At 51.7% G+C, this 57,671-nt stretch carries 47 protein-coding genes (2 of these 47 only partly in view); 24 read left to right on the forward strand and 23 right to left on the reverse strand.

What is annotated here, in order from left to right; genetic code table 11:
- From ACYVK4_RS00920 to ACYVK4_RS00970, 11 genes are all read left to right on the forward strand, one after another.
- Positions 1 to 429 carry the 3' portion of a universal stress protein gene (locus ACYVK4_RS00920; RefSeq protein ID WP_461125605.1) on the forward strand. 405 nt of this gene lie to the left of the window's left edge, so the window shows 429 of its 834 coding nt (coding positions 406-834); the start codon falls outside the window, past its left edge; it ends in the stop codon at positions 427 to 429.
- A 624-nt stretch (positions 430 to 1,053) separates the two neighbouring features.
- Positions 1,054 to 3,426: a PAS domain-containing sensor histidine kinase gene (locus tag ACYVK4_RS00925; RefSeq protein WP_461125606.1), complete on the forward strand. Its 2,373-nt coding sequence runs from the start codon at positions 1,054 to 1,056 to the stop codon at positions 3,424 to 3,426.
- A 37-nt stretch (positions 3,427 to 3,463) separates the two neighbouring features.
- Entirely contained in the window at positions 3,464 to 3,841 is a 378-nt protein-coding gene (locus ACYVK4_RS00930; protein ID WP_461125607.1) for a photoactive yellow protein, read from the forward strand.
- Complete coding sequence (locus ACYVK4_RS00935; RefSeq protein ID WP_461125608.1) at positions 3,841 to 4,251, forward strand: PAS domain-containing protein; 411 nt, start codon at positions 3,841 to 3,843, stop codon at positions 4,249 to 4,251. The genes ACYVK4_RS00930 and ACYVK4_RS00935 overlap by 1 nt, the downstream gene beginning before the upstream one ends.
- Positions 4,248 to 5,486: an AMP-binding protein gene (locus ACYVK4_RS00940; RefSeq protein ID WP_461125609.1), complete on the forward strand. Its 1,239-nt coding sequence runs from the start codon at positions 4,248 to 4,250 to the stop codon at positions 5,484 to 5,486. Before ACYVK4_RS00935 ends, ACYVK4_RS00940 begins: the two co-directional genes overlap by 4 nt.
- A 1,366-nt stretch (positions 5,487 to 6,852) precedes the next feature.
- The gene (locus tag ACYVK4_RS00945; RefSeq protein WP_461125610.1) at positions 6,853 to 7,194 is read left to right on the forward strand and encodes a hypothetical protein; all 342 of its coding nucleotides are present in this window, start codon (positions 6,853 to 6,855) and stop codon (positions 7,192 to 7,194) included.
- Between the two features lie 309 nt (positions 7,195 to 7,503).
- Complete coding sequence (locus tag ACYVK4_RS00950) at positions 7,504 to 8,322, forward strand: SDR family NAD(P)-dependent oxidoreductase (protein WP_461125611.1); 819 nt, start codon at positions 7,504 to 7,506, stop codon at positions 8,320 to 8,322.
- A gap of 20 nt (positions 8,323 to 8,342) precedes the next feature.
- The gene (locus ACYVK4_RS00955; RefSeq protein WP_461125612.1) at positions 8,343 to 9,356 is read left to right on the forward strand and encodes a zinc-binding alcohol dehydrogenase family protein; all 1,014 of its coding nucleotides are present in this window, start codon (positions 8,343 to 8,345) and stop codon (positions 9,354 to 9,356) included.
- 2 nt (positions 9,357 to 9,358) lie between these two features.
- Positions 9,359 to 10,267 (forward strand): helix-turn-helix domain-containing protein, encoded by a 909-nt coding sequence (locus tag ACYVK4_RS00960; protein ID WP_461125613.1) that lies wholly within the window; start codon positions 9,359 to 9,361, stop codon positions 10,265 to 10,267.
- 112 nt (positions 10,268 to 10,379) lie between these two features.
- Positions 10,380 to 10,682: a DUF1330 domain-containing protein gene (locus tag ACYVK4_RS00965; RefSeq protein ID WP_461125614.1), complete on the forward strand. Its 303-nt coding sequence runs from the start codon at positions 10,380 to 10,382 to the stop codon at positions 10,680 to 10,682.
- A 96-nt stretch (positions 10,683 to 10,778) separates the two neighbouring features.
- Positions 10,779 to 11,201, forward strand: a complete 423-nt coding sequence (locus ACYVK4_RS00970) for a PH domain-containing protein (RefSeq protein WP_461125615.1) — start codon at positions 10,779 to 10,781, stop codon at positions 11,199 to 11,201.
- Positions 11,202 to 11,269: 68 nt separating this feature from the next.
- On the opposite strand, the gene ACYVK4_RS00975 is transcribed toward ACYVK4_RS00970, so the two are convergent.
- The 3 genes from ACYVK4_RS00975 to ACYVK4_RS00985 form a co-directional block, all read right to left on the reverse strand.
- Positions 11,270 to 11,692, reverse strand: coding sequence for a hypothetical protein (locus ACYVK4_RS00975; protein ID WP_461125616.1), 423 nt, complete (start codon positions 11,690 to 11,692; stop codon positions 11,270 to 11,272).
- 104 nt (positions 11,693 to 11,796) lie between these two features.
- The gene (locus tag ACYVK4_RS00980; RefSeq protein ID WP_461125617.1) at positions 11,797 to 12,855 is read right to left on the reverse strand and encodes a response regulator; all 1,059 of its coding nucleotides are present in this window, start codon (positions 12,853 to 12,855) and stop codon (positions 11,797 to 11,799) included.
- On the reverse strand, positions 12,833 to 14,461 hold the full coding sequence (locus ACYVK4_RS00985; protein ID WP_461125618.1) for a sensor histidine kinase: 1,629 nt from the start codon (positions 14,459 to 14,461) through the stop codon (positions 12,833 to 12,835). The genes ACYVK4_RS00980 and ACYVK4_RS00985 overlap by 23 nt, the downstream gene beginning before the upstream one ends.
- A gap of 383 nt (positions 14,462 to 14,844) precedes the next feature.
- Here ACYVK4_RS00985 and ACYVK4_RS00990 point away from each other — a divergent pair, with 383 nt between their 5' ends.
- Positions 14,845 to 15,129, forward strand: a complete 285-nt coding sequence (locus tag ACYVK4_RS00990) for a thioredoxin domain-containing protein (RefSeq protein ID WP_461125619.1) — start codon at positions 14,845 to 14,847, stop codon at positions 15,127 to 15,129.
- Between the two features lie 306 nt (positions 15,130 to 15,435).
- Here the strand turns inward: ACYVK4_RS00990 and ACYVK4_RS00995 are convergent, their stop codons facing one another.
- The 8 genes from ACYVK4_RS00995 to ccoS form a co-directional block, all read right to left on the reverse strand.
- Complete coding sequence (locus ACYVK4_RS00995) at positions 15,436 to 17,943, reverse strand: cation-translocating P-type ATPase (RefSeq protein WP_461125620.1); 2,508 nt, start codon at positions 17,941 to 17,943, stop codon at positions 15,436 to 15,438.
- A 128-nt stretch (positions 17,944 to 18,071) separates the two neighbouring features.
- Positions 18,072 to 18,794 (reverse strand): sulfite exporter TauE/SafE family protein, encoded by a 723-nt coding sequence (locus ACYVK4_RS01000; RefSeq protein ID WP_461125621.1) that lies wholly within the window; start codon positions 18,792 to 18,794, stop codon positions 18,072 to 18,074.
- A 12-nt stretch (positions 18,795 to 18,806) separates the two neighbouring features.
- Entirely contained in the window at positions 18,807 to 19,232 is a 426-nt protein-coding gene (locus ACYVK4_RS01005) for a FixH family protein (protein WP_461125622.1), read from the reverse strand.
- 133 nt (positions 19,233 to 19,365) lie between these two features.
- A complete protein-coding gene (gene ccoG / locus ACYVK4_RS01010; RefSeq protein ID WP_461125776.1) occupies positions 19,366 to 20,808 on the reverse strand; it encodes a cytochrome c oxidase accessory protein CcoG in 1,443 nt (480 codons plus the stop codon).
- Between the two features lie 69 nt (positions 20,809 to 20,877).
- Entirely contained in the window at positions 20,878 to 21,711 is an 834-nt protein-coding gene (locus ACYVK4_RS01015; RefSeq protein WP_461125623.1) for a cbb3-type cytochrome c oxidase N-terminal domain-containing protein, read from the reverse strand.
- A 14-nt stretch (positions 21,712 to 21,725) separates the two neighbouring features.
- On the reverse strand, positions 21,726 to 21,896 hold the full coding sequence (locus ACYVK4_RS01020; RefSeq protein WP_461125624.1) for a hypothetical protein: 171 nt from the start codon (positions 21,894 to 21,896) through the stop codon (positions 21,726 to 21,728).
- A gap of 120 nt (positions 21,897 to 22,016) precedes the next feature.
- Entirely contained in the window at positions 22,017 to 24,206 is a 2,190-nt protein-coding gene (gene ccoN / locus ACYVK4_RS01025; RefSeq protein WP_461125625.1) for a cytochrome-c oxidase, cbb3-type subunit I, read from the reverse strand.
- A gap of 15 nt (positions 24,207 to 24,221) precedes the next feature.
- A complete protein-coding gene (gene ccoS, locus ACYVK4_RS01030) occupies positions 24,222 to 24,395 on the reverse strand; it encodes a cbb3-type cytochrome oxidase assembly protein CcoS (protein WP_461125626.1) in 174 nt (57 codons plus the stop codon).
- Positions 24,396 to 24,726: 331 nt separating this feature from the next.
- Here ccoS and ACYVK4_RS01035 point away from each other — a divergent pair, with 331 nt between their 5' ends.
- Positions 24,727 to 25,476, forward strand: a complete 750-nt coding sequence (locus ACYVK4_RS01035; RefSeq protein WP_461125627.1) for an acyl-CoA desaturase — start codon at positions 24,727 to 24,729, stop codon at positions 25,474 to 25,476.
- Between the two features lie 64 nt (positions 25,477 to 25,540).
- On the opposite strand, the gene ACYVK4_RS01040 is transcribed toward ACYVK4_RS01035, so the two are convergent.
- The 8 genes from ACYVK4_RS01040 to ACYVK4_RS01075 form a co-directional block, all read right to left on the reverse strand.
- Positions 25,541 to 26,950 (reverse strand): DUF418 domain-containing protein, encoded by a 1,410-nt coding sequence (locus ACYVK4_RS01040; RefSeq protein ID WP_461125628.1) that lies wholly within the window; start codon positions 26,948 to 26,950, stop codon positions 25,541 to 25,543.
- 23 nt (positions 26,951 to 26,973) lie between these two features.
- Positions 26,974 to 28,353 (reverse strand): DUF418 domain-containing protein, encoded by a 1,380-nt coding sequence (locus ACYVK4_RS01045; protein WP_461125629.1) that lies wholly within the window; start codon positions 28,351 to 28,353, stop codon positions 26,974 to 26,976.
- A 237-nt stretch (positions 28,354 to 28,590) separates the two neighbouring features.
- Positions 28,591 to 29,169 (reverse strand): DUF4082 domain-containing protein, encoded by a 579-nt coding sequence (locus ACYVK4_RS01050; protein ID WP_461125630.1) that lies wholly within the window; start codon positions 29,167 to 29,169, stop codon positions 28,591 to 28,593.
- Positions 29,170 to 29,289: 120 nt separating this feature from the next.
- Positions 29,290 to 31,485: a sensor histidine kinase gene (locus tag ACYVK4_RS01055; protein ID WP_461125631.1), complete on the reverse strand. Its 2,196-nt coding sequence runs from the start codon at positions 31,483 to 31,485 to the stop codon at positions 29,290 to 29,292.
- Positions 31,486 to 31,588: 103 nt separating this feature from the next.
- A complete protein-coding gene (locus ACYVK4_RS01060) occupies positions 31,589 to 32,029 on the reverse strand; it encodes a response regulator (RefSeq protein ID WP_461125632.1) in 441 nt (146 codons plus the stop codon).
- Between the two features lie 509 nt (positions 32,030 to 32,538).
- Positions 32,539 to 34,692: a catalase HPII gene (gene katE / locus ACYVK4_RS01065; protein ID WP_461125633.1), complete on the reverse strand. Its 2,154-nt coding sequence runs from the start codon at positions 34,690 to 34,692 to the stop codon at positions 32,539 to 32,541.
- Positions 34,693 to 34,815: 123 nt separating this feature from the next.
- Positions 34,816 to 36,003 carry an MFS transporter gene (locus tag ACYVK4_RS01070; protein ID WP_461125634.1) on the reverse strand — a complete coding sequence of 396 codons (1,188 nt, stop codon included), beginning with the start codon at positions 36,001 to 36,003 and terminating at the stop codon, positions 34,816 to 34,818.
- Positions 36,004 to 36,187: 184 nt separating this feature from the next.
- The gene (locus ACYVK4_RS01075; protein WP_461125635.1) at positions 36,188 to 38,713 is read right to left on the reverse strand and encodes a heavy metal translocating P-type ATPase; all 2,526 of its coding nucleotides are present in this window, start codon (positions 38,711 to 38,713) and stop codon (positions 36,188 to 36,190) included.
- A 115-nt stretch (positions 38,714 to 38,828) separates the two neighbouring features.
- Between ACYVK4_RS01075 and hemN the strand changes: the two genes are divergently transcribed.
- A complete protein-coding gene (hemN, locus tag ACYVK4_RS01080) occupies positions 38,829 to 40,190 on the forward strand; it encodes an oxygen-independent coproporphyrinogen III oxidase (RefSeq protein WP_461125636.1) in 1,362 nt (453 codons plus the stop codon).
- Between the two features lie 139 nt (positions 40,191 to 40,329).
- On the opposite strand, the gene ACYVK4_RS01085 is transcribed toward hemN, so the two are convergent.
- The 4 genes from ACYVK4_RS01085 to ACYVK4_RS01100 form a co-directional block, all read right to left on the reverse strand.
- On the reverse strand, positions 40,330 to 41,502 hold the full coding sequence (locus tag ACYVK4_RS01085) for an AAA family ATPase (protein WP_461125637.1): 1,173 nt from the start codon (positions 41,500 to 41,502) through the stop codon (positions 40,330 to 40,332).
- Complete coding sequence (locus ACYVK4_RS01090; RefSeq protein ID WP_461125638.1) at positions 41,417 to 42,139, reverse strand: RNA ligase family protein; 723 nt, start codon at positions 42,137 to 42,139, stop codon at positions 41,417 to 41,419. The genes ACYVK4_RS01085 and ACYVK4_RS01090 overlap by 86 nt, the downstream gene beginning before the upstream one ends.
- A 322-nt stretch (positions 42,140 to 42,461) precedes the next feature.
- Complete coding sequence (locus ACYVK4_RS01095; RefSeq protein ID WP_461125639.1) at positions 42,462 to 42,749, reverse strand: hypothetical protein; 288 nt, start codon at positions 42,747 to 42,749, stop codon at positions 42,462 to 42,464.
- Positions 42,750 to 42,913: 164 nt separating this feature from the next.
- Positions 42,914 to 43,189 (reverse strand): hypothetical protein, encoded by a 276-nt coding sequence (locus tag ACYVK4_RS01100; RefSeq protein WP_461125640.1) that lies wholly within the window; start codon positions 43,187 to 43,189, stop codon positions 42,914 to 42,916.
- 321 nt (positions 43,190 to 43,510) lie between these two features.
- Between ACYVK4_RS01100 and ACYVK4_RS01105 the strand changes: the two genes are divergently transcribed.
- The 10 genes from ACYVK4_RS01105 to ACYVK4_RS01150 all read left to right on the forward strand — a co-directional run.
- Positions 43,511 to 44,374: a glycerophosphodiester phosphodiesterase gene (locus ACYVK4_RS01105; RefSeq protein WP_461125641.1), complete on the forward strand. Its 864-nt coding sequence runs from the start codon at positions 43,511 to 43,513 to the stop codon at positions 44,372 to 44,374.
- A 485-nt stretch (positions 44,375 to 44,859) separates the two neighbouring features.
- The gene (locus tag ACYVK4_RS01110; protein ID WP_461125642.1) at positions 44,860 to 45,816 is read left to right on the forward strand and encodes a UTP--glucose-1-phosphate uridylyltransferase; all 957 of its coding nucleotides are present in this window, start codon (positions 44,860 to 44,862) and stop codon (positions 45,814 to 45,816) included.
- 54 nt (positions 45,817 to 45,870) lie between these two features.
- The gene (locus tag ACYVK4_RS01115) at positions 45,871 to 49,224 is read left to right on the forward strand and encodes a UTP--glucose-1-phosphate uridylyltransferase (RefSeq protein ID WP_461125643.1); all 3,354 of its coding nucleotides are present in this window, start codon (positions 45,871 to 45,873) and stop codon (positions 49,222 to 49,224) included.
- Between the two features lie 522 nt (positions 49,225 to 49,746).
- Entirely contained in the window at positions 49,747 to 50,865 is a 1,119-nt protein-coding gene (locus ACYVK4_RS01120) for a hypothetical protein (protein ID WP_461125644.1), read from the forward strand.
- 337 nt (positions 50,866 to 51,202) lie between these two features.
- Positions 51,203 to 51,430: a hypothetical protein gene (locus ACYVK4_RS01125; protein WP_461125645.1), complete on the forward strand. Its 228-nt coding sequence runs from the start codon at positions 51,203 to 51,205 to the stop codon at positions 51,428 to 51,430.
- An 86-nt stretch (positions 51,431 to 51,516) separates the two neighbouring features.
- Positions 51,517 to 51,669, forward strand: coding sequence for a hypothetical protein (locus ACYVK4_RS01130; RefSeq protein WP_461125646.1), 153 nt, complete (start codon positions 51,517 to 51,519; stop codon positions 51,667 to 51,669).
- A 285-nt stretch (positions 51,670 to 51,954) separates the two neighbouring features.
- Positions 51,955 to 52,896, forward strand: coding sequence for a DUF2268 domain-containing putative Zn-dependent protease (locus ACYVK4_RS01135; RefSeq protein ID WP_461125647.1), 942 nt, complete (start codon positions 51,955 to 51,957; stop codon positions 52,894 to 52,896).
- Positions 52,897 to 52,950: 54 nt separating this feature from the next.
- The gene (locus ACYVK4_RS01140) at positions 52,951 to 53,604 is read left to right on the forward strand and encodes a hypothetical protein (protein ID WP_461125648.1); all 654 of its coding nucleotides are present in this window, start codon (positions 52,951 to 52,953) and stop codon (positions 53,602 to 53,604) included.
- Positions 53,605 to 54,274: 670 nt separating this feature from the next.
- Positions 54,275 to 57,520, forward strand: coding sequence for a SusC/RagA family TonB-linked outer membrane protein (locus ACYVK4_RS01145; RefSeq protein ID WP_461125649.1), 3,246 nt, complete (start codon positions 54,275 to 54,277; stop codon positions 57,518 to 57,520).
- Between the two features lie 72 nt (positions 57,521 to 57,592).
- Positions 57,593 to 57,671, forward strand: the 5' portion of a protein-coding gene (locus tag ACYVK4_RS01150; RefSeq protein WP_461125650.1) for a SusD/RagB family nutrient-binding outer membrane lipoprotein. It continues 1,358 nt past the right edge of the window; the window shows 79 of its 1,437 coding nt (coding positions 1-79); its start codon is at positions 57,593 to 57,595; its stop codon lies off the right edge, out of view.

Here is a 57,671-nt window from a genome sequence, read left to right on the forward strand (position 1 = left end):
GCCAACTGCCCGGTATTGATCGTGAAAGAGCCAATCGCTCCTTTTAACCCCCAGATAATCATTGGTGGCGTAGATATCGACGACCGGCTAAAGACCAGCCAGCCCTACCCCTTCTCCATGGGCGAGGCAGGTCTGCATCAGTTTGTATATGTCATGACCCCATCCGACAACCGCGATGCTGATGGCGTTCGGGAGTGGGTCAATGACTTTGCCGCAGCCAGGGGGATAACAGACTTTGAGTTTGTCATCCGCCACGCCGGAACCGTCCCGGATGGTATTATCGATTATGCCAACGACGTGAACGCCGACCTGATTGTGCTCTATACACACGGCTATAAAGGTCTTCGGCACCTGCTATCGGGTAGTGTGGCCGAGGATGTCCTGAACCATACAACACGACCTGTCCTGATCATGCGGGTCATTGACTAGGCACTGACTATTGCGCCGGGGCCCCTCGCCAAGCCTATCCATTGTTCTCTCCGGACCAGCCAGGCGACTCCGCTACCACTGCCGACATTCCAGTCAAGTCCTCCTTCATTATTCGTATTTACGATCGACCGGCAAATGACTCAGAAGGTACGTCACCTTCCGGGTCGTTTGCCGGTCGATCGTAAATATGGGTATGGGCAGCTGCCAGCGCCAGCTTTGTCCCTATATAGATTACCGTTCCTGTTTTTATAGGTGGCCGGAAATAAGTAATCCCTCGGCAACAGTAAGACTAATAAGCCCGCCACTACCTGCGTCCAAGCCAACGAACGGCCATCTTGATCAGAATTTCGACACGTCATTTAGTACGTTAAGCGTTTTACTTTCTTAGCCAATGATTGTAACCACTGAGTATAAATACCCAAAAATAATTTACATATTTAAGTAAAAAGCTTAATTTGCTTCATTTAACTGATTCATTACTAATAAATTCGTATTATGCAGTTAATTACATATACTTAAATGTCAATTAGCCAATGACATTACTTTCGTTGATTACTCATCCATCTTCAATCTGACGAATTAACACAATCAGATCAGCCACATCATTTTAAGCACTTCCTGTCTATGCCACTGAAATTTGTACATGATTCAGCGCCGGCTCTGTTACAGAGTGTACTGACCGCAACACAGAACGCCGTACTCGTTTATCAGGCAGTGAGAAGCACCGATGGCCGCGTGGCCGATCTGCGGTTGATGATGCTCAATGCCGTAGCTGAACAACACCTGGGGAGGCCATCCATTGAGGTTTTTGGTCAATCAATCGATCAGTTATTTCCGCACCTTGTTGGCACAGGCCTGTTTGACCGCTATAAGCAGGTCGTCGAAACGGGGCAGTCCGCTCAGTTTGAGTTTCAATATACCCGCCCTAATTACCCAAAACCTTTCTGGTGCGACGTTTCCGTTGTTAAACTCGATGAAAACGTGGTGGTTTCGTACAAAGACATTACCAAAACCAAAGCCGATGCCGAAGCCGCTCAACTGGCGGATGTACTTCAACAGGCGTTTAATGCATCGCTAAGTGGTATTACCGTTCTGGAAGCCATACCGGATGAGCAGGGTCAGATCACAGACTTTAAATTTGTCATGATCAATGAAGCGGGCCTGCGTATGAGTGGCTATACAAATGAGGAACTCATAGGCCGAACGTTGTGGGCCATTTATCCGTCTACGCGAATAAACGGCCTCTTTGACCAATATGTAGCCGTGTACCAGACGGGACAGCCTTTCACCGGCGAACACTACTATCCCGAATACGACCAGTGGCGGAAGGTAACCATTGTTCGGGTGGCGCAGGGTATCATGATCACGTATATTGATAACACGGCCCAGCGAAAAGCGGAAGAACTGATTAAAAAACAAACCGAACTTCTGGAGTCGATCAGTAATAACACCCCGGTAGGTCTGGTGCTTTGGGAGGCCGTTCGGGACAACAGCCCCGAGCGTACCATTATTGATTTCCGCTACCGGATGAGCAACCTGATGAATACCTATGTGACGGGCCAGGCACCCGAAACACTCATCGGGAAGGATCTGCTGACCCTGTTTCCCCGATTCAGGGGCACCGAACTGGAAACCCTCCTGCGCGAAACCCTCGACACGGGCCGCACGCACAGAATGGTGTTTACCTATTATACCGAGCCGCCCGGCGGCTGGTTCGATGCGCAGTTTAACCGGGTAGGCGATGGACAGGAGAGCAATGATCTGGTCCTGATGACCTTTATGGATGTCACAGAGCTTCACAAAGGCCAACTCGTTCAAAAGGCACAGGCCGACCTAATGGAAACCGTTCTCGATGCTCAACCATCGGGCATTGTGCTCTTTCAACCCGTTCGGGCGCAAAAACCCGACGGCCAGTCAGGCCAAATTATTGATTTTACCTACGTTTTGGTTAATGAAACACAGGTAAAAGTTACGGGTTTACCGGCTCATGAATTAATCGGACGTCAGCACAGAAAGCTATTCCCGAGTGAACAGGGACAGGAATTTTTCAACTGGATGGTGGAGGTAGCCGAAACGGGCCAAACCAAAGAGTGGCTACTCCCCTACTTTAGTGACGGCATTAATGGCTGGTTTCAGTCGTCGCTGATTCGACACGGCGACCAGGTACTCTTTACGTTTCTGGACGTGTCAGGCCTCAAGCGGCAGCAGCAGGCGCTGGAAATAGCCAACATTGAACTCAAGCGGAGCAACGACAACCTAAGCCAGTTTGCGTCCATTGCCAGCCACGATTTGCAGGAACCCCTCCGTAAAATCCAGGCTTTTGGCAGTTTGCTGGTACTGAATCATGCCGATATACTAAATGAGGAAGCTCAGGATATGATTACCCGAATGACCAAAGCGGCTGAACGCATGTCGCTTCTGGTTCGGGACTTGCTCGATTACTCCTACGTTTCGACCCAGCGGGCTCCGTTCACACCCGTGTCGATGGGCGATCTGATGCAGGAAGTTCTGGATGACCTCGCTTTAGCCGTACTGGAGTCAGGAGCCGTCGTCGAATGGAGTGATTTACCCGTTGTGTCTGGCGATAAGGAACAATTGTGGCAGCTATTCCAGAATCTGTTCTCAAACGCCATCAAGTTTCACCGGCCCACGGTTTCTCCCAGGGTGACGGTCACCTCCCGCAAATTAAATGCCCGTGATCTGCCCCCAGCTGTTGCCGATACTATCAAACTGATGGCGCCAACCGATATTCGACCCAACCTGCAGTTCCACGAAATCAATGTAGCTGACAATGGCATTGGGTTCGACCTGAAATACCTGGATCAGATCTTTCAGATTTTTCAACGACTACATGGCCGTACTACATATACCGGTACGGGCATTGGGCTCGCCATTTGCCGGAAGGTCGTCGAAAACCACAGCGGTGCCCTTACGGCCACCAGCCAGATTGGTTCAGGCTCTACCTTTCAGGTGTACCTGCCCATTTTTGATACCTAGACTCTTTCCCAACCTTAAATCTACCAACATACCACTTGTGAATAAATCCGTAACTTTCTCGGACCCGGCCCTGCTCGACTGGCTGGAAGAACAAACGAATGAACAACTGGATGAAGCCCCTTTCGGCGTCGTTCGCATGACGCGTGAGGGTGTCGTTATCGCCTACTGCAAATCAGAGTCGCACATCACAGGCATCAAGCGCGACTATGCCGTCGGGAAATATTATTTTACGCAAATTGCCCCCTGTGCCAACAACATGATGGTAGCCGCCAAATATGCCCTGCCCAATCTGGATGAAGAACTGGACTATATGCTAACGTATGTCTGCGAACCCGTCAAGGTTCGGCTGCGGTTGCTTAAATCGCCTACAAGTCGTTACCAGTATTTCCTGGTCAACCGCAAGTCGTTCAGCTAATGGCAAAAAAAGCCCATGACTATCTGAAACAGCTCCTCCCACTGTTTAATCACGCCCCGGTGGCGATAGCCGAAATTGACGCACAGGGGCTTATTCTCCAGGCCAACCCCAAAGCCATTCAACTGCTGATACCCCTCGCTATGCGCCTTAACCTGAGTGGCCACAATCTGCTCGACATACTCATCGGCTATCTGCCCACGGCCAGTGAACTCATTACCAGCTTTTCGCCCAGTTCAGGCCTTGTCATTGATCAGGAACCGTATCGTTTGCAGTTCGTGCATGAAGCGGTATTGATCGAACGGTATTTCAGCCTGACGGTGGAGAAAATGGACACGAGCCATTTTCTGGTATTCTTCGATGATGTGACCGATTTCCTGACCAAAGCCGATACGATTCGCCAACACCTATGATCTGGACATCCGGTATTATCCAGCGGATTATTCTGGACACAGCGGGGCGGCTGGTGCAAAAGCCCCACATGGGCCTGCCAACAACCGTTTCTCCGGAATTGGACCTGGATCATGATCTGGGCATCGACTCGCTGCAACGCATGGAGCTGGCGGCCCATCTCAATGAGTTTTTCGGTATTCTGCACACCTCCCCGACCAATTATTTACTGGCCGACACGCACCTGCACCACTGGACAAACTGCATTTTGCGGGCAAGGCTCGAAAACGATCACTCGATCACCTTCCGTACCTCCGGGACGAACGGCCAGGCCCGGCCTATAACGCATAGTCTGGCGTCGCTGCTTGCAGAAGCCCATTTTCTGGCTCAGTTGCTTCCCAAATCCCGGCAGGTGGTCAGCATGGTACCCGCCAACCATATCTACGGGTTCCTGTTTACGATCCTACTGCCCACAATCTGGGAACGCCCCCTACGGCTTATGGCCGACCTATCGGTAGCCGACCTCGATGCTGACACATTATTAATCGGCACGCCGTTCACCTGGGAGCTATTGGCCCAATCGCTCCCCACCGGAACGTATACACCCTGTCGCGGGGTATCTTCTGCCGCCCCCATGCCGCCGGCTTTGTTTGCGCAGCTTGTCTCATCAGGTATCTCCCTGACCGAAATTTACGGCTCCTCCGATACCGGCGGACTGGCTTATCGCCATAGCCCCAACGCGCCCTTTACCCTTTTTTCGTACCTGACCCTGCACGCCGGCGATGCACAATCGGACACCCGCACGTCGGAAACCCGCATGTCGGAAACCCGCATGTCGGACACCCGCACGTCGGACACCCGCATGTCGGACACCCGCACGTCGGACACCCGCACGTCGGAAACCCGCACGTCAGCCACCCGCATGTCAGTTACGCGCCTGGACACGGGCAATTCGTATCTCGTTCCTGACCGGCTCGAACAGGTTTCTCCACGAGAATTCAGGGTACTGGGTCGCGTCGATGAAGCCGTCTCGATTGCGGGTGTCAATGTATATCCGGCTTACATCAAAAAAATAATAGATTCCTGCCCACTGGTAGCGGACAGCGACATTTATGCAAAGGCCGATGCGGGCGTTAGCCAGCTTTACGGAGCCATCCGGTTACGAACGCTCAACGACCCCAACCGCGAAGCCTGCCTGCGCTGGCTCCGCGAGCACCTCACCGCCCCGGAGATTCCGAAACACCTGTATGTGTACTGATAGTCTGAGACCTGGCTACTGATTGATTTTATCCTTAATGAATCCTGCTAGTCATTGGTACACTCCTGAAATTTTTACCTTTATTGACCTATCCAGGAAACACCTGACTAAAGAGATCTCAGAACTATTTTTGACTGACAATCGGCTCGTTGTAGCTCTGCGGCTTGTCATCCAATAGTATGTTGGGTGAAATGCCCCTACCTGCTCGCGTTCCAAGTCTATTGCCCTGCTACATCTGGCAGGGTATTCTTTTATACGCGTAGTTGGGGTTGTCTTGTATTGCTCACCTTGCTACGTATCCGTATGCCTTTGGTTTCTTGATGTACAGCATCACCTATCAGGATTGGCCCGAGCGAGTAGAAGGACTGAGTATTAATGTATACTTTAGGGCTTAGTGGGTGTAGCAACCACGCCGAATGAGAATATGAATCTTGATGAAGTTATTGACATAATATTAGCATACCTATACCCAAGTATTCCTAATGAAGTCCGTAACTGACAATACGGACGGCGATAAGCTTAGAAAATTAATCAGAAAGATGAGACACTATAATAGTATCCCCAATAAGGCTGACCTTTATAGTAGCGGTAGTCGTAACGTTAAAATTCTACGTGTAATCGAAGATCCTATTTTGCGAGACTCAAAGTTCTCTTTCGTGCATCAAATGAATGATGTCGTAGCGTATTGTGCTAGACAACTATTTGAGCCTAATGCGTACATGAAAAAGAAGGGTGGCACTAACTTTTACAAGAGACTAGATAAAGTCAGCATAACTGCCGTAACTACAAGGAAAGACAATATGGGGATTGTCCTGGTATGATTTGGCATAAAAAGGAAAAGGCAGCACAATGCTGCCAGCTCCGGGGGAATCCTACTTCGGGCACTAGTCCCTTTCAGATTCGCTACAATTATAACATAATAAATTAAGAAAAGGCTCATCCATTAGACATTTCCTCTCTCAACGCCTTCATTACCAAACGTTTTTCCCAACACTTTACCATAAATCATCGTACTCCGTTCCCAGTCTTCCTTGATGATAAGATTATATAGTTCACTCATGGATGGCGGTAGTTCATTTGCCGCCGGGTGAGGGAGAAAGGGAGTGGTTTGTTAGTTATAGCCTTTGTCTATTGTAGAGCAAGTAGTATAGAATGAATGGGAATATGCCACACTTTTGGACACCCTCCGCAGTAAAGTGTCTGCATTTTCAGATCTCGGGCGACAGGTTGCAGAGGTTAAATTTATTACTCGTCGGGTAGGTTACGAACGACACCCGAAACGCTCAGATTTGGCAGATTTTAGTTTGTGAGCCAGCATTCTTTTAACAAGCCACACTTCTGACATTAAAAGAATTATTTTAGTGCAATGACAACCACCTTATTCAGACCTGTTAGTAAAAAAGAATTAGACCTGATTGAGCAATCCGGCTGGACCAAATTTCCACCTCGATTACTTGAACAGCCCATTTTTTACCCGGTCACAAACATCGAATATGCCCGGCAAATAACGGTTGAATGGAACGTACCGGCTTACGGCAACGGATACGTGACTCAATTTGAGGTGGACAGTGCGTATTTGAAAAAGTACCAGATTGAAAACGTTGGTGGCCCCATCCATAATGAATTATGGGTTCCTGCGGAGGAACTTGACGAGTTCAATAGCCATTTAGCTGGCCTCATTAAAGTAGTGGAGTATTACGAGAAATAGCGTTTGCCGTGTCGCGGGCAACAGGACGTTAGGTCAACGAAAACAGCCCCGCCGGGCAGGCGTGTTAAAGCTCCTGAGCTGCTATTATCGGCACCCGTAGTCGTTGAATGCTTTCTTCTGTGGATAGCTTTGGTAAAGCAAGTTGAAGCTGACCACTCAAATGCCTAAGCAAAAAAACATGAGGTTTTAGAAACCTCATGGGTTCATCTCTCCCCTTCGTAAAAACGTGTCATAACTCCCGCTTTTTGTATAAGCCGTCTGGCCTGTTGGCGCCCCACCTTTGCCCTGTCAATAAACGATAACAAAACAATGGCAAAGACAATCTTCATTACCGGTGCTTCCCGTGGATTTGGGAAAATATGGGCAAAGGCCTTCTTACAACGCGGTGACAATGTGGTGGCAACGGCCCGCAGCCTGACCGACCTGACCGATCTGGCTGGGGAGTTTGGCGACCGGGTATTACCCCTACAGCTCGACGTGACCAATAAGGCGCAAACCCTGGAGGCCGTCAAAAAAGCGCATGACCATTTTGGTACGATCGATGTGCTCATCAACAATGCAGGGTATGGCGTGTTCGGAGCCGTAGAGGAAGTGTCGGAAGACGAAGCCCGCAAACAAATGGAAGTTAACTTCTTCGGCTTGCTCTGGGTAACCCAGGCAGTGCTGCCCTACATGCGGGCACAAAAAAGCGGCCACATCATTCAGGTTTCCAGCGTGCTGGGCCTGTTCACCGTGCCCACCCTGGGCTTATATAACGCATCTAAATTTGCCGTAGAAGGCCTCACCGAAACACTGGCCAGCGAAGTAAAGGAATTTGGCATTCACGTGTCCCTGGTCGAACCCAATGGATACGAAACCGAATGGGGCAGCACCTCCGCCAGTCATGCGCAGGATCTGGCGGCTTATGACAATCTGAAAGCCACCTTCCGCAGCAGCTACAATCCCGATCATTATGGCGTTCCAGCGGCAACAGTTGGCGCAATTTTACAACTGGTTGATACGCCGGAGCCTCCACTTCGCTTACTTTTAGGGAAAATTGGCTATCCGACGGCAAACGCCGTTTATGAACAACGCCTGGCAACCTGGAAAACCTGGGAAAAGGTGAGTATGGAGGCCCATGGCAAATAAGGCACGAAAGCCGCATACATATGAAAGCAGTAGGATTTAAAACATCGCTCCCCATTTCTGACGCAGCGAGTTTCATCGACGTCGACATTGTAAAACCCGTTCCATCAGGCCACCAACTACTAGTGAAGATAAACGCCGTGTCGGTGAACCCGGTAGACTTCAAGATTCGGCAGAATTCGGCGAAGGACACGGTACTGGAACAGCCCAAAATCATTGGCTGGGATGCCGCAGGCATCGTGGAAGCCGTTGGGGATGCGGTCACGCTGTTCAACGAAGGCGACGCCGTGTACTACGCGGGCGATATTACCAAACCCGGCAGCAATGCCGAATACCAGCTTATCGACGAGCGGATTGTGGGGCGCAAACCGGCTACCTTGTCCAACGAAGGCGCTGCCGCCATACCACTGACCGCCCTCACTGCCTGGGAAATCTTCTTCGACCGCATGCGCCTGTCGCCCGAGCGGGACCGGAACAAAACGCTGCTGATCATTGCGGGGGCCGGGGGCGTAGGCTCCATTGCCATCCAACTGGCCAAAAAACTACTGGATCTGCGGGTCATTGCGACGGCTTCGCGCCCTGAAAGTATTGACTGGTGTAAAAAAATGGGGGCCGATGTGGTCGTCAACCACCAAAATCTGATCGAAGAGGTTCGTAACGCCGGTTTTCATCAGGTCGACTACATCGTGGACTTCGTTGATACCAACGGCTACTGGGATAGCATGGCCGAACTTATCAAGCCACAGGGACACATTGCCTCCATCACGGGGAGTGCATCGCCCGTCGTGCTGAACAAGCTCAAGAGCAAAAGCGTCAGTTTCTCGTGGGAGTTCATGTTCACCCGCTCCACCTACCAGACCGACGACATGATCGAGCAACACCACATCCTGAACAAGGTGGCCGATCTGCTGGATGACGGGGTGCTCCAACCGACGCACACACAAACCCTGCATGGCCTGACGGCCGACAACCTGAAACAGGCCCACACGCAGCTGGAGTCGGGAACGACGATTGGCAAACTGGTCATAACGGTCTAGACATGGACAAGCTCAGCCATTATAAAACCATTTCGGAGCTGCACCAGCGAAGTCATTTTCCGCCACCGGAGCATCCGTTGCTGAGCCTGATGACGTGCCATGAATTGATGACGTATACCCTGGGCGAATCGAGATTCACGAGCGACTTTTACATGATTGCCCTGAAAAAAATAAAGTCGGGGCATGTGCTGTATGGCAATACCAAATACGACCACAACAATGGGTCGATGGTTTTTGTGAAGCCACGACAGATCATCGAGGTAAGCAATGTGCAGTTTGCCGAAAAAGGGTTCCTGATCTTTTTTCATGAGGACTACCTGACCGGCCATCACCTGCACAGTCAGATCAAGAAGTACGGCTATTTTGATTATGAGATCAACGAGGCCCTTCATCTGGCCCCTTCCGAGGAGAAAATCATGTGGGATTTGTATGAGAAAATCAGAACGGAATACGACAACAATCAGGATGAGTTCAGCCGGGAGATCATCCTCTCGCACATAGACTCCATCCTGACCTACTCCGATCGGTTTTACAAGCGGCAGTTCATTAACCGAAGCACCAACCTTTCGGGAACGACCATCCGGAAATTCCACGAACGGCTAAATCACTATTTTGAGAGCGGTCTGCTGCAAAGCCAGGGCTTGCCCTCGGTCCATCAGCTGGCCGATGAGCTATCCCTCTCTCCGCGTTATCTGAGTGATGTGCTTAAGGTAGAAACGGGGAAAACTGCGCTGGAGCACATCCATATCTACCTGGTCGACGAAGCGAAGAACAAGCTGCTTGGGTCGGACAGCAACATTGCCGAAATAGCCTATCAGCTGGGCTTCGAGAACCCGCCTTATTTTACCCGGCTGTTTAAAAAAATGGTGGGCGTAACCCCTATGCAATACAAAGAGCAGTCGTTAAATTAGTAAGCTGGGTGGGTGGTGAGCTGGCCGTTGTCAGTCAACCACCCACCCTGCTTATTCTTGTATGTATTTGCTTTAGGTAACGAATTCACGTTTTTAACACTGTAGCAGCCAAATGATCTACATCACTCAGTTAATTTACCTCAAAGAAGGTCAGGAGTCCGTATTTCAGCAGTTTGAGGATATTGCGATTCCCGCCATCGCCAATTACAATGGTCAGCTTTTGCTGCGCGTGCGGCCATCGGATTCCGCCTTTGTGGAACATCAGATCGACAAGCCCTACGAAATACACCTCGTAGAATTCGACTCAGAACAGGATTTTACTAACTTCATGCACGATGAAGAGCGGAAGAAGTTTCTGCACCTTAAAGAACAATCCATCGAGGCCTCAGTATTGATCAAGGGAACAAAATTATAAGGGCGAACGGTACACCGAATCCGCTAAAAACGGCCTGCCTTCATCGGCAATCTGCGGTATAAAGGAGATCGCAGTTTGCCCGCAATGATACCGCCCATGACAACCTATACATCAAAAATTGGCCCTGAATTAGCGATTCCTGTATTTGTCCTGCTCGGCTCAACAGGACTGCTGATGAGCTATGAAAAAATCTGGTCGGGACTGCTGGTTATCGTGCTCGTGAGCCTGTTCATAGGCCACATGTTCCTGACGACGTATTATCAGATTGACGGACAAAACTTACGCATCAGGTGCGGCTTTCTGGTCAATCAATCCATTGACATTACTACCATCAGGACGATTACGGAAACCCGTAACCCGATGAGTTCACCGGCCATATCCATCGATCGGCTTGAGATCGCCTACAACAAATTCGATAGTGTCCTTGTCTCGCCCAGAGATAAAACGGGATTCATCCAGGCGTTGAAAGCCGTGAAGGCGGGTATCGATGTGACGCCAAAAAAGGGGAACAATCGGTAAGCCCCAAACGCAGCGCATCGATCGTCGGTCTGCCAGCCGTGTCCGATTGACCGGCCCTGAACACCCAATCAGGCAGCCACCTGCCAGGCCGAATTCTCCGCAAAAGACACGTCGGGTAGCCAGCAGGGATGGGTGTTGGTTTTGGATAAGATATCCGAGAATTGCGTAATATGTTCCGAATCATCTACCAGCCAATAGCTGTAGGAACGTAATAGTAAATAAATACTCAGGGCCAGTTCCGGGCTGGCCAGTACGGTTTCGGGCTGTAGGTTACCATCCCACTGCAAGGCCGACGACCAGTCCTTCAGCGTGGTTCGGGCTTCTTCTTTTGCCGGACGCAGCGTATTTTGCGTAAGCGGCTGCCCTTCCTCGATGTCGTAGGGATAGACAACCGTTAGTCGTATGGATGTATCTGCCTGATCGGCCAGCCAATGGCGAAGGCGTTGAGCCGAATCTGCGGAGCAATCTGTTAAATAAATAGCCGTTTTCATAGACACCGTCTGGAGTTACTTGACACACCAAAAATAGGCGTCTCCGGAACGGCATCTGATGAGCAAGCTTAACCCGAAGCCTGATTCTCGTCATGCAGGGGCCATTACCAGTTGGCCCGGCGTAGTTTGGCAGGCTGCAGTACCCGAATACCGGCACTAGTCAGCTCTACCAGTCCATCGTGTTTAAACTCACTCAGCGTACGAATCAACGACTCGGTCGCTGTGCCAATGATGGCCGCCAGATCGTCGCGCGAAAGCTGGATGATGGCATCCGGCTGCTGGTCGTGCAACCGAAGCAGCGTATCCGCCACGCGTCGGCGCAGCGAACTGTAAGCCATGTTCAGCAGCTGTTTTTCGCGCTCGCTCACGTGCCCGGCCAGCAACTTGATAAACTGCTGCCCCACTTCGGGATTGGCCAGCAGCAGTTGCCGGAAATCTTCTTTCGGGATATACACCAGTTCGGTGTCTTCCATGCTTACCGCCGAGTCGGTGTATTCGGAGTTTTCGAGCAGCGGCAGATAGCCGAAGAAATCACCCGCGTTATAGAGTCCCGTAATTAGCTCCTTGCCGTCGACGTTGGTGCGAACGGTTTTCACTTTCCCTGCTTTCAGAAAATACAGTCGGGTTGGTTCGTCCCCTTCCGTATAAACAAACTGCTTTTTTCGGATCGAATGGGTCTTGCGATCGGTCGATAAACTTTCCAGATTGCCAACCTGACGGGCATCGTCCAGGAACTCGTTGAGTCCATCCTGCTGGAGGTTATAATCCGTTTTGGTGAATTGCGGCCCCACGTTTTGAAAGCGGTTCAATCGCCCTTCGATGGCGCTCAACAGTTCAGACTCGTCGAACGGTTTGGTCAGGTAGTCGTCGGCGCCCAGTTCCATGCCTTTGCGAAAGTCGGTGCGTTCACTTTTGGCCGTCAGGAAAATAAACGGGACACCCGATAACTGGGGATTTTTATTAAAAATATGCAGCACCCCGTAGCCATCCAGAACCGGCATCATGATGTCGCAGATAACCAGATCAGGCCGACTTTCGAGGGCTCTTTCCACGCCAACTTTGCCATTTTCGGCGGTAATGACCTTATAACCCGTCAGTTCCAGGATTTCGGCGGTATTCTCACGAATGGCTTCGTTGTCTTCAATCAGCAGTATGCTTTTCATAAGGTAGCAGTAATGTAACGGTCGTACCCTTGTTTAATTCACTCCGGAGATCGACAGTCCCCCCCATCAACTCAATGTAACGAGCCACGATGTGCAGCCCCAGCCCGGTACCGGGTTTATTAATGGCATTTTGTGCCCGAAAAAACCGCTCAAACAGATGTTCCTGATCTTCGGCCGAAATACCAATGCCGTGATCGGCGACGGATACGTGTATACCCCGATCGGCACAGTCGCATTGCACGCTGATCTCCGAATTTTCGTCGGAGTATTTACTAGCGTTCGTTAGTAAGTTAACGAGAACTTTTCGCAATAATGACGGATCGAGCCAAACCCGTTCCACACAGTTGATCTGTAACTCGATCACCTGGCCCGCCTTCAGAACACTGTTGATTTCGGCGACGACATCCCGAATGAGCTGAGGCAGATCGACCAGTACCGGGCGGGCGGCTATCTTCCCTTCTTCGAGCTTGCCGACCGATAAAAATTCTTCCAGAATATCGTTCAGATGCTTAACCGATGACCGTATACGCTGAAGGTGTTTTGCCCGTTTTTCCTGCTGATCGTTGTCCGTATATTTTTCAATCAGCGTAGCCGACGTCAGTACGGTCGTCAGCGGTGTGCGGAACTCATGCGAGGCCATTTCCACAAATCGGGACTTTAACTCACCCAGCTCCCGTTCGGCCTCCAGTGCTTTGGCCAGTTCGTCTTTCGATTGTTCCAGTTGATCGAGGGTGTTCATCAGGGCGTGGGTGCGGTCGGCTACTTTTTGCTCCAGAGCCGTATTTAGCCCCTCAATACGGTCGCGGTGGGCGATTAGCTCGCGTTCCGCTTCCTTTTTAAACGTAATATCGATGATGTAGGAAACGGCATAGAACTCCTCGTCCAGCTGGAAATAGCTCAGGCTTATTTCCGTGGGAAATACCGAGCCATCTTTCCGGCGAGCTTTCAAGTCGCGGTTATGACCCATTTCGCGAACCTGCGGGTTAGCGGCAAACGACTGCCGAAGCCGTTCGTGGTACTTACTGACGTTGGTAGGCACCAGTATGTCAATGGGTTGCCCGATGAGTTCATTGCCGGGGTAGCCAAACAGTTGCCGGGTCATTTGATTGATCGACACGATGCGCCCCCGCTGATCGGCAACAATGATTCCGATGGTAGCATGGTTAAATACGGCTTCGTAGCGCTGCACACTCTGCTTCAGCTCCTGTTCGGCCTGGTGAAGCCGCCCCTGGTTGGTCAGGTGCACCAGAAAGTAATCCGACGTATCTGCCGATCCTTCATCGGCAAGCGCCGTGATGACCAGCCGGCTCCAGAACGGTGTTCCATCCTGCTGCTGCCGCTGAACCTCCTGCTCATACCGGCCCTTTTCGCGAACCTGACTAATCAGGGTCGATTGGGGATCGTCGGAATAGGGATTGAGAAATATCGATTTAGACCAGGTTACATTGGCTATAAATTCAGCCTCTGTTGCAAACCCCAGCATGCGGGCACCTGCTTTATTGACCCGCGCGAACTGTTCTGTGTCAACATCATAGAGACCAATGAAGTCTTCACTCTGTTCGAAAAGCAGCTTTGTTAACCGATTAGAGGAAAGATCCGGAAGCATAAGAAGCGGTCAGAATGGCCAGAGGAATATACTCTGATTTGATTGGGAAGGTAAAGCTTTTAATCAAATATGTCCATAACACACATAGATTAACTTTTTGAAGGATTAATTCATAAAGCACTACGTTACAAAAGTGATTACTTTTCTTTTGTTTCGATCTACTGAACAACTGCTTTTACTCTCCAAAACATAAGTTTAAAGAACCCTTAATATACTGAGCCTGGATGCCATTATCCTTTACAGGACACGGCTTTCAGTATATATGTTAAAAATCAGGTTGCCTTTTGATACCCATCATATAGTTTCCCTATTCGTTTTGTCAACTTTACAACCAATTAGCGGTATAACACCATCCGGCAGAACGGCCATCGGACGTATTGATCATGGAACTGAAAACACATCACCCTATTCTGATTCCCGCCAAAACGGCTGTCCTGCTGGCCTTTCTGCCACCTGCCAGCCGTGAGAATAGTGTATTATCAACACTCATCGACATCCTGCAACAGAAATTCAAAGAATCGATTCGAATTTTAAAAATCGACGAAACCATCCACCCCGACGTCATGCAGAGCTTTTCGGTAAAGCAGTTACCCACCTTTGTCCTTGTGCAACAGGGCATTGAGGTATGGCGGCAGGAAGGCCATTCAGAGGAGTCGGCAAGTCAATAAGTTGGTAAGTCGATAAGTCGGTAAGTCAGTAAGTTGGTAAGTCGATAAGTCGGTAAGTCAGTAATTCAGTAAGTCAGTAAGGGGGTTGCCCGTGCGGTCGCTGACGCAGGAAAGCAATACGTAGACGCAGCCACTAACTTACCAACTTAGGCGAAGCCATACTTACCGACTTACCGACTTACTGACTTACCGACTTACTGACTTACTGACTTACCAACTTACCAACTTACCAACTTAGGCGAAGCCACACTTACCAACTTACCGACTTACTAACTTACCGACTTACCAACTTAGGCGAAGCCACACTTACCAACTTTGGCGAAGCCGCTTCCCCCCTTCCACCCAGAGAACCCCCGCCAGCGACAGGCCGATGCAACGGGCCAGATCAAGTCCCGCCAATTGATCGAATTGCGCCAGTTGCCGGGCTGAAGGCACAAAGAGAAAGATAGTCAGCATCAATAACGTTAGCCCCATCATAAGCCACAGCAGGGAATTGGGCCGCCGAAAGGTTGTCAAAACCGACGCCCGCTCCGAGCGGCTCACCAGCGTAAGCCACACATTGCTCAGCACCAGCGTTGTAAAGGTCATTGTCCGTACCTGATCCTGTGAATGCCCTGCCTGCATCGTCCAGTAATACACGCCCAGCGTAGCCAGCGCAATGGCCAGTCCCTGCAAAATCTTAAAGCTTAACTCCCTCCAGGTAAAGAACGTGGCGGATAGTGGCCGGGGCGGCTGCTGCATCAGATTCCGTTCGGCAGGTTCGTTCTCGAAGGCGATCGAGCAGGTCGGCCCCATGACCAGTTCCAGAAAAATAACGTGTACCGGACTAAAAATATTCACGTATTGCCAGCTGAAGAGCAACGGAACAGCTACTGTCAGGATGATGGGGATATGAATGGACACGATATACCCCACTGCCCGTTTCAGGTTCTGATAAATAAGCCGCCCCTGGGCAATGGCATCCACCATACCGCTCAGGTCATCGTTGACCAGCACCAGCGAAGCCGCCTGTTTGGCCAGCTCCGTACCGCGCTTACCCATGGCCACACCAATATGGGCCGCTTTGAGCGCCGGTCCGTCGTTCACGCCATCACCCGTCATGGCCACAACTTCACCCACTGCTTTGAGCGCCCTGATCACGCGCAGTTTGGCTTCGGGAAACATCCGGGCAAATACATTAACCCTTCTCACTTCCTGCTGTAGTTGCTCATCCGACAACGCCATCACCGTATCGCCAGTCAGTACTTGATGGGCGTCGGGCATAGCGACCTGACGGGCTATGGCCCGGGCCGTTTCGGGCGAATCGCCGGTAATCATCTTAACCGCAATCCCTGCCATACCAAACTGTTCAATAACGTGTTTCGCATTGGGCTTGGGTGGGTTTTCCAGCGCAACCAGCCCTTTGAAAACCCAGTTAAAATCGTCCTGTTCGGCCGGGTAGGTATCCCCTTCCCATTCGCTCGCAGCTACCCCCAGCACCCGGTACCCTTGCTCTGCCAGTTCATTCGCCTGGCTGCGTAGCGGGTTTGCTTCGGCTTCAGACAACCGGCACACGCGGAGGATTCGCTCCACGGCCCCTTTACCCGCTACCCGCCTATGGCCATCATCGAGGGCGTACACGTGGGTCATCATAGGGGGCGTTCCACCGAGCGGGTACTCATAGGTAATGGCTACCGGTTTCGTTGCCTGTTCATCAACGATCTGCTGGTACGCCACCACAATTGCCCGCTCCATAGCGTCGAAGGGCTCGGGTTCACTGGCCCAGCGAGCATAAGCCAGAACATCCCGCGCCGACGGGGATAAAGACCTGTTGAGCGGCACAACGGCCTGGGCATGGACATCGTAGAGCATCGCCAGGGTCATTCCTTCCTGCGTGATGGTCCCCGTTTTATCCGTACAGATCACCGAAGCCGAGCCTACACTCTCGACCGTCTGGGGCTGTTTGGTGAGCACGCCAAAACGGATCATTCGAGCCGCACCCAGCGCCATAAAACTGCTGAAAGCCACCGGTATTTCTTCGGGCAGTACCGACATGGCGATGGTCAGCCCCAGCAATAAGGACGTGGCCCAGTCGCCGGAACGGGCAAAATTAATTCCCCAGACCAGCGCAAACGCTCCGAAACCGGCAAAGGCCATGCGCGTGACAAACTGGCTGATCTGCTGTTGAAGGGGTGTTTTCTCGACGTTGATGCTCCGAAGGGACTGGCCCAGCTTACCCAGTTCGGTGGCTTTGCCAATGGCCGTTATACACACATAGGCGCTGCCGGATGCCAGGAGTGTACCGGCAAAAAATCGGTCTGTTTCGGGCGTTGTTTTAGCGACCGGCACAGACTCTCCGGTCAGAATAGCCTCATCCACCGAGCAGTCATTGGCCTGTACTAAGACGCCATCGGCAGGCACGGTTTGCCCTTCGGTAAGCCAGACGGTATCACCAACAACAATATCCGCGATGGCCACCAGTGCAATCTGTCCATCGCGAAGGACGGACACGGTTGGTTGGGTCAGCTGACGAAGTGCCCCCAGCGCCCGGTCACTCCGCACGGCCTGAAATACAGAAATACCCGATACGATGACCATGGCCACACCCAACACAATGCCCTCCTGCCACTGACCCAAAAGGCCATACAGCAAACTGGCAACCGCCAGCAGTATAAACATGGGTTCGGAGACGACCTCAATCAATAATCGCCAGCCAATTGGCTTGTCCTCTGTTTCTGCTTGATTGGGGCCATACTGTTTTCTGGCCGCTTCGACCTGAGCGGCCGATAGCCCCGTCAGTGGGTGAGTCGATGAAAGAGTCTTGTTGTCAGGCATGATTGGCTTGAACGATTGAGTGCTCTAAGTTCAGCCAGCCTGACAGGTAACTAACTGACTTCTGAGGGTGAACAAGCTGATATTCGTCACGTTACGACACAGCCACCCCGTTAGCCAATCAACAAAATCTAATGAGCGCCTTTTACGGACACCAGCGCAGAAGGGTTGCTATGACAAACCGGGATGGTGTGGCCAGCCTTATCCGTTTGGGTTGGCCTGTAAATGCCCCGTCCAACCAGCAGGAGACCCAGCAGCACCGTGGTGATGGGCATGAAGAGCGTAAATCGACGACGGAGCGATGCGGAAAATAAGTTGGGGACCAACCGGACGGATAGCAGTGCCGGAACCGTTCCGAGACCAAACAATCCCATATAAACTGCCCCCATTGCCGTACTACCCGTTGTAACGGCTCCTGCCAGGGCTACGTACACAAAGCCGCAGGGTAACAGGCCATTCAGGAAACCCAATCCGGCAAAGGCGGGCAACGTAGGATTTTGCAGAAAACGGGTCATGGGCTGAACGACCCATCTAGTGGCCCGGCTCATCGTCAACCCCGGAAATACGCCCCGGTTCACCAAAGTCCAGACGAGCAGAAACAGACCGGCGGCAATCGAAACGGGTCGTTGTAAACCGGCCAGCAGAAGTCCCTGACCGAGCGTACCCATCAGCAACCCCAGACTGGCGTAGGCTAGTACGCGGCTGCCCTGATACAACCCGATGGCCAGTCCGCGCTGCGAATGGGGTAAACGCCCTACCGGCATAGCCATCGCCAGCGGGCCACACATGCCCACGCAGTGCAAACTTCCCACCAGACCTGTCGTCAGCGCAGCGACCCACCACAATGTGTTCATCAATACGAGTGTTTACAAAAACAGATCCTGTTCGGTATAGTAATCCCGCTGGCCGTCGGTCCAGGTTAGCTGAACCCGCCAGTAACCCCGCGCCAGATCGGCCGTAGACACCAACTGTTGACCCCTTGACGGGACATCGACCGGCACGATAAAGTCCAGCTTACGATCAGAGGGCCGATAAAAGCGAATATCGCCGGTGCGGAGCATCTTCGGCAGGGCAATGGTAAACTGCTGTTTGCTGGCGACGAAGTCCATCGCTACAGGCTCCTGCCGACGGGCATTGGCTACCCGTTCAATTTGCTGCTGGTAGGCCATTTCGGTCTGGTAATAATCGTCGCGTACCAGATCGACACTCTGGCGGGTCATCTTATACACCATGGTGCCGATGAAACCCGCAAATAGGACAAAGGTCAGAACAATTGATTTTCCCCAGTTCATGATGGTGAAAGAGTGAAAGAGTGAATGGCGAAAGAGTGAAAGAGCGAGAGAGTGAAAGGGCGAAAAGGCTAACGCGTCAACGATCTGGGGCGTCAGCCCTTCCGCTCTTTCACTCTTTCATTCTTTCGCTCATTTAGTGTACCGGTCCTAAAAAAGTTGTCTTGATCTGCTCCACCACCTTATTATCGACGAGTATGTCAATCTGGAGCGGTGTGCTGTTTTGCTGGATGGCTTTTTCGGGCAGGTTAATAAAAAATGTTCCTTCGGCCAGTTCTCCCGCCGGAATGACGGAAAGCGGTTGAACGAAGACCAGCCTGGCATCGGGTCGGTTCAGGCGAAACTTCAGGGGTATTGGCTTGTAGGTTTTGTTGACAATCTCGACCAGATAGAGGTTCGATACCTTCCCCCCCGCTTCCCGCTGAAACAACTGCCCCGGTGCCCGGAGGATGGTAGCATCCAGCACCGGACGGCTGATGAGCATAAACCCAATAACGCTTAACAAAACCACGAGTACCCCGGTATAGGCCATAATTCGACCCGTAAACCGGAAAGGTTTTCCCTGCTCGATACCCAACTGTGAGTCCATACGGATCAGGCCCGCGGGCCGGTTGATCTTGTGCATGATGTCGTCGCAGGCATCTACGCACAGCGTACAGTTGATACATTCCAGCTGCGTGCCATTGCGTATATCGATACCCGTCGGACAAACCTGCACGCAGAGCTTACAGTCAATGCAGTCGCCTTTAGGGGATGAGCCTGTAGTGATAGGCAGCGGAATCAGGCTATTCTTCACGCCTGATTCTTTCACTTTCTTCCCGCGTGGCTCGCCCCGGATAAAATCATAGGCGACAATGAGGGAATTTTTATCGAGCAATACCCCTTGTAATCGTCCATAAGGGCAAATCGTCGTACAAACGATTTCGCGCAGCCGGGCAAAAACGAGGTAGAACACACCCGTAAAGACAAGCATGGACGCCAGTCCGCCCAAATGGTCGCCCGGATTGTCGGTAATCAATGTAGCCCACTGGTCACGGCCAATGATATAGGCCAGAAACGTATTACTGATGGCAAACGCAATGAGGAGAAAAGCCGCGTGTTTGAAGGTCTTCTTGACAACTTTTTCGGTTGTCCAGGGTCCGGCATCCAGCCGTTGACGGGCGGTATAATCGCCTTCGATCAATACTTCGATCTTCCGGAAGATCATTTCCATGAAGATCGTTTGCGGACAGGCCCAGCCGCACCACACGCGCCCGTACAGCACCGTAAACAGGATAACGAAGACGATGAAGGTAATCAGCCCAAAGGCAACCAGATAAAAGTCCTGCGGCCAGAAGGTGACGCCAAAGAAGATGAACCGGCGTTCGAGGACGTTGAACATGAACAACGGATGCCCATCAACCCACACGAACGGCCCGGCAAACAGGCACACCAGTAACACCACCGCCACCACCGTACGCCAGCGGGTAAAACGGCCCGTGACACGACGCGGGTATAGCCACCGCCGACCGCCCGATGCATCGGACGTGGGCAGGACATTGCGAAAATTGGCTGGAGGGGGCACTACGTTGACACTCATATTTTTAAGATAAACGCCCCAGATGCGTTGACACATCCGGGACGTTCTACGTTGATAGGGTTGCTTTTGTTACCGCATGGCTACCGGTGCGGCTCCGGCTTCTTTTTCACCCTGCGGCTCTTTTGCCCCGGCGGGGTTTGTACCCTGCAGCGACAGTATATAGCTGGCTACCTGCTGAACCTGCAGCGGGTTGAGCTGCTTTTTCCAGGAAATCATGCCCTTCTCGGGAACGCCTTCGGTAATGGTATGGAAAACGGATTTTACGTTACCGCCATGCAGCCAGTAAACGTCCGTCAGGTTCGGCCCAACCTTCCCTTCGCCATTGGCACCGTGGCAGGCCACGCAGTACTGTGCAAAGAGCGTTTTTCCGGATTCGATACCTTTGGCATCTTTCACGAGGGTAACGGTATTTTCGTTGATGGAACCCGCTACTTTGCTGATGTAAGCCTCGCGCTCTTTATCGGCAATGGCCATTTCCTGAGTGTATTCTTTGACCATAGTGTCGCCCGAACCGATGATGTGGTAGGCGAACAGGTAGATCGCGGCAAAGACAATAGTGCTGTAGAACAGCCACATGAACCAAGGTGGCGTTGGGTTGTCGAGTTCGGCAATGCCGTCGTAAGCGTGTTCCATAATCAGCTCTTTTTCCTGACTAATGGGTTTCATGCCCGTTACTTTTTGCCAGAACGTGCGCGTATCAGCTACCTTGTCGGCTTCGCTACCCAATGCTTTTCTGAGCACCAGCAGCATATAGAGCGCGACAAAGCCAACCAGCACCATGCCGACCAGAAGGATCATGGCCAGCGAGATCATCAATAAATCCTGACCCGACGTGAGCGACCAGATCGATGGCGTTGGGTCCAGAGCCAGAAGCCCGCTTGTAAGTACTATAACTAAGTTCATGGAGAAGAATGGTGTTATTCGGTTGGCGAATCGTCGAGCGGCATTTGACTCATCTGCTTGACGTAGGACTTATCAACCAGAAACAGATACAGACCGACCAGGACAAAAAAGACGAAGAAGGTCAGAAACGAGCCGACCATATACACATCAGCACCGGGTATTTTGGAGATAAATTGTTTGAACATGAGAGTTTAGTCAGTAAGTTGGTAAGTCAGTAAGTTGGTAAGTGGCTCGTGCCTGTCGTATCAATGCATCAGCCACTTACTGACTTAGGCAAAGCCGCTTACCGACTTACTGACTCATTACTATTTTTCCATTTTCTTAATATCTGTTCCGAGCCGTTGGAGATAGGCGATCAGGGCCACGATCTCTTTGTCGGAACCGACCTTGATGCCGTCTTTACCCAGTTGGTCGCTCACTTCTTTGGCCTGCTTTTCCAGTTCTACGTTGGCATTGTAGACCGTGAAGTCAGAGTATGGAACACCTACTTTACGCAGCGCATTCAGCTTATCGGAGGTGTTCGAGATGTCGAGTTTCTGCTCCAGCAACCAGGGATAGGCAGGCATAATCGAGCCCGGCGACATGGATGTTGGGTCGCGCATGTGGTGGTAATGCCAGGAGTTGGGGTACTTACCGCCCAGGCGGTGCAGGTCGGGTCCGGTACGCTTACTGCCCCACAAAAACGGGTGGTCATACACAAATTCGCCCGCTTTCGAATACTCGCCATAGCGTTCTGTTTCTGAGCGGAACGGGCGCACCATCTGGCTGTGGCAGTTTACGCAGCCCTCCCGGATGTAGAGGTCGCGACCCTGCACTTCCAGCGCGGTATAGGGCTGCACCGCCGAAATGGTAGGCACATTGGAGCGCACCATGAAGGTCGGGATCAGCTCAATCAGCGAGCCGATCAGGATAACCACCAGTGAGCCGATCAGCAGCGGAATGGGCTTCCGTTCGAACCAGCGGTGCCAGTAGGTGTCGCTGCCGGTGGGTGTATACGCAACTTCCAGAGCGGGGGCTTCGGCGGCTTCGTTGGCAACCAGCTTACCGGCGGCCATCGTTTTGAAAAGGTTGTATCCCATCAGGATAGCGCCGAGCAGATAGAAGGTACCCCCCACGGCCCGCATCCGGTGCATCGGCAGGAGCTGCAGCGTCGTTTCGAGGAAGTTCGGGTATTTCAGAACCCCTTCGGGCGTAAACTCTTTCCACATCATACCCTGCGTGAAGCCGGATATGTACATCGGAACAGCATAGAACAGAATCCCCAGCGTACCGACCCAGAAGTGAACGCCCATCAATTTTTTCGAGTACAGTTCCGTGCGGTACATGCGGGGAATGAGCCAGTACAGGACAGCAAACACCAGGAAGCCATTCCAGCCCAGCGCACCTACGTGAACGTGCGCCACAATCCAGTCGGTGAAGTGCGCAATGGCATTCACGTTCTTGAGCGACAGCAGCGGCCCTTCGAAGGTGGCCATACCGTAGGCGGTGACGCCCACGACCATAAATTTCAGGATGGTATCTTCCCGCACTTTATCCCAGGCACCCCGCAGCGTGAGCAGCCCGTTGATCATGCCGCCCCAGGAAGGTGCAATGAGCATGATGGAGAAGACCGTTCCCAGCGATTGCGCCCAATCGGGCAGCGACGTATAGAGAAGGTGGTGCGGACCGGCCCAGATATACAGAAATATGAGCGCCCAGAAGTGAAGAATCGATAGTTTATAAGAGTAAACGGGGCGGTTCGCCATTTTGGGCAGGAAGTAATACATCAGCCCCAGGAACGGCGTGGTCAGGAAGAACGCTACCGCATTGTGGCCATACCACCACTGCACCAGCGCATCCTGAACCCCTGCATACAGGTAATAACTTTTAAATAAGCTAACCGGCATCTCGAACGAGTTGACAATGTGCAGCACGGCAATGGTCACGAACGTAGCGATGTAAAACCAGATGGCTACGTAGAGGTGACGCTCCCGGCGCTTGATGATGGTACCGAACATATTGATACCAAATACCACCCAGATCAGCGTAATGGCAATGTCGATGGGCCATTCCAACTCGGCATATTCGTGGGAGGTCGTCAAACCCAGGGGCAGCGTGATGGCGGCCGACACAATGATGGCCTGCCAGCCCCAGAAGTGAATTTTACTTAACAGATCGCTGAACATTCGGGCTTTGCAGAGCCGTTGCAGCGAATAATAAACGCCCATAAAAATGGCGTTGCCCACAAAGGCGAAAATGACCGCGTTCGTGTGCAGGGGCCGAATCCGGCCGAAGGTGGTGTACTGGTTGCCGAGGTTGGCAGCGGGTGCAAACAACTGACTGGCAATCAGAACACCAACCAGCATACCAACAACACCCCAGATGATGGTGGCGACGGCAAAATTTCGAACGATGGTGTTGTCGTAGGCAAAGTACTCCACCGGTGGAGTTGATGATTTGCCAAGCTGGGTTCGATCAGCGGAAATAATTGTAGGCGGTTTCTGCGAAACATTCATAGCGGTAACAGACTGTTAAACGGGGGTATCAGTAGAGGCATTGGTTGGTTCGTTGTCTTCGAGCAGCATGCGCATGGACGGCGTGTACAAATCGTCCTGCTGTCCGCTGCGCATCGACCACAGAAAAGCGCCAAGGAACCCCATGGCCATCAGCAGACTAATACCGATCATAAAGAAGATAATGTGCATACCCGTAAGCGTTTGGTGGCTCAAAAGTGCGGGTAATCTGATGGGCAACGTATGAGATTCGTCAGCTCGATACTTGATAATATTCAGGCCGAAACATGACTAATAAATCTCAGTTTTCAAGCTGACAGCCGTCAGCAATCGGCCCGCCGGAAGGGGCTACTTTTACCGCCGGAATGTGCTACTCTTTCCGCTTTTGTGCCCTGCCCAGTCTACCTAATCATGCATTGCCAGCCACGATCGGGCAGGCACTGATTCGCCTGCGGAATGTCCTGAAACTTCATTTAATCCATTCACTTACCGCCCCCATTCTTACACGGGCTCATCTTTACCAATGATCATTCTCGCTTTTTTTCTGGCGCACTGGTACCTGTCAGTACTGATGCAGACACTATTCCTCCACCGTTATGCGGCTCATCAGATGTTTACCATGAGCCCCGGCTGGGAGAAAGTATTTTACATACTAACCTTTATCGGGCAGGGGTCGTCCTTTTTGAGCCCACGCGCCTACGGTATCATGCACCGGCTGCACCACGCCCATGCCGACACCGAAAATGACCCGCACTCACCCGACTACTCGAAGAATTTGATGGATATGATGTGGAAAACCCGCATCTATTATAACGACATCCTGAACAACCGCGACTCCATTCCGGCGAAGTTCAAAAAAGGGGTACCCAACTGGCCGTTTATGGAATGGCTTGGTGATCGATGGCCGGTGCGGCTTGCCTGGGGCACGGCCTATACGCTGTTTTATATCCAGTTTGCGCCCTCCCCCTGGTTCTTTCTGCTGTTGCCCATTCACTTTTTTATGGGGCCGGTTCACGGAGCCATCATCAACTGGTACGCGCACCGCTATGGTTATGTTAACTTCGAAGTGAACGATACGGCCAAAAACCTGCTGCCCTTCGATTTTCTGATGATGGGCGAATCGTACCACAACAATCACCACAAATACGGCGGCCGGGCTAATTTTGGTGGGTTTCGCTGGCACGAATTCGATCCAGCCTACCCGCTTTTACGTATTCTCAATGCCCTCAGGATTGTGAAGTTGCGCACAGGGCGCGACGAAGCGTATATGTAAACGACTGTGGCGCGGGTACTGATACCCGCGCCACAGTCGTTTACATGCCATCGATACCGCCCCTTCATTCCACGGCGACATGCCTGCGCATGGGCTGGAGTTTCCAGTAGGTGAGTGAACGCCAAAGCCACTCGAACGGGCCAAACAGAAAATACTGCAACCAGATGGGCGACACGATGAGCTGGAATACCCACACCCCGGCGACTACGTAATATAACTCATGAAAGGCCATCTTGCCGTAATAACCCAGCCCGTAGCCGTGGAAAATCAGCGTACAGATAATCGACTGCATCAGGTAATTGGTAAAGGCCATTTGACCTACCGCCGTCAGCGCCCGCATGAGCCAGGGCAGCAGTTGGGAGCGATAGACTAATAGCAACAAACTCGCGTGGCCCAGGGCCAGCAAGACCCGCCGTATGTCGTACACCTGAAAGGGGATGGTTCGGTAATTGTCGACGACCTGCCCCGCATGTTGTGTCCACGCTACCTGTGCCTGTGTGTAAAACCAACTGATCGGCAGGCCCAGCCCGTAGCCAATGAGCAGTGTGACGACGTAGGTGGAGGTCGATAGTTTATTGGCGAAAAACCCCCACCCCAGCAGGGCCATGCCAATGAACATCATCAGGAGCATATCCCAACTGCCGTAATAGGTGTAGAACGTTTCGGATGAGCTGTTTTCCGGCAGTAAATGCATAAAAACGGTGCCGTAGCCGGAGCGCATTTTGGTTAGCTCTTTCGCGTCTTTTTTAGGGTCCGGCTTGAACCCCTTCTCGAATTTCTCCCAGGCGCTTTTGGCTTCTTTCTGCGCATCGGTCAGTTTTTTATGTGCTTTCTCCTGCTTCACCGCTTCCAGATAACCCGCCCGGTTTGTCCGTAGCTCACTGTACCACAATTCTGTACGGATGGAGTTCAGCCCCATGCACACAACGGCCAGGGCGATCAGCCAGCCCGCTTTTAGTCGGCGAAAAGGGTATAGGATCATGCCGCACAAGCCATAAAAGAACAGAATATCGCCACGCCAGAGAAACACATAGGCATTGATGACCCCGAACAAAACCAGCCACAACAGCCGCCGGTAGTAATACTCGGCTACGGTCGGTCCATTGACCTGTTCGCGCTTATTCTGGGTGAAGAGTATCATACCAGCCCCAAACAGCATGGAAAATAAGCCGCGCATCGTCCCTTCAAACCCTACCCCTACCACCTCGAAGGCATAAAAGTCAGGCCCGGTCGGATTATTCATCAATCGGTTAAAGCCCGATCCCAGGAAGCCGAATCCGGGAATATTCATCATCAGAATACCCAGCAGGGCCAGGCCCCGGATCAAATCAATCGTTTCGATACGCTCGGCTTTGGCCACCGGTTGGGGAGCCGCCGGTGCCGCAAGAACATCCTGATCGTCGGTAGGTACGTTCGCCTTCAGGCCCGGTATGGCGGTGTCGGCGGTTATTTGTAAAGTAGGGTTGGTTTCCATCGGATGAGGTCGTTAGCGGTCGGTCAGGAAAGAACGGGGTTGATTTGTGCAGACTTTTCGGTCAATCGCATGAGCGGCCGGCGGTCGTAGGTCAGTGAGCGCCAGAGCCATTCGAGCGGGCCAAACCGGAAGCTTCTCAGCCAAACGAGACTAAAGACGATCTGGAGCAACCACACCTCCGCCACCACGATATACAGCTGATACAACTTCAGGTCGCCAAAATAACCCAAACCGTAGCCGTAGAAAAACAGGGTACAGAGCACACTCTGCATCAGATAGTTGGTAAAAGCCATCTGCCCGACGGCCCTCAACGCCCTCCACAACCACATGCCAACTCCGACCCGGTACGCCAGCAGGACAAGACTGGCCCAGCCAATGGCCGAAAACGCCCGCTCAAAGGGCATGAGCACATTGGCAACCGGCAGGCTGGCACCGCTGATATAGTTCGTAAAATCAACCACTTCGAGTTCGTGAGAAGGCAACGAAAGCCAGGCCATTGCCTGCCCGATCAGGAGCCCGCCAAGTGCCAGAACTGTGTACTGCCGGGCGGTGAGCTGATTGGAGAAAAAGCCCCATTTGAAGAGAGCCATTCCCAGCAGCATCATGGAGAGAACGTCCCAGATGCCTATCTGGTAGAAAAAGGGGGCCTCCATGTGTTTGATTTTAGGCAACTGATGGGTCCAGACGGTGGCGTAGTCGGAGCGCATCGCCCGCACGTCGGCTTTATCGGCTTTGCTGTCGTACCGGTGTTCTTTTACCAGACCCTCCCAGGCTGACTTATCATCTTTCTGTTCATCGGTGAGCTTTACTTTCCTGTTCTTTTTTTCGAGGGCCGCTATCGGCAAAAATTTTTCGTACTTCTGCTTCTGCTCGGCAAACTGCCAGTAGAGTTTTCCACTTAAGATCAACCCCGCCACAACGGCGCACACCAGCAAGGCTCTTGGGGATAGCCGGATGAATGGAAAGAGAAAAATGCCCATGATGCCATAATGAAAAAGAATATCGTAGTGCCACAGTAAACCCCAGGCATTGACGAGTCCGAAAACGATGAGCCACAGCTGCCGCCGGATGAATAATTCGGGGGCAGCCATTCCTGAACCGCTGCGTGTTTTGGCCAGAAACAGGATGATCCCGGCCCCAAATAACATGGAGAACAGGGCGCACATCTTGTGTTCGAACAGTACATGCACCAGTGTCAGCAGCCAGTAATTACCCCCGTGAGGATTTCGAATGAGCTGATTCAGGCTGGCATCGGTAAGGCCGAATGCCTGTATATTCATGAGCAGGATACCGAGCAGGGCAACACCCCGCAGTATATCCAGTGTGTGGATGCGTTCAGCCGGAACAACGGGTTGAACAGCCAGGGCAGACTCATCCGGCGGGCGAGAGCGTGAAGCTTCCATTTCGTGTCGTGGGGTAAAGAGGGCGATTCGGTAGTTGATTGGTTATCAAGACAATATGACAACTTAACCGTTATCTCTGCTCAACACTTTAGTAAACGGTAGCAAAGCACCTAAACCTAACCGTCTCGGTGTTCAATCCATTTCTGTATGGCAGAAAAATGCGGTGGCAAGAACAACAAACGTCATCCGCACCACCGCACTCAATACGTAGTAAGCCAACCTATTGAACCGACCAAATCAGTCAGGGATGAACGTGAACTCGGGGTAGCCGTACAGTTCATATTTCACGTTGGTGACAACGTCAGGAAAAACTGCCGTAGCCGTGTTTCGATAACAGGCGTTGTACACCAAAATGCTGCCTTTGGTAAAGGGCATAAAGTCGGCGCTGCCGGTTTTATAGGCAAAACCGTATTTTTTATTCACCCCGCTCGACTGGTTGTTGACACTGATGACGTACTTTTTGTTGGCCGTCAGCGACAGAGACTCAACATCGTTCAGGGTTAGTTTATCAGGTGCGGTTTGTTCGATCGTCTTTTGACGAAGGACGGCCTTTGTATCGAAGTCCCACACAATAATCCGGTATGAACCCGGCTCCGGCATTTTACTACCTACCTGTGTCAGCTTTCCCGCCACCGACGAGCTAAAGACCACACCCAACTCCCAGGGGCCCGAGGTACGCGTACCCGACGTAATGGAACTTTCGGAACTGATAAAGTTGGTGATTGAGTTTTCGGTTGGTTTTACGGTTTCTTTAGTCGAGCAACCGATCATGCTGGCAACGCCAAGCAGCAATCCAAACGTTAATGATGTTCTCATGATTTAGATAAATTAATTGTCTAAACCGTTGGTCGAAGGACAACCTGTCATCGAAAACAATGAACGTGTTGAATTGAGGGAACGGTCAATTAACAACGCATCATGCGTTGGAAACCATCGTCAACTGACGGGAATATACATATCAAAGCACGCGCCCTCGGTTAGTTTGCCGGTCGCCGTAATGAGGCCATTATGATTCTCAACAATCTTTTTGGCAATAGCCAGGCCAATGCCCGTGCCATTGTATTGCTCTTTGCTGTGCAGGCGCTGGAACACGTCAAATATTCGTTCGCTGTATTGTGGATCGAAGCCAATTCCGTTATCGGCAACCGTAATATGACAATAATTTTTGCCCGTGAGTAGCCTTGCGTTGATGGCTTTGTCCCCCTTTATGATGTAACTGCTGATCGTAATAACAGGCGGCCGTGCTGGCGTTGAAAATTTGAGTGCGTTAACAAGCAGGTTTTGAATAAGCTGGCGAAACTGAAACACAATGATATTCAGCGTGTCGAGCTTGTTGATAATAAGGGTGGCATGTTTCTCCTGAATGGTCTCCTGTAGTTCATCAACTACTTCGTCGATCAGGACATTCAGATCGGTCGGTTCAAATTTCCGTTCGCCGGTATTCACCCTGGAGAAAGCCAGCAGGTCCTGAATAAGCTGCTGCATACGGGCCGCGGCCTGTTGCAGCCGCAGTAGATAATTCTGGCTCTTATCCGTTAACTGTTGGTTTTCCTGATCCAGAATGCGACCGGCAAACGTCTGGATCTTCCGCAGTGGCTCCTGTAAATCGTGGCTTGAGATGTAGGTAAAGGACTCAAGCTCTTTGTTCATATACGCCAGCTCCTTGTTTTTGCCTTCCAGCGTTTCGTTGGCTTCTTTTAACTCACGCGTACGGTTCACGACGGCCTTTTCCAGCACTTCGTGCTGTGTTTTCTGTTCATGAATTTCAGTATCGGTACCAATCCACATGGTGATGGCCCCCTGCTCATCTTTTTGGGCAATACTCCGGCTGAAATGCCATTTATAGGTACCCTCAGTCGTCAGAAACCGATGCTGCATCTCAAAATCGGCACCGGTACGAATTGAATATTGCCAGCGTTTTTGATTTTCCTCCCAGTCATCGGGATGAATGACTTTTTTCCAGCCCGAGCCTTTCAAAGCCTCGAAGGCGAAGCCGGTGTAAGTGAGCCAACTCTGGTTAAAATAGTTCGCATTCCCCATTGCGTCGGCCGTCCAGACCTTCTCCGGCATGGCATCGGCAATAAACTGGAGCTGTTTCTGAATCAGCCGTTCCAGGTCCCGCGCTTTCGTTTCGACGGTTGTATCTTCAATCGAAAGCAGAATGAGTTTCTCCAGACTGTTTTTATTGACGATTTCCCGGGCGTTCAACAGCATCACCCGCTTTCCGATGGTGGAGAACGTATGGGTTATTTCGAAATCACGAAACGTTGATTTTTCGGGCAGAATCCGTTCCAGCAAGGTTCGCAGCTCCGGTATATCCCATTGCTTGTTGCCGATGTCGTACACCAGCACATTTTCCGTTTCGCGCTCATTTACCTGAAAGGTTTTGTAAAACGCATTGTTCGCCGTTTGTATCCGCAGGGTAGCATCCAGTACGAGGAGTGGCTCGCGCATATTGCCAATGATGGCTTCGGCATAATCGCGGGTGGCGGTCACCTGCTCATTCAGGGTAATCATTTCCCGGTTAACGATTGTCAGGGCGTCATTAGCATTTTTTTGCTCGTCCTTACTGATTTCCAGTTCGTGATTCAGGCGCTGCAATTCTCCGTTGCTGATCAGGAGTTCCCGGTTTTCCCGCTGCCCTTCCTCGTTTACCGTTTTCTGCCCCAGCATAAGACGACGTATGTCTTCACGGGCCTGTGCCAGCTCCTGTTTCAGCTGATAAGTAAGCGGGAGGTTAGCCTCCTCCAGGTGGGCAGCATCCGGGGGCAACTCATTGGCCTTTTGGTTGTGAAAGAGAATCAGGTAATAAGGAACAATCGAACTCGGTAGAGGAATAACGTCAATAGCGATAGTCCAAAGGAAGTCGTTCACCTGAAAGGGAATATTTTCCTTACGAACGGCCGCTTCCTTTTTTTTGGCGTCATGAAGCAAACTGCTTAATTCAACCACCAGCCCATGTTTAGCCATGCGTAGCATATTCTGGTTGAGCTGACCGGGTACCTCTTCCAGATAAGGTGTTGTGAGCCCACGAAAATGAACAATATCCAACGCTTCATTAACAATCACACCGGCTGGGGTGTATTGGTCAAGAATGATTTCGTCAGCCGTTTTCTTGTAGTCGCGGTACATAATCTCGTGCTTGCCGTGTGGATGGATAGTGTCTTAATGAGTTGACTCCGTTACCGGATTGTAGGCCATTGGTATATATACCGGGCAACGGTATACGCTCACCCTAGCGTACATACGTTTTGCCTGCATCAGGTAACGTCGTAGCCGGTGCCAGCAGGGAAAGTGCTTGCTGAATAATACGGCTGAGTTGCGAAAAGTCTGCCGGTTTACGAAAACAGCTACTGGCCCCTTTTTCATACAGCTGATCGGCCATGATCTGCTCAAACGATGTGGAGAGGATCACAACCGGCAAACGCTTTAGATTCTCATCATGTTTTATTTCAGTTAAACACTCGAAACCGCTCTTACGGGGCATATTAAGGTCCAGGAAAAGAACATAAGGCAGTTTTGGACTGTCTTTTTTCAAAAGCGCCATAAGCTCCTCACCGTTATTGACAGTCGTCAGGTTCATGCTTACAGGCAATTCCCGCAACGCTTCCTTAAAAAACAGGCAATCGTCTTCGTCGTCATCGGCAAGCAGGAGTTCAAGGTGATTTGGGCTCATGGTCAGAGGTAATCTATAGAATGGGCGTTGGTAAGCTTCCCTGCGATGGCTCGAAGTGGGTAGGTGGAGAGAAAGCTTGCGACAACGTTGACGTCAGGTAAAAATATAATCCGCCAGTATCGGTTTCAGTACGAATGAACCTTGTGCGAATAAAGGGGTAGCTAGCCTGTCAACTCATGTAAATCGAAATTAGGATACAGGTCAAAACAGGTAATTAAATAGAAAAGCCATGTAATATCGACAATTTCTGACCGATTCCCGATAATTCCACAATTAAGTTAACAGGTACCGCTGTCAAAGCCTCGCCAAACACGAACCAGGCAGTTACTGATTGTTTTTTACTGTTTATGTAGTCTGCCTGTTTTCTCAACTTTTGTTGGCTTAGGGCCATCGTTCCAGCCAGTGGGATAGACTATAAAAATGGGTTGGTACGTATTGAAGCGGCTGACGATCAAGCCAACCACTCCAATACGTACCAACCCAAATACTATTTATGGCACCGTGTACGATTACACCAGCGTTTTCTCCCGGCTCCAGAAGCGATGCTGACCAATGGCATCAATGAATTTTTGTGGGATGGATTCGTCGGTGCCCGTCTCACTGGTCACGACACCATCACTACTCAGCAAGTTGGCAGCTCCGCCCGTGGCCGCAGCTTTCAGCAGATCAACGCCTTCGCCGGTGGCGGCAATGGGTTTGCAGTGCATGAACGCTTCATGAATGAACCGGCTGGATTCATCTTCCTGCATCAGCGACTGTACACTGGCCTGACCACCGGGCACATAAACGGCATCGAACAACACCGAGGCCGTCGTTTGCAAACTTCCGTCGATCTTGATCATCTCACCAGCCGATGTCTTCAGCATGCCCACACGCGGAGCCACAATAGCAATGATCGCTTTTTCGGCCGACAAGGCATTTTTCATCATCTTCAACTCGGACGCATCCACGCCATCGGCTGCCAGAATCGCTACCTGACGTGTTTTGATTCCCACTTTCGGTGGATTCGCCATGCTCAAAGCCGCTGAACTTCCCGCATTGGCCGAAGCCGGTTGAGACTGGTAATCGGCGGGATTGGCATCTGCCGGTACCCCCAGGTTAAGTTGAATATCGTCTTTCGCCGGTACTGTCAGACCCAGGCCTTCGCCCACCAGCGTAGCCAGCGTGGTATCGACCTTCGACAGAAGAATCAGCATCCGTTCCCGAATTTCTTCAACGGCCACTTTGCCCAGTTCAAAGCGCAATGCTTTTACAATATGTGTCTTTTCGGTATCCGACTGGCTGTTCCAGAACAGTTTCGCCTGACTGTAGTGATCCATGAAGCTTTTGCTCCGGGCCCGCACTTTATTAGCGTCGATTCGTTCGGGATAACTGGCGAACCCGCCCTCCTGCTGGCTTGCCTGCGCCGGTGAATTACTATTGATCTGGTTGGGGCTATAGCTAACCCGACCGGTATTGATGGTCTGACGCATGTGCCCGTCGCGCTGGCCGTTATGAACCGGCGCAATAGGGCGGTTGATGGGTATCTCGTGGAAATTCGGCCCACCCAAACGTTTCAGTTGGGTATCGGTATAGGAAAACAAACGACCCTGCAACAGTGGATCATTGGAAAAGTCGATGCCGGGTACCACATGCCCCAGGTGGAAGGCAACCTGTTCGGTTTCGGCAAAGTAGTTATCGGGGTTTCGGTCGAGTACCATCTTGCCCAGGCGCTGCACCGGTACCAGCTCCTCAGGAATCAGTTTGGTCGAGTCCAGCAGGTCGAAATCGAACTTGTGTTCATCTTCCTCCTCCACAATCTGCACACCCAGTTCCCACTCAGGATAAGCTCCCCCTTCGATGGCATCCCAGAGGTCACGACGGTGAAAATCGGGGTCGCGACCCGAGATGAGTTGCGCTTCGTCCCACACAACGGAATGAACGCCCAATAGCGGCTTCCAATGGAATTTTACGAAGCGGGATTTACCGGCTTCGTTAATGAACCGGAAGGTATGCACACCAAAACCTTCCATCATGCGGTAGCTCCGCGGAATGGCGCGATCCGACATGGTCCACATCACCATGTGCATGGCCTCAGGTGTGATCGAGATGAAATCCCAGAAGGTATCGTGTGCGGAAGCCGCCTGCGGAATTTCGTTATTCGGTTCAGGTTTTACCGCGTGGATCAGGTCAGGAAACTTGATGGCATCCTGAATAAAGAAGACCGGAATGTTGTTGCCGACGAGATCGAAGTTTCCCTCTTCGGTATAAAATTTAACCGCAAAGCCCCGAACATCGCGTGCCAGATCGGTCGATCCCCGCGAGCCCGCTACAGTTGAAAAACGAACGAAAACGGGGGTTTTCCGGGACGGGTCGAGCAGGAATTTTGCTTTCGTCAGATCGCTTTGTGGTTCATAAGCCTGAAAATAGCCATGAGCCGCAGCCCCCCGGGCGTGTACAATCCGTTCGGGAATACGCTCATGGTCGAAATGCGTGATTTTTTCGCGGAGAATAAAATCCTCCAGCAAGGTAGCTCCTCTCGGACCTGCTTTCAGCGAGTTCTGATCGTCGTTGACCCGCAGCCCCTGATTGGTGGTTAAAAACGTATCCGTACTATACTCGCGGTTCTTTTCCAGTTCGTCGAGTTTATCGTTGGTGTTGGCTTTGTTGTCGTCAGTGGTCATGATACATTCAATTAGTCTTTCACTTCTATAGAAAGACTCGAATTATCCTTTTGTTCAGCCAATCTCAATATTTAATTGCCGGCAGGATGGTTTACAGCTTGTTACCGAGTTATTCTCCGGGGTTCAATCTACCCCACCCCAACCCCTCCGGCTCATGGCCCAAAGTCCCACCAGCGGGCCGGGAAATAACGCATAAAACAGCCAGCCCGACATACCAATCGTGGCCACTAACCAGGCCATGAACTGGATGGAAATGACCGATATAAGAAAGCCAAAACAGGTAACCAGTGTCAGGATACTGCCCCGGTTGTCGAGATGAGCGTGGCTGGCAACGAGGCTGGAAAATTGGGGAGAATCGCCCGCTGCGGCAGCGCCCCAGACGGCCAGAAAGAGGCCAAACAGGATAGGGGGTGCGGTTACCATCAGGGGCAACAGCAGGATACAAAGGCCCGACGTCAGCAATAAATAACGGGCTACGGGCGCACTCCCGACGCATAAGGCCCGAAAACCGCCACCCACACAGCCCACGGCTCCGGCCGCAATCGCTCCAAACGCCCAGAGCGGATTGTTTATGTACAGACCGGGGTGTTGCTGCTGGTAGTAACGGATAAGGGTTGGCAGAAACGCCCAAAACGCATATAGCTCCCACATATGCCCGAAATAACCCAGCATAGCCGGTCGGAAAGCCGAGGGTTTTCCTAAGGTGAGCAGCGTTTGCAACCGAAAGATAGTCGTACGGCGCGGCACGTCAGTTGCGGGTACAGCCAGCAGCATCAACACTCCACCACTCACGGCCAGCGCACTTACGGCCAGCATCAGTGTTCGGTAGGGCAGCTGCCCACCCAGCCCCCGGATGAGATACGGGAAAGCGGTACCCAACACCAGCGCCCCCACCAGAAAACCCATGGCCCGACCTAAAACGGGCTTGAACCGGTCGGCGGCAATCTTCATCCCAACGGGGTAAACGCCCGCCAGAAAGAACCCCGTCAGGAATCGGCTGATCAGAATTGTTCCGGCATGTAGTGGCAAAAACAGCCAGACCAGATTCACGATAGCCGCCAGCACAACGGAAACCAGAAATACATACGTCGAACGAAAACGATCGGGTATGGCGAACAGGGCATAAAGGAGTGTGCCGGTGATGAAGCCAATCTGTACGGCCGAGGTAATCAAGCTAATAAGGCCGGTGGCTTTTACCAGTGGTTGAAGATCGGGCAGAATGGCGTTACCGGCAAACCAGAGCGATGTACCGGCAAACTGAGCGAAGACAACAACGACCAATTGCGCATTGTTACGGGTGGAAGGAAGCATGCCCAAAGATAGGCAGTACGGACCTTTCTGCCGCTGGCGCGAGTATTTACGGAAGGCTCAGCCGCTGGCGCGAGCGTTTGCTCGTGCCTTTACATACAGCCAGCATTCGCTGGCATTTAGTTGACTGAAATGCCAGCGAATGCTGGCTGTATGTAAAGGCACGAGCAAACGCTCGCGCCAGCCCTTACACCTTCTTCCAGCGCATGCCCACGGTAGCGATCAACAGCATACTGGCTGAGCTAATAGGCATAAGAATAGCGGCCACAATGGGCGATAGATTACCCGTCAGGGCGTAGGACAACCCAATGAAATTATACAGCAGTGACACGACAAAGCTGGCGTGAATCAGCCGCATGCCGAAGCGGCTATACCGTAAAAAACCCGGTAGTTTGGCTAGCGAGGCCGCTTCCAGAATGGCGTCGCTGGCGGGAGTAAACTGGATGGTATCGTCGGTAATCGCAATGCCCACATCGGCCTGCTTCAGCGCACCGGCATCATTCAGCCCGTCGCCCACCATCAGCACCCGGTGGCCCTGCTCCTGTAACCGACGCACCACGTCGAGCTTCTGCTGGGGCTGGCAATTAAAGGTCATTCTATCGGGCGAAAACCAGCGGCCCATTTCCGAACGCGACGTATCGTTATCGCCCGACAGCAGGAAGAGCGTATGGGTCAACTTGAGCTGATCAAGCATGGTTTCGAGGCCGGCACGGTACTGGTTCGGGAAGCGGAAACACCCCCGGTATTGTTGCTCAATAGTGATGTACACAGCCGCAGCCGTTGTATCAACGTTGGCGGAATACCGAGCTTCAGGAGCTTCCGACCAGGGATTTACAAATGAGTACGACCCCACTTTAACGACCCACCCATCCACCACGCCCTGTACACCATGACCCGGCACTTCAGTAAACCCATCGACTGGCAGTGGTTTGGCAGTGGCCAGGTGAGCCGTTAGTTTCCGGCTAAGCGGGTGCGTTGACTGCCGCACCAGCGACACCACCAGCGAACGCTCGTAGTCAGTCAATGGCCGGTCGAATACCTCTTTTACGCTGGCCTGTGTGGTGGTGGTCAGGGTACCCGTTTTGTCGAAAACAACGGTATCACAATTAGCCATTTGCTCGATTACCTCGGCATTTTTGAGGTATAGCTTCTGACGACTCAGCCTCCGCAACCCATTCCCCAACGCAAATGGGTACGACAGCGACAGCGCACAGGGGCAGGCGATAATGAGCACGGCCGTGAAAGCATTGACAGCCCGTCCGGGGTCCTGCGTGTACCAGTACGCGCCAATCAGCGTCGCCAGCGTAATAACGGTTATCGTAAAATACTTACCGACGACATCGGCAAAGGTGTGCATACGTGAGGTATCGCCTTTTCGGAAAGCCTCGTTGTTCCAGAGCTGGGTCAGGTAACTCTGGGATACATCGCGCACCACCTCCAGTTCAATGGCTTCACCCAGTTGCTTCCCGCCGGCATAAAGCAGCGCACCGGGACCTTTGACCTCCGGCTCCGACTCGCCCGTTACGAAGCTATAGTCAATCAACCCCTGCCCTTTGTAGAGCATGCCATCTGCCGGAATCAGCTCCTGATGGCGCAGTCGAATACGATCCCCTTTCCGCAACTGCGACACGGGTATTACCTTTTCGGTAGCTGAGGAACTGGAGATTGGGGCAGAGGGGTCCTCCGTTACCTCTACCTTTTGCCCATTACCCTCTGCACCAGGCCCTTCTCCCCTCCGCCCCACAACCGTAACAGCCATGGGAAAATAAGACTTGTAATCGCGTTCGAACGACAGAAATTCATGCGTACGCTGCTGAAACCATTTGCCGCATAACAGAAAGAAAACCAGACCGCTCAGCGAATCGAAATAGCCCGCACCATGGAGCGCCAGCACCTCGTATGTCCCGCGAAAAAAGGCCACCAGAATACCCAGCAAAATGGGCAGATCAATGTTGATGACTCCATTTCTCAGGCTTTTCCAGACCGAATCAAAATAGCCGGATGCGGAATAAAACACCACCGGAAGGGCCAGTATGATGTTGATAATACCGAACAAATGTTTGAACGAGGCATCATCGAGACCGAGGTATTCCGGAAAGCTGAACAGCATAATGTTGCCCGAACAGAAACCCGCTACGGCCAATCGGTACAACAGGGGCCGGTAAGTTGGTTTCTGCTGTTCCTTCACCACATCGTTGAGACTGATGAGCGGCTCGTATCCAATGGAGGCCAGTAGTTCAACCACTTCCCGCAATGTCAATTTATCGGGCCGATAGGTGATATGGACCTGCTTTTTCAGAAAATCCACCCGCGACTGTAGCAGACCGGGATGAATCTTGTAGAGATGTTCGAGCAGCCACAAACACGAGCTACAGTGAATGGTAGGCACGTAGAACGTCACTTTAGCCGCCGACTCGCTGAAAAACTCCAGCAGTTGAGCGATAATATCCGGGTGATCCAGAAAATCGAGTCGCGATTGGGTGGCCGTCGTTTTCTGCCGTACCCCCGGCCGACTGCCCGCGCCGTCTTGCTCAATGGTGTAATAGTGACACAGCTGGTGCTGGTTCAGAATGGAGTAAACGGTTTTGCAGCCTTCGCAGCAGAAATGTTTGTCTTCCAGTTCTATAACGTGATCAGCGCACTCATTGCCGCAGTGGTAGCAAGTAGTGGTGGTTACCCCAACGGGCGCTGCTGAAATTATTGCCGTATTCATGCCCTGTAATTTTGGGGCAAGTTGGCGCGGGTCCGTTTCACAAGCCCTGATGATCGTCAGGATAAAGCCTGATTGGCCTCAAGGTTTAGTGTTCACCAACAGGCCATTTTTGTACATGAACTCGCTCATTCAGAAATACAACGTTCCCGGTCCACGCTACACCAGCTATCCCACCGTTCCTTTCTGGGACGAATCGACTTTTAGTGAAGCCGCCTGGGTTCATAACCTTCGCCAGGCGTTCACCGCTACCAACGGCACTACCGGGATCAGCCTCTACATCCACCTGCCCTATTGCGAAAGCCTGTGTACGTTTTGCGGCTGCAACAAACGCATCACCAAAAATCACAGCGTCGAAGAACCGTATATCAGAGCTCTGCTGGAAGAATGGGCCCTATACTGTAATCTGTTGCCCGAACGTCCCCGCATTGCGGAGCTTCATCTGGGCGGAGGGACACCCAGCTTTTTCTCCCCCCATCACCTCTGTCAGTTGCTCACGGGCCTTTTCCGATGGGCTGACCCAGCCGATGACGTTGACTTTGGCTGGGAAGGCCACCCCAACAATACCACCCGTGATCACCTTCGGACGCTCTACAATTTTGGGTTTCGGCGCGTGAGCTTTGGCGTACAGGATTATGACCCGGTGGTTCAACGGGCCATTCATCGCCTTCAGCCGTTCGAGAACGTGCAGCAGGCAACCCACTGGGCGAGGGGAATCGGCTATACGTCCATCAGTCACGATCTGGTGTTCGGCCTCCCCTTCCAGACCCCCGACGCCATTACCGACACCATCTATAAGACGCTGACGCTCAAACCCGACCGGATCGCCTTTTATTCGTATGCCCATGTACCCTGGATCAAGGGCAACGGCCAGCGGGGTTTTCGCGACGAAGACCTACCCTCCGGCGATCAAAAGCGGATCCTCTACGAAACAGGGCGAAATTTGCTGGAACAGGCGGGATACGTCGAGATTGGTATGGATCATTTCGCCCTGCCGCACGACTCCCTCTACAAAGCTATGCAGAACGAGACGCTGCACCGGAACTTCATGGGGTACACCACCACCCAAACGCGGGTATTGCTTGGCCTGGGCGCATCGGCCATCGGGGATGTATGGACAGGATTTGCCCAAAACGAAAAAGATCTGGACACCTACATGATTCGGGTAAATGCGGGCGAACTGCCGTTATTACGCGGGCATATTCTCGACGACCAGGACCAGTTTCTGCGTCGGCAAATTCTGAACATTATGTGTCAGGGACATACGGGATGGCACCTGGGCAGCTTCTCGAAACGGGAATGGGAGGCCCTGAGCGCCAGGCTGGAGTCCTTCTGGCTCGACGGTCTGCTGGACTACGACGCCGAAGGGCTGCACGTACATCCGGAAGGGCGACCCTTCCTGCGCAACATCTGCATGGCCTTCGACGAGCGGCTCAATTACGCCCAACCGCAGACGAAACTGTTTTCGCAAACGGTTTGAGGGGTGGAGCGGGTGGATAGCGTGAAGTCAGGTTCTCAAACCTGACGGGGAAGGTTTCTCAAAACCTTCTTTAAGGCAGATAACCTAGTTAGGTTTTGAGAACCCAACACCACCACCACAGCCCGGCTAACACCACGTTCTACACCTCAAAAATAACCTCATGGGCCTCCCACACCGCCGGAACTTCCCACTTCTCCAGCATGCGGCTGACGGCGGGTTCCGGCACGGCATGTTTCCGGTTCAGGTTCTGCTCGGCCCGGCGGCTGTTCGGCACTTCGACATACACCAGCGTTACCCGCGCCCGGTAGGTTACGAATAAGTCGATCAGTTGAGCCCGCATGCTTCGGGTGATGTTGGTGGCATTCCAGATGAACGGCTGGCGTTTGCGCAGGTAAACGCGGGCCTGTTCCTTCGCAGCCTGTACCACCCGGCCCGTACCACTCCGGTCTGTCGGGTCAATGCCCAACTGGCGACGGATGCCGTCCAGACTGACCACCGGCCAATCCGGGTACTCGGGGTAGTGGCTCAGGATAAAATGATCTTTGCCTACCCCCGGCAGCCCGCTCATCAGTATCACCTCGGTTTCCGTCTCGTCAAAGAAAGCGTAGTCCGGTGCCAGATCGTCCCGTCGGAAAAATTGAAACCGGGTAAGGTTAGAGGCAAAGGCATACGGTTTCCCGAAACAGTCCTGTTCGCGGCAGAATTCCTCAAACAGATCGACCCGATACAGCAGATCCGCCTTATCCGCGCACATCCGTCCCAACACATCCGCACGGGCCAGCATCGCCAGCCAAGCCGTATTCACTTCCAGACTGGCCTGCAACAGCGCCTGTCGCGGGTTTTCTTTCTCCAGTATCCACAACGGTAAGCCATGATAACGGACGAGTTTGGCGATGGCCTCTCGTGTGCCGAAGGGCGTCGGAATGGCATCGTACAGCAAGAGCCTGGCTGTGCGTTCGCCCTTACGGGCATGGTTCCGGGAGGTGATACGGCCGTCGTCTTCCAGCACCGTTGTCGACCGCTTTTCTACGTCGTGCAGCAACGCAGCCGCCCAAAGGATGGCCTGCTCATCAACCGGTAGCGCCTGGTAGGCGGGCAGGTCTACCAGTGCGTCCAGCACCATCTGCGTATGCATGGCTACGTCGCCTTCGGCATGGCAAATCGGGTCTTGCGGAACGCCCGCCATATCGCGCACCCAGTCGAACCGGCGCATCAGGGAAGGCCAATCAGTATGGTCGTTTAGTGTCCAGTTCATACGTCCCTCCTTTCCGATGATAACGGTGCCCGCTGCCAGTGTCGGTCCAATGTTCATCCGTTTGCACATGTCCTTTCCGGACATATTTGAAAACGCGGTGCGGAAATTCGCTGGTCGTATACGCCCCCGCATCCCGCGAAACAACCCCTTCCATCGTGCAGGCCAGTCCCGTTCGGACGTCGAATGACTCGAACCGGCTGGGCTGCCGGGCAAATGCCATCACTTCGTTCTGAACGACGTCCGGCCGTACCGGTGCGTTGGTCCGACCCAGTTCCGGCACTGTCGGGAAGTCGAGTAGTCGGGCATAAAACTTCGTTTCTTCCCACGACAGCCATACCCCATTTTCCCGAACGGCGAAGACAAAGAAATGTTCGTCGATCCGTTTATAGGTGATGGAGTGAATAGCAAACAGATTTTCGCCGAACACCTCCAGCTCGCCGAGATCATAGCGAATCTGCGCCCACCGCTGCCGAATCGCGGTTGTCCAGGGCGACTCGGTTGGGGCCGCGTGCGAACGGGCAAAAACGCCATACTGATTCAGGCAGTTGTTTTCACCGTCCAGTTTTTCGGTATGAATAAGCACTGTAATTTGTTCCAGATCCAAGGCATAATCGGTGTTGATCCGATCGTCGCTGGTGGTACCGGGCGAAAAGGGATAGTGGTACGTTCGCCCGTACTTAGTTGATAAAGCCATTTTTACTAAAATTTGAGTAATACACTAGACACAAGGCCTTCGGGGAGAAGGCTCTTCAACGTTGAGCGGTGTCAATGGGCATTACATGGCTTGTCAATCGGTTCACGGGCGCGTTTGTGATGCGCGGGACAAAGATACGAAAACACCGAAGAGTCGGTTCGCAAAAGCGAGCAGACGGTCATTCTCTCTGTACGGACACACAGTATGGGTATCCGAAAACGACGTCCGGCGCGTCAGTACATGGCTGAGACCGGGACTGCGATACAAGTCCTAGCCAATAAAACTGGCTAAAACGGGTGTTGGCCTGGAACAAGTAAAAACCTCATAAAAACAGTTGGTGATCCCGGGCGGCTTGGGATACCAGATCCGCCTGTTTCTCGAGGACTTTCTGGTAATCAAGCCGTGCTTTCATCAGATGCTTCCGGGATTGATCGAGGCCCAGGAGAATAGTTTGCCTAACCGTCGTGTCAGCTTCCTCCTCCTCCAACCGGTTCATTTTAGCTAGCTGAACCTCTAATTTTTCAATGACCTTTTCGTAGGTCCTGATGACTTGTCGCAACCGTTTCTGAATTTTCTTCAGCACAACCTCCTTCACATTAATGGCATTCATATACGTTTAAGCATAACAAAACTTTGGCAAGCTCTTCAGCCGAAATCCTGCGTAATAGACCAACAATTGAACATAGTTGTTTTGTCCGGGAATACCTTTTCTCGGCAACGGCCTTATTCACCGCAGGTTATAGATGAATAAATACACCGGATGTGCGCTCCACGCTATCCGGCACTCGTACGCACCATGCAGGCCAGTGGATATATGGTCTTCAGATACTCTTTGGCAATAGCCCGAATAGAGGTTGAACTGACGACATTCACAGGCCGACCGGCATGCTCATAGGGCGTTGCCTGATCGGTCAGGCTATCATAAACGCCCTGAGGCACCAACTCCTGGTCTTCGTACCCCCAGAACAAAAAATCGACAGCGTCCAGGAGGTTATCAAACCCCATACTATAGGAGGTCTGTAACTGATTAAAAACGGCAATGAAGCGCATAATGAGAGTCAGTTTTTGAGCGACAGGCAAAAGTAAAGCGCTGGAAACTGGCCACTGTTAAGGAATCATTATGAAACCGGATGCGGGTAAGACCCGAGGAGAGTGCGCTTTAAATCATAACAGTTTGGACACAAACCGATAAAATTAGGGTAACGCCCGAAAGCTTCCTTTGCGGACTTAATCAGGGAATCAGGCGTTGGATGCGCTTACTTCGACTTATTATCAACCGGTCGTCCAACGCCAGGAGCATAAGGTGTGCTTGTCCATGCTTTGCGTTCGTTACGCCTACCTTTTGCGTCTTTGCGTTTAAAATACAATACGATGAAAAACATAATTTTACTCCCTTTGCTCCTGTGCACAGGCAGCTTGTTAGCACAACCCAAATTCAACCGCGAAGGCCACCGGGGCGCACGCGGGCTGATGCCCGAGAACACCGTTGCCGCCATGAAGAAAGCGATGGATCTGGGGGTGAATACCCTCGAACTCGATGTCGTCATCTCGAAAGACAAACAGGTAGTGGTTTCGCACGATACCTACATGTCGTCAGATTATGCGCTTAAGCCGGATGGTACACCCGTTACAGCTGAAGAACAGAAAAAAATTAACCTCTATCAGTTGACCTATGCCGAAATCAAAAAGTTTGACGTCGGTAGTAAGCCGCATCCTCAGTTTGCCCAGCAGCAGAAGTTCAGGGCGTATAAACCGCTGCTTTCCGAACTGATCGACTCGGTGAATACCTACGCCAAAGTAAAGGGGTTACCCATGCCCATGTTCAACATCGAGATCAAGTCGGCACCAGCTGGCGACGGGGTGTCGCATCCCGAAACGAACGAGTTCGTCGATCTGGTAATGGCAGTGCTGAACAAGTACAGGCTGGGCAACCGGCTGATCATTCAATCGTTCGATGTGCGGCCCTTGCAGTTGATTCATAAGCAGTACCCAGACATCTCGCTTTCGTACCTGACAGCCAATGCCAGGTCGCTGGACGAGAACATGGCCTTGCTGGGTTTCAAACCCCATACGTATAGCCCCTATTACAAAACAGTAACCCCCGAAACGGTGAAGGCCTGCCATGAGCAGGGCATAGCGGTAATCCCCTGGACGGTCAACACCAAAGACGAAATAGCCAGCCTGAAGCAGATGGGTGTCGACGGCATCATTTCTGATTACCCTAACCTGTTTTAGGAGTTGGTTTAACGTGAGCAGCCAGGGCCGAATTCCAGAAGAACCAGCCAGGCGTTGTTTACCACTCAGAGCCAGGCACATCAAACCGTGTCGTGGAGTCGGGTTTGAGAACCTGACTCCACGATAAGCCTATTCTACGCTAAATCGTAGTACCTCAAAGTAAAATTATTCATGCTGGCTCGGAAGCCAGTAAACGCAAAAAAAGTCCCGGACAGGCTGTTTTAGCTTTCCGGGACTTTTTTGTACAGCTCACTTTTTTCTGTCCTTCGTCAAACTTAACACACAGAAAGTCCCACAATTTGACTCCTTAAGGCTATTTTACGTTTATTCGTTGCCCTTTATTGACAACAGACGTTTCAAACGCCACAGACAGTTGACCTGGTCTGGCAAAGCTACCCGCTTCTGATCGCCGGTCAGGCGAAGGCATGGCCTTTGGTTAAATTATATCGCTTGTCCTATATTCGTTGGTTAATACTCGTTGATAAATGAAAGTAAGAAAAGCAGTTATTACCGCAGCCGCGCGCGGAGAACGATTATACCCGGTAGCCGATACGATCCAGAAAGCCATGCTCCCGGTCATTGATATTGATGGTTTACACAAACCCGTCATTCAGGCCATTGCTGAAGAGGCTTTTCTGAGTGGCATCGACGAAATCTGCGTCGTTTGTGCTCCCGGTGATGGCGAGCGCTATACGAACGCTTTCACCTCGCTGCGGGATAATCTGGTAAAATCCTACAAAAGTGTTGACTGGGCCCGCGAGGAAGCCGAAAAAATTGACACCCTCATCAGCCGGGTTCAGTTTACGGAACAACAGGAACCGCTGGGCTACGGCCACGCCGTTCACTGCGCCAAAGACTTCGTCAATGACGAACCCTTCCTGCTTTTGCTGGGCGATTACCTTTATGTGTCGAACCTGATGAGCAAACGGTGTGCAGCCCAGCTCATTGAACTGGCCACGCAGGAAAACTGCTCCGTATCGGCGGTGAACCCCACCATCGAGCACCAGATTGGCCGGTATGGTACACTCACCGGCAAGCACGTACCGAATCGAAACGGGGTATATCAAATCGAAAAACTGATCGAAAAACCGTCGCTGAGCGTGGCCGAACTGGAGCTGCAAACACCCGGCCTGCGCGTGGGGTATTACCTCTGTTTCTTCGGCATGCACGTATTTACGCCAACGGTCTTCAGCTTGTTGGAAAAGCAGATAGCACAGAATAGCCGAAACGTTCTGCTGACACCCGCCTTACAGGAGCTGGCCGATACCGAGAAATACCTGGCGCTGGAAGTGAAAGGAAATCGCTATGATCTGAGCGGACGGCAGGGCCTGCTACGAGCGCAAATGGCGCTGGGTCTGGCCGGTGTGGCCCACGACGAAATTCTGACCTCAATGGTCGAACTGCTGGCCGAAGCCAATACCCGAAAGGCGCAACTGGTTTAGTAAGCCCCTTTTTGTGATTCCGACACGTCCAGATAGCTTCATAGAAAAAGCCATATGAATATTTTTATAGAAACGATTACGTCTGCTGATCCCGCTGTCCGTAACCGTTCTTTTTTTGAATTAAGCCGACATTTATCTGCCAACAATCTGCTGAAGGCGTTGCGCGAGCTGGATGACTTCCGGAAGTCGACGCCGAACCTGTACGATAAAGTCAGAGCCATCCTGTTCCTGTATGCTGGGTTTCGTTTTTTCCTGATGGAAACCAACGAAACCCCGGCTATCGGTAAAATCCCCTACGCCGGTTTCGACGATCTGCTGTCGCGCCGGTTCGAACAGGCCATTGCCACCTTTTTGCAGGATCTGGATCGCCAAGGGCCAAACGCTACACTGTTCAGTGCGCTGGCCGACAGCTACCACCAGCTGTCGTTCCAGACGCTGGCCGATCAGGTGCGCAAAAGTGTCCGGTCCAGCAAGGGCAACCAGTGGATGTTCCGCGTGGGGCACCAGAGCGAACATCCGATTCGCATTCACCCGAGTCTGCTGCAACGCCCCGAAGGCTCGCTCTTTTACCCCATTCTGCACGAGCAGACGTCCGTCCGGATGGACCTGACCCATAGCGGCTGGTCGGATATTTTCTTTCTGGGCATGGACTACCCCGAAGGGGCCCGCGTCATCAACATCTCCATTGACCTCGGCGTGTTTGGCCGTGACAAGGACATTCGACCACCCCTGCACTGTTACGTGCGGGTTATTTCGGAGCCGGTGCTGCGCCTGACCAGCGTCGACCTGAACACCACCAAAGACGTTCACGACCTCGCCGACCTGTTCAATTTCGGTAACGACTACCTGAGTCTGGTCAAAGCGGGTGTGATCGCGTCCGGCCTGATTCCACCTTCGTTTGAAGGCACCAACCAGTCGCTGGCCGATATTCTGGCTCGTATTGTAGCCCCCGGCATGGGTATCGAACTGGTCACGAAAGTAAACGACATTCCGAAAGGATCCCGCTTTGCCGTGTCGACCAACCTGCTGGGCTCCATCATCAGTCTGCTGATGCGGGCCACGGGTCAAACCCAAAACCTGGAAGGCGGCCTGCAGGAAAGCGAACGACGGCTGGTAGCCTCCCGCGCTATTCTGGGCGAATGGATTGGCGGCTCGGGCGGTGGCTGGCAGGACTCCGGTGGGGTTTGGCCCGGCATCAAAGCCATTCAGGGCACGTTTGCCCAGGAGGGCGACCCGGAATCCGGTATCAGTCGGGGCACGCTCCTCCCCCGCCACCGCGTGCTGGAAGGAGACGAAGTACACCCCGACATTCAGGAAAAGATCATGAACTCGCTGGTGCTCATGCACGGCGGCATGGCCTCCAACGTGGGTCCGATTCTGGAAATGGTCAGCGAAAAGTACCTGCTTCGGGGCGATAACGAATGGGCCGCCCGCCAGCAAACGAATCAGATCTTCAATAACATTCTGGAGGCTATTCGGGAAGGCGACATCCAAAAACTGGGGCAAAACACAGCCCGCAACTGGGAAGGACCCATCAAAACGATCATCCCCTGGGCCTCAACCTATTTTACCGAACAGATCATCGCCAAAGCGAAGAAGCAGATCGGCGACGACTATTACGGCTTCCTGATGCTCGGCGGCATGTCGGGCGGGGGCATGGGCATGTTTGTGAATCCGGCGCATTACGAGGATTACAAAATGCAGGTGCTGGAGATGCTTCGCAAAACCAAAAACGAGCTGTCCGACTCCCTGCCTTTTGCGATGGAGCCAGTGGTGTACAACTGGAGCATCAACAACAAGGGCACCTGGGCCGACCTGCAACAGGGCAACCAGGCCATGATGCCGGAGCAGTACTACGGCATTCACGTGTCGGAGCTGGTGCGGAAAGACCCAAGTTCGATTCCGTACGTGCGCCGGGCCGAAATCGACTACTTCACCACCTACTGCGACCAGAATAACCTGGCCTACCCATTGCTACGCACCATTGTCAGCAACCTGTTCAAGGTGTCGGACCCCACATCTGGCGGCAACCGGAGTGCCGAGAACGAGAAAGCGGACCGCATCAAGAAAGAGAACGGTTTCGACTACATCCAGCATAACGAAATCCGCGAAGAGCTGCAAAAAGGCCGCATTGGCCTGTCGCGCAACCGCCTGTCGGCGGAGACGACCATCGACGATGTGCTGCCAGGCGATCTGGTTCCGCTGGCCTCGCTGACGTCGTCAACACAAACCGGCGAAGCGGCCATTCGGGCAGGCAAGGTAGGTATTATGAGCCTGGCCGCGGGCGTGGGCAGCCGCTGGACTAAAGGGGCCGGTGTGATCAAAGCCATCAACCCGTTTGTCGAGATCGACGGCGTACACCGGAGCTTCCTGGAAATACACCTGGCCAAAACCCGGAAAGTCGCCGAGCAATACGGCGCGGTCCTTCCGCACCTGGTGGCCACCAGCTACCTGACGCACGAACCCATCCGCAAAAAGCTGGAACAGACGGGCAATTTCGGGTATCCGGGACCCACGTATCTGTCGCCGGGCCGCTCCATCGGGCAGCGGTTTGTGCCGATGGAACGGGACTTACGGTTCTTGTGGGAAGATATGCCGCAGGAAACCCTCGACGAGAACAAGCAGAAAGTGCGGGACGCCGTGCGCCAGTCGATGATTGCCTGGGCCAAGTCGAAAGGCGAAGGCACCGACTATGTCGACAACATTGCCGCCCAGCGGTTTTCGCCCCTCGGCCACTGGTATGAGGTATCGAACCTGCTGCGGAACGGCACGCTGGCCCAGTTGCTGGCCACCTATCCGCAGGTGGAAACGATCATGCTGCACAACATCGACACGCTCGGTGCCGACGTCGACCCGGCCGCGCTGGGATATCATCTCGAATCGGGCAACGCACTCACCTTTGAGGTCGTGCCCCGTCGGATTGAAGACCGTGGGGGTGGACTGGCGCGGGTAAACGGCCAGATTCGTCTGCTGGAAGGCTTGGCGCAGCCCCGCGAAGAGGACGAGCTGAACCTGAGCTATTACAACACGAACACCACCTGGATTCAGGTCGACCCGCTACTCCAGCTCTTCGGCCTCACCCGCGACGATCTGCAAACCGGCGACGAAGCACTGCTGGCCAAAGCCGTGCGAAGTGTGGCGCACCGGATTCCGACCTACGTGACCATCAAGGACGTGAAATACCGCTGGGGCCACGGGCAGGAGGACATTTACCCGGTTGCCCAAATCGAGAAGCTGTGGAGCGACATGTCGGCATTGGCCGATGTGAAGTGCGGCTACATTGAGGTTCCCCGCTACCGGGGCCAGCAAATGAAAGACCCCGCCCAACTGGACTCGTGGGTCACCGACGGCAGCAAAGACCACGTAGCTTCGCTCTGCACCTTTGCGGGGGCGGCTGTTGTGTTGTAACGTATAAAGGATTACGGAGTAAAGGCCACTTGCCGTTGGGTAAGTGGCCTTTTTTTGGGTTTGATGGGGTGTTGCTAATGTGTAGTATGAGAACCTATATGCTTCTACTACTTAGTGAGTTTACGCGGTGAACTATAGTTGGATTACCTATCATTATGAAATATCTTAGCAACAAATAAATCTACTCAACTATTTGTCACTCATAATCAGTGAAAAGCAATTAATTGGTTTCGCATCTTTTGATTTGGTGGTTGTATAGGAAAAGTTAAGAAAAGTAAAACCACATCGCTCGATCGACAAGTCTCTCGCCCCAAAGGTTAAATTTAAGTTTTTATTCCCGGGTCTGGGAATGTTTTTGACAGGCCACTTTTAGGTCATCTTCTAGTTACTGTATTAATATAACCGTTGTATTTTGGTTGATTAAAAAGCGATTTGACCAATTTGATTGACATATTGTAGTTGAGCACTTACTCTTTCTACAACGAGTGATTTATAAAGTTTTAGAAAATTTATTTGTGATTTATGGAAAAACTTTTTTGTGATAAAGTAAGGGTAAATTTTGAATATGCGCAGCATCAACATGACACTTATGAATTTTATGATAATTCAGCTATCGAGAAGTTTGAAAAGGTTAGGAACAAATTAAATGATTGGTTTTCAAGATATCCAGACAGTGCTAAAAAGCAGCTTAAGCGTGACTTTCAGTCTAACTTCGATTCTGCTTTCTTTGAACTTTTTGTACACGAGCTTTTTCTTCAGCAAGGTTTTAGTTTAATTCCACATCCGGCAGTGCCAAATTCGACAAAGAACCCTGACTTTTTAGCAAAGAAAGGTGAAGTGGAAATATATCTAGAAGCAAAAGTAGCTACTGATGAGTCAAATGCAGAACGGGCTATAAAGGCCAAACAGAACGTAATATATGATACTATAAACCAAATAAAATGTCCTGACTATTGGATCAGCGTGAAAGAAATAAATTTCCTATCTAACAAGCAGGCTAAGCTTAGCAGAATAAAACAATCACTACAACATAACATTGATAAATATGGTGATCTTTTTGTTTCTAAAAAAGAAGATACTTACTTCGACCGACAAGAAAAATGCATAACTTACAAAGATGAAAATATAGAAATAGCCATATCATTGTGGCCATGTTCCGTAGAGAAGAGTCGACCTATTGGATCATACCTTGGTGACAGTTTTATGGGTGGTTGTGAAGAATCAATAAGAAATGCCATAAAAGCGAAAGGCTACCGATATGGTACTCTTAACAAACCTTACATAGTTTGTATAAATTCTTTAAGTTATAAACATACATATACAGAAGATGTTTACGATGCTTTGTTTGGTCGCGAAAGAGTTAAATCGTTTGTGGATTTAAATAACCTCAATCAAGAATTTAAATCCAGCAGTGATGGGATCTTCGATGAATCTTTTAAGCATTCCTATTCTTCAGTTTCAGGAGTGTTTATAACGCGAGTATTTCCATCTAACATGCATGTAGCTGATCATTGGCTAATTAAGCATCCATTTTCATCCAATGCATTAGACTTTAATAACTTGGATCTAAGTTTCGCCCATGTAAATGGAAACAAGATTGAAGAAGTATCTAAAATGGTAATAGCCGATATTATGAAGTAGGCATTTTTCGAGTGACAAAATGCATGCAGAAAGGTCAGTGCAAAGGTTCAACGTTAATGCGCGTCTTAGCATTTTGCCTACGGCTTCTTTCCACACTATCGCCAATCTACGAAGTGAGGAAAGTGAAATCATTGATACTCAAATGACCGCACCGGCGGAACGGTTTATAAACATAGAGTTATCTAAATTTGATAAGCAGCTAACTGAAATTGCGACGGACTTAGAAAAACTGGTTTACACCATGAAGACGCTTCATACAACCGAACCCACTTAGTACCCAGCTTTCTGGGATGAGGAATGGCTTAAGCGAGCTATTGATGAGTTGGACACGCGGAAGATGATCCCAGAAGAGCGTGCGTATTTTGCCCGTGTGACAGCAGCGAATGCTGAAGCAGTCAAGGCTGAGAGGCAGAAGATTGAAGATGCGCGGAAGCGGGAGCAAGAAAAATTTGTAAAATTCCTTTTAAAGGACACGGACCGCACGATGCAACAAATTGCCGATATAGCAGAGGTTTCGGTTGACTTAGTGCTTGAAGTTCAACAAAGACATTCGGCTGATAAATAGCTACTTCTTGACCTTGACATAGTTAGGCTTCCAGCTATAGCAGCGCATTTCAAAGTCAACATTTGTAGTCCAAGCACCACCTTCTTATGGAACTTAATAATAGCAAAGCACCTATCGTGCGGATTGACCCCGCCCTGGAGCAGTATAATGACAAAGTGCTCTTCCCAGAGAAACTGGCCAAGGCCAATGAAATGCTGAAAACGGTAAAGCTTCCAATTAGGAAACGGAGGGCCAATTAAACGTCAGTTTCTCTGCGACGGACAGCGGGTTTTAAAAGCAACCTCGACAGTCAACAATCACCCATTCTGACGTTGAGTACGAGTCCAACAAGTGCTTCCACTTTCAAACTCCACAAAACAAGTTGTCCGTCTTATGTGAGCATGTTGGGGCATCCATTTCCATTCCTTTCCTAACAGAGTCAAGTCCCCCCAGTCCCCCCTCAAACTCCTACCTAAGCAAGGAGAATTCCTAATAGATAACCTTTTTAGCGCAGGTAAACTCAACCCTGCCAAGCAACACACGTCATGAGACTGTTAGTCGCTTTTCTCTTTGTCTATTTTCCTATCATTGCATCAGCTCAATCCGTTAAAACGGCTAACCCCGACAGTATTCGATTTAACACGCAGGATATCACTCATTTCTGGTCGGCTTACGATCAATTGTCAAACGCGACGAGTCACGCGGACAGTTTACGGGTGATCGACAATCAGTATCTGGGCAAAGCCAGTAATGGACTTGCCCTGTATCGGGAACTGTCCGGCTCGAACGCGAAAAGTTTTCTTGACGTCATCCGCAAACACCCCAATCTGTTACGATCAATACGGGCCAATACACTCACCATTCCCAGGCAGAAGGAGACGGTCGTAAAAGGCGCGCGAAAACTGAAGGCGATCTACCCGTCCAGTGTTTTTCCCGAGTTGTATTTCTGCATCGGCAAGTTTGAGGTGGCAGGCAGTCGAACGAATGATATTTTATACATCGGTGCTGAACTTACCAGTTTGGCCAACGACTCCCCGCGCGACGAAATAGCGAATCCATACATCAAAGCAGCCGCCGGTACCGTTGATAAACTGGACGCGGTATGTTTGCACGAGATTACTCATTTCCAACAGAAGCTGGCTCCTAAAACCAATATGGACCTGGCATTGATCGAAGGGGGCGCTGAGTTTATCACGCATTATTTAAGTGGTGAATCGACCATGCAATCCGTATTCGACCAGATGACGCCAACGCTGGAAAAGGCGATTCAGGCGGAGTTTGCCCTTCAGGCGAACAAACCCATTGACACGAAATGGTTTTTAGCCCTGGGCGACGACAAACTGAAACGTCCGGGTATGTTGGGGTATGTGATCGGCTTTCGTATTTGTGAGCGCTACCTCAAAAAGGCCATAGACAAACCTGAAGCGCTGAGGAATATCATCACGTTGAGTAATCCGCAAAGCATCCTTAAAGAGAGCGGGTATTGAGCGGCTTTTGCTCGGTACAGGCTCCATGCATGAACCACATTAGCCCGAACAGCCATGAGTCAGCCCGATAAATCAACCCCTTTTGATGACTGTTGCCAGCAATACCTGATGTGGATCACCGGCTATCAGTCGCCCCGGTATCCAGAGTCGGTGTATTTGATCTGGTATACGGATACCGATGAGGATCATACGGATCGGCTGCTAACCTACCCGTCGGGCGACATGATAGCCATCGATTCATTGCCCGACATGATTCGTATCCTGGAGCAGGAATATCCTTCCCTGACCCCGGCCGATCGGTTACCTCACTGGCTGGCGAGTGTCCGGGATATGGAACCGGTCGTTGATGTTCATTATGACCTTTCGTACCTCCTCACCGCTATAGCCAATCAAAACTATAGTGTACCGACGCTGAATGGCCTGACCCTGTGGATCAATGTATTCGGTGATTTCGTCTACCAGGATGAGCGAAACAGCTATCTGGACGTCTACCACCAGGATGAAACCTTACGAAAAGTCTGGGATTACTATTACGATACCGTCTTCTGGCCTAAGATGAGTGATACGAATCTGTTCAAGCTCTCGAACAGACCTCCTCTGGACGTCGACCCTCATTTGTTAGCCGAAAGACTTACGGCATCAATGGAAGCCTTTGAGGCCCGCATCCACCTGGTGAAAGCCGTTCCGGGAGACGTTCAGCCGAAGTAGAAAGCCATCCATTGACCCGGCTTTCGCAACGATTCCGGGCAGATATAACCCTGGGTAAGTCCCTGCTTCGGGAGGATAACCGCTCAGACATAATCAGATCCGGTGTGCGCTGTGTCGGCTGATGCGATCGTGTCGATTACTCTTGCAAAAAACCTTAACTAACTAATAACTAGACCACTAGCACCCGTAACTACGAAACGCTTCTCGGGCGATACCTGAGGCTGCCGTACAAATTTGATTAATGAGGTATATTATTGAATATAATATAGAATTTTACATAAAACTCAAAATTATATATTGACTTTTATATTTAATAAGAAATTAATTTTTACGTTTACATACATAAGCCAAAAATAATAAAAGAACACACACTTTTAATCAATCCTGTTGATCGACTCCACTTTTGAGCGTTCAGTAAATTTTTCATTTAGGTGATTGTCTCTGATAACTACCTAAATCCAGGCTCAGCAAGGCGTTTGAACCTGTGTAGGTCATTCTTAGAATAGAATACCGACACGGTTCACCTATATCATTCCGCACAAGTAACGTCAATTATCCTCACGGGCTGCCAAAGCGACCCGCGTGACCTTGTATTGCCCTTAAAAAGCCCTCTGTATATCCAGTTCAAATTTCTTCTAACAAACGATCCTCAATAAGCTCCCGTCTACCTATGAAAAAAGTACGTATACGTTTACTCTTTCTCTTCCTTTTTTGTGTGTCGGCACCGATGTTTGGCCAGACACGCGTCATAAAAGGCATCATCACGTCGGGCGACGACCGGGCACCGCTTCCCGGCGTAAACGTGGTCCTGAAAGGGACGTCGGTGGGTACCTCCACCAATGCCGAAGGTGCCTACACGTTTACATTACCGGCAACGGCTCCTAAAAATGCCGCGCTGGTCTTTTCCTTCATCGGCACCGTTACGCAGGAGGTGCTGATTGGCAACCAGAGTACCATTTCGGTTAACCTCAAACAGGATGCCACCTCGCTGGATGAGATCATCGTGAGCGCCCTGGGTTTCAAGGAAAACGCCGACAAACGGGGCGCTACGGCCTCGAAGATCGAAGCCAAAGATATTGTCCGGTCGGGCGAAACGGGGGTGATCAACGGGATGTCGGGAAAAGCAGCCGGTGTCCAGATCACCAAATCGGCCGGTGACCCCGGTGCGGGCTCCTACATCCAGATTCGGGGGCAAAACACCATCACCGGCTCCACCCAGCCGCTGGTCATTGTGGATGGTATTCCTATTAGTAACTCCACGCTGGGCGATGGGTCGGCTGGTGTGACCCAGCAGTCTCGTCTGAACGATATCAACCCCGAAGACATTGCCTCCATGCAGATTCTGAAAGGGGCCTCGGCAGCGGCTTTGTGGGGGTCGAGGGCCGCCAACGGCGTTATCGTGATCACCACCAAGAAAGGGGCCAACAGCGACAAGGTCAATATCTCCTTCAGCAGTACGGTTTCGTTCGATACGCCCAACCTGCTGCACCCCCTGCAAAGCAATTACGGCCAGGGATCGGAAGGGGTTTACAACCCAACCGTGGCCAATTCGTGGGGCGACAAAATTGCCAATCGGGTCGGGGGCGACGATATCGTAAACATGAACGGCGCGCGCTTTGAGTCCTACACCGGAAAGACCTACTACCCGATCCTGACTAAAAACTCGCAGCAGACCTTCAACGATGAACGGAAAAATGCGGTTTTCAGAACCGGTACCTACATCGACAACAACCTGTCGATCAGTGGCGGCAACGATAAAGGGAACTTCTACCTGAGCGTTGGCGATCTGCGCCAGAAAGGAATCATCAATGGCCAGAGCGACTATAACCGGACAACGCTGCGGTTCAACTCCGAGCGTCGCTTCAACGACATCATCAAATCGTCGACCAACGCGACGTACGCCCGCACCACCTCAAACCGGATTCAGCGCAGCAACAGCGTGAATGGTCTTTACATCGGCTATCTCCGCTCGGCCCCCGATTTCGACAGCCGCGACTACAAAGGAAATTACTTCGCTTCACCCACGGCCAGCGCGATCCCAAACCGGCAGCGGGCCTATCGCAACTACCTGGGTGCTCTGGCCAACCCGATCTATAACGACCCGCTGTGGGCCATCAACGAGTTGACGAACTTCTCTGAGGTCGATCGCTTCATTATGAGTTCGGAGTTGCTCATCACACCCGCCAGCTGGTTCGATATTACGGCTCGTGCCGGTATCGACGCCAACACCGATCACCGCATTACCAATTTCCCGGTCAACTCGGCAATCAACAGCGGGCTGGGAAGTTTCGAGGAAGCGATCTATAAGGAGTCGGAAATGAACGGCGACATTATTGGCCGTGTATTCAAGGACTTTGGCAAGAACATTACCACCACCCTGATTGCCGGCTTCAACCTGAACGACCGTAAGTACCTCAACCTGGGCGGTACGATGAACACCTTTATCATCCCCGATGCACCCGCCAACTTCGGCAACTCGCTGGTAGCCAACGATGCGCCCTACCGGACAACCACGCACCGCCGGATGGCCCGTCTCTATTCGACCCTGAATGTGGGCCTCTTTAACCAGTTGTACGTCAACGCGTCCGTTGCCGCCGAATCCGGCTCTACCTTCGGCAGCCAGACGAAATCGACGTTCTATTACCCATCGGCCGATGTGGCCTGGCAGTTTACGCAGCTGCCTATGTTTAACGACAATCCAGTGCTGTCGTTTGGTAAACTACGGGCGTCGTATGGTACCGTGGGGGTTCAGCCGGATGCCTACCGAAATGCCACGACCTACGTAAACGCGTCCTTCAGTAGCTGGGCCAATCCGCTGAGTGGGTCGGGCTACGGCAACGGGGCGTATGTTCGCAGCAGCACCCAGGGCGACCCGTTTCTACAACCCGAACGGAAAACGGAATATGAAGTCGGGGCTGACCTGCGCTTTCTGAACAACCGCTTAACTACCGGCTTCACGTATTACGCCAACGAGATCACCAATCTGCTCCTGAACGTAGCAGCCGCCGGGTCAACGGGCTTCACCTCCAAATACACCAACGCCGGTACGATGACCAACAAAGGCTGGGAAGTCGAACTGAATTACAACCTCCTGAACAAGAAAGGCTTTACCTGGAATATTTTTGGCAATCTGAGCCGAAATATCAACCGCGTGACTAACCTGGCGGGTACCGACATCATTACGCTGGGGGGATTCAGCAGTACCGCCAGTACCGTAGCTAAAGTAGGCTACGCCATGTCGTCACTCTATGGAGGTACTTTTTTGCGGACAGAATCAGGCGCGCTGCAGCTGAATGCCAACGGCTTCCCGCAGGTGGCTCCGCAGTTTGGCGTTGTGGGTGATCCCAACCCGGACTATCGCGGTGGTTTCGGTACGAACCTGTCTTATAAGAAAATCTCGCTGAACGTACTATTCGAGACCTTCCAGGGGGGTGATTTCTACAACGGTACCCGAGGGGTGCTCTACAACTTCGGTACTCATGCCGACGTGGGCAACGAAGTAACTCTGACGAAAGACCTGAAAAACTACGCGGGTAAAACCATTGCTGCCGGAAGCACCGTTCGGGGCAATATCCAGGATTTTGGAGCCGGTCCGGTGCTGCTCGATCAGTCGTATTACACCTCCATTGGTGGCGGTTTCAGCACGCTGGTGGAGCAGTTCATTACGGATGCCAGCTGGACCCGCATACGCGAGATCTCACTCGGCTATTCGATCAGCTCGCCCAAGTTCCGGCAGAAATCCAAATTACAGTCGATTGATATAACGGTAACGGGGCGCAACCCGGTTCTGTGGACCAAGATGGTGGGTGTCGATCCCGAAACGGCCCTGAACGGCGCCAGCAACTCACGGGGGCAGGACTACTTCAACAGCCCCAACACCAAATCTCTGCTGTTCAGTGTAAAAATCAATTACTAATTACATGGATCGTGAATAACCGCCATGTATCGGAGTCTTCATTAGCCACGATCCATTATTCATTTAAATCGTATGAAACGCCTACATAGATCAGTTTTTGCCCTTGTCGCCGGTCTCCAGTTCATCGCCTGTTCGTCCATTGTCGAGAACC

The sequence above is a fragment of the Spirosoma aerophilum genome, assembly GCF_054782495.1.

What these genes read in the sequence shown, in the direction of transcription:
- ACYVK4_RS00925 (WP_461125606.1), top strand. Translation starts at nt 1,054, where the DNA reads ATGCCACTGAAATTTGTACATGATTCAGCGCCGGCTCTGTTACAGAGT.
- ACYVK4_RS00935 (WP_461125608.1), top strand. Translation starts at nt 3,841, where the DNA reads ATGGCAAAAAAAGCCCATGACTATCTGAAACAGCTCCTCCCACTGTTT.
- ACYVK4_RS00940 (WP_461125609.1), top strand. Translation starts at nt 4,248, where the DNA reads ATGATCTGGACATCCGGTATTATCCAGCGGATTATTCTGGACACAGCG.
- ACYVK4_RS00945 (WP_461125610.1), top strand. Translation starts at nt 6,853, where the DNA reads ATGACAACCACCTTATTCAGACCTGTTAGTAAAAAAGAATTAGACCTG.
- ACYVK4_RS00950 (WP_461125611.1), top strand. Translation starts at nt 7,504, where the DNA reads ATGGCAAAGACAATCTTCATTACCGGTGCTTCCCGTGGATTTGGGAAA.
- ACYVK4_RS00955 (WP_461125612.1), top strand. Translation starts at nt 8,343, where the DNA reads ATGAAAGCAGTAGGATTTAAAACATCGCTCCCCATTTCTGACGCAGCG.
- ACYVK4_RS00960 (WP_461125613.1), top strand. Translation starts at nt 9,359, where the DNA reads ATGGACAAGCTCAGCCATTATAAAACCATTTCGGAGCTGCACCAGCGA.
- ACYVK4_RS00965 (WP_461125614.1), top strand. Translation starts at nt 10,380, where the DNA reads ATGATCTACATCACTCAGTTAATTTACCTCAAAGAAGGTCAGGAGTCC.
- ACYVK4_RS00970 (WP_461125615.1), top strand. Translation starts at nt 10,779, where the DNA reads ATGACAACCTATACATCAAAAATTGGCCCTGAATTAGCGATTCCTGTA.
- ACYVK4_RS00975 (WP_461125616.1), bottom strand. Translation starts at nt 11,692, where the DNA reads ATGAAAACGGCTATTTATTTAACAGATTGCTCCGCAGATTCGGCTCAA.
- ACYVK4_RS00980 (WP_461125617.1), bottom strand. Translation starts at nt 12,855, where the DNA reads ATGAAAAGCATACTGCTGATTGAAGACAACGAAGCCATTCGTGAGAAT.
- ACYVK4_RS00985 (WP_461125618.1), bottom strand. Translation starts at nt 14,461, where the DNA reads ATGCTTCCGGATCTTTCCTCTAATCGGTTAACAAAGCTGCTTTTCGAA.
- ACYVK4_RS00990 (WP_461125619.1), top strand. Translation starts at nt 14,845, where the DNA reads ATGGAACTGAAAACACATCACCCTATTCTGATTCCCGCCAAAACGGCT.
- ACYVK4_RS00995 (WP_461125620.1), bottom strand. Translation starts at nt 17,943, where the DNA reads ATGCCTGACAACAAGACTCTTTCATCGACTCACCCACTGACGGGGCTA.
- ACYVK4_RS01000 (WP_461125621.1), bottom strand. Translation starts at nt 18,794, where the DNA reads ATGAACACATTGTGGTGGGTCGCTGCGCTGACGACAGGTCTGGTGGGA.
- ACYVK4_RS01005 (WP_461125622.1), bottom strand. Translation starts at nt 19,232, where the DNA reads ATGAACTGGGGAAAATCAATTGTTCTGACCTTTGTCCTATTTGCGGGT.
- ccoG (WP_461125776.1), bottom strand. Translation starts at nt 20,808, where the DNA reads ATGAGTGTCAACGTAGTGCCCCCTCCAGCCAATTTTCGCAATGTCCTG.
- ACYVK4_RS01015 (WP_461125623.1), bottom strand. Translation starts at nt 21,711, where the DNA reads ATGAACTTAGTTATAGTACTTACAAGCGGGCTTCTGGCTCTGGACCCA.
- ACYVK4_RS01020 (WP_461125624.1), bottom strand. Translation starts at nt 21,896, where the DNA reads ATGTTCAAACAATTTATCTCCAAAATACCCGGTGCTGATGTGTATATG.
- ccoN (WP_461125625.1), bottom strand. Translation starts at nt 24,206, where the DNA reads ATGAATGTTTCGCAGAAACCGCCTACAATTATTTCCGCTGATCGAACC.
- ccoS (WP_461125626.1), bottom strand. Translation starts at nt 24,395, where the DNA reads ATGCACATTATCTTCTTTATGATCGGTATTAGTCTGCTGATGGCCATG.
- ACYVK4_RS01035 (WP_461125627.1), top strand. Translation starts at nt 24,727, where the DNA reads ATGATCATTCTCGCTTTTTTTCTGGCGCACTGGTACCTGTCAGTACTG.
- ACYVK4_RS01040 (WP_461125628.1), bottom strand. Translation starts at nt 26,950, where the DNA reads ATGGAAACCAACCCTACTTTACAAATAACCGCCGACACCGCCATACCG.
- ACYVK4_RS01045 (WP_461125629.1), bottom strand. Translation starts at nt 28,353, where the DNA reads ATGGAAGCTTCACGCTCTCGCCCGCCGGATGAGTCTGCCCTGGCTGTT.
- ACYVK4_RS01050 (WP_461125630.1), bottom strand. Translation starts at nt 29,169, where the DNA reads ATGAGAACATCATTAACGTTTGGATTGCTGCTTGGCGTTGCCAGCATG.
- ACYVK4_RS01055 (WP_461125631.1), bottom strand. Translation starts at nt 31,485, where the DNA reads ATGTACCGCGACTACAAGAAAACGGCTGACGAAATCATTCTTGACCAA.
- ACYVK4_RS01060 (WP_461125632.1), bottom strand. Translation starts at nt 32,029, where the DNA reads ATGAGCCCAAATCACCTTGAACTCCTGCTTGCCGATGACGACGAAGAC.
- katE (WP_461125633.1), bottom strand. Translation starts at nt 34,692, where the DNA reads ATGACCACTGACGACAACAAAGCCAACACCAACGATAAACTCGACGAA.
- ACYVK4_RS01070 (WP_461125634.1), bottom strand. Translation starts at nt 36,003, where the DNA reads ATGCTTCCTTCCACCCGTAACAATGCGCAATTGGTCGTTGTTGTCTTC.
- ACYVK4_RS01075 (WP_461125635.1), bottom strand. Translation starts at nt 38,713, where the DNA reads ATGAATACGGCAATAATTTCAGCAGCGCCCGTTGGGGTAACCACCACT.
- hemN (WP_461125636.1), top strand. Translation starts at nt 38,829, where the DNA reads ATGAACTCGCTCATTCAGAAATACAACGTTCCCGGTCCACGCTACACC.
- ACYVK4_RS01085 (WP_461125637.1), bottom strand. Translation starts at nt 41,502, where the DNA reads ATGAACATTGGACCGACACTGGCAGCGGGCACCGTTATCATCGGAAAG.
- ACYVK4_RS01090 (WP_461125638.1), bottom strand. Translation starts at nt 42,139, where the DNA reads ATGGCTTTATCAACTAAGTACGGGCGAACGTACCACTATCCCTTTTCG.
- ACYVK4_RS01095 (WP_461125639.1), bottom strand. Translation starts at nt 42,749, where the DNA reads ATGAATGCCATTAATGTGAAGGAGGTTGTGCTGAAGAAAATTCAGAAA.
- ACYVK4_RS01100 (WP_461125640.1), bottom strand. Translation starts at nt 43,189, where the DNA reads ATGCGCTTCATTGCCGTTTTTAATCAGTTACAGACCTCCTATAGTATG.
- ACYVK4_RS01105 (WP_461125641.1), top strand. Translation starts at nt 43,511, where the DNA reads ATGAAAAACATAATTTTACTCCCTTTGCTCCTGTGCACAGGCAGCTTG.
- ACYVK4_RS01110 (WP_461125642.1), top strand. Translation starts at nt 44,860, where the DNA reads ATGAAAGTAAGAAAAGCAGTTATTACCGCAGCCGCGCGCGGAGAACGA.
- ACYVK4_RS01115 (WP_461125643.1), top strand. Translation starts at nt 45,871, where the DNA reads ATGAATATTTTTATAGAAACGATTACGTCTGCTGATCCCGCTGTCCGT.
- ACYVK4_RS01120 (WP_461125644.1), top strand. Translation starts at nt 49,747, where the DNA reads ATGGAAAAACTTTTTTGTGATAAAGTAAGGGTAAATTTTGAATATGCG.
- ACYVK4_RS01125 (WP_461125645.1), top strand. Translation starts at nt 51,203, where the DNA reads ATGATCCCAGAAGAGCGTGCGTATTTTGCCCGTGTGACAGCAGCGAAT.
- ACYVK4_RS01130 (WP_461125646.1), top strand. Translation starts at nt 51,517, where the DNA reads ATGGAACTTAATAATAGCAAAGCACCTATCGTGCGGATTGACCCCGCC.
- ACYVK4_RS01135 (WP_461125647.1), top strand. Translation starts at nt 51,955, where the DNA reads ATGAGACTGTTAGTCGCTTTTCTCTTTGTCTATTTTCCTATCATTGCA.
- ACYVK4_RS01140 (WP_461125648.1), top strand. Translation starts at nt 52,951, where the DNA reads ATGAGTCAGCCCGATAAATCAACCCCTTTTGATGACTGTTGCCAGCAA.
- ACYVK4_RS01145 (WP_461125649.1), top strand. Translation starts at nt 54,275, where the DNA reads ATGAAAAAAGTACGTATACGTTTACTCTTTCTCTTCCTTTTTTGTGTG.